The organism is Bifidobacterium sp. UTCIF-1 (assembly GCF_006408915.1).
In the GTDB taxonomy this organism is placed as follows: Bacteria; Actinomycetota; Actinomycetes; order Actinomycetales; family Bifidobacteriaceae; genus Bifidobacterium; species Bifidobacterium reuteri.
Genome location: NZ_JFAG01000002.1, coordinates 114,169 through 171,839, shown reverse-complemented (window position 1 = coordinate 171,839; position 57,671 = coordinate 114,169). Strand labels below are relative to the sequence as shown.

Genomic DNA, 57,671 nt, shown 5'->3' with positions numbered 1-57,671 from the left:
AAGGGCGAAGTGACATTGACCAGCACCAAGACCGCCGATTCCACCGTGGCTATCGTCGATTTGGGCAAGGATGCGTCAAGCGCCGAGATTTCGATGCGCTGGGTGCGCTCGCAGGTGCCTGATTTCGCGATGCCGTTCTATCTGTCCGGCGGCCTGCTGGCAGTGGTCGCCGTCCTCTGCGCCTCCGTGTTCGCCATGCCTCCGCATAAGCGTCGCAAGCGGATGGTGGAAGGCAAGGCCATCATTCATACTGATTTGTCGTTTGCCGAGCGGGTTGAGCAAGGGTTGGTCGGCACCAAATTGCCGGAATCCGTGCCTGCGCGCAAGCGTCGTCGCCACGCCGCGCATCGCCGTGGTGCGAAGAACGAGTCGGAACTGGAATCCGAACAGATCGAGACCCCGGTGATCGTGGATCCCGCGGCGCGCAATATGGTCGCGGACCAGCAGGCCCAGCAGTCCGAACAATCAGAGCAGCCAGAGCATCATGTGTTTGAGGCTGCGGAGTCCGGTGCCGAAACCGGAACTCAGCTTGACGGTATGCGTGACGGTGCGCACAGCGCTGGTCGTAGCGCTGGGCATAGCGGGCGCGCCGGTTCGTTGGATGATCAGGCGACTTCGGTGATCACCCCTGACGAACTGCAGGCGTATTTCTCCCGTTTGGCTAGGGAAGTGCAGGATGGGCAGTCCAACGGTCCGGACGACGCGGACATGGTGGACAATGCGGGTACCGGCAGTCCCGATGCGCACGCCCATAAGCAGGAGGAGGGGAAGTGATGAGCAAACGAATGCATAGCTTGGTAAAACTTGGCACGACGGCCGTCGCTGCATTGGCTCTGGTGCTGCCATTGGCCGCATGCGAAGGGCAGCTGCCGACCGCTGAAGCACCAGCCGCCTCGCAACCTTCGCCTGACCTGACCGAGGCGCAGGAGAAGAAGATCCGGACCAAGATTCTTGAGACATTGGATGAGGCCGACGCGGCGAAGTCCGCAGATGGCTACAAGGCGGTGATGTCTGGCCCGCAACTGGAGATCCGTGCCAGTCAGGTGACCATCGCACAGAAGAGCGGAAGCATGAACAAATATGCGACCATCCCCAAGGATGTGTCGCAGGTCGTGATTCCCACCGATGACGGCTGGCCGCGTTCGGTGTTCACCATCACCACGACCACCGAAGACCAGCAGTCGCAGCGTCTGCTGGTGCTCAACCAGAACAGCGCGCGTGAGAACTACAAGCTGGTGGCCATGGCGCGTCTGTTCGATGGCGTGAGCATGCCGAAGTTCGAGGTTCCCACGCACGGTTCGCAGATGGGCACCGCCAAGGACACCGGTCTGGTGGCCACGCCGACCGATGCGCTCACCCAGTATGCCGACGTGCTGCAGAACGGCTCCAGCAGCCAGTACGCCTCGACGTTCACCGATGACATGCTCCGCCAGCGTATCGCATCGTTGACCAGCACGGTTCAGGAAGGCATCGCACGAAACAACGGCACGCAGCAGCAGACGTTCACCGCAGTGCCGGACCAGATGTGGGTGATGCGCACCGCCGACGGCGGCGATCTGGTGGTCGGACGCATCGATTCGACATGGACCCGCCAGGCAGGTGACGGCCGAGAATCCCAGCCCGCATCCGACGATGAGAGGATCCTCTACAATTCCGACCATTACACCAGCACCATGAAGGTCACCTATGTGAACGTGGTGGCGCTGTACGTTCCGCAGTCCGGCGACGGTGCCCAGATCACCGCGGTCGGCGCCGATCGCCAGCCGGTCAAGGTGGAGGCGCTGTAACGGTTCGACGTGTCCGCCTATCGCTGAGCAAAAGCAATGAAGCGCGGTTCTTTCGATGCTGGAACTACAATCGGTTTCAGCATCGTTTTGTTATGCGCAGGCATGTGTGGCCATGCGCGATTACATGTGGAGGCATGGTATGGCTGATCAGCAGTTCAATCCGGGAGTATCTCTGGCGGGTGCGGTCGATTTGGAGGCTCTGAAGCACCAGGTCAAGGCTGAGCCTGGTCAGGCCGGGGGAGCTCCGGCTGCAGGCGCTTATGTGATAGACACCACGGAGAATACGTTCCAGGCGATGGTACAGACCTCTGCCACATTCCCGATTCTGCTTCTGCTGTGGATTCCGACCGATGACCGCCTCTTTCCGATGGCGCGTGCGCTGGGTGATGCCGTCAACGCGCTGAACGGCAAGATCCAGCTGTCCCGTATCGACATCTCCACCAACGCCTCAATCGCCCAGGCGCTTCAGGTGCAGGGGGCACCTGCGCTGTTCGCGCTGATCGGCGGCCGTCCGATGCCATTGCTGCAGGGGCTGCCCGGCGATGATGAGCTCAAGCAGCTGTGCGATGAGGTCATCCCGAAGATCATCCAGGCCGCCGCCCAGGCTGGGGTCAGCGGCACCGCCCCGTATTCCGGGGACCCTGATTCCGATGCGGCCAAGAGCGCTGCGGCATCCGGTGCCGACGCGGCACAGCAGGTGCCGCCCGAGCATGCCGAGGCGCATCGCCTTGCAGAGGAGGGTGATTACGCCGGTGCCGCAGCCGAATACGAGCATGTGCTGGAAATGAACCCGGGCGATGCGCTCGCCGCCCGCGAGCGCGCCAAGGCGCTGCTGCTGGCACGCTCCGGTCAGGCGAATGTGCGGGAGGTCCGCGCCGCCGCGGCTGCTGCTCCCGATGACGTGGAGGCGCAACTGGCCGTGGCCGATATCGATATGATCGGCGGGCAGATTCAGGATGCGTTTGATCGGCTGCTGGACTATCTGGCCGCCGGCCACAAGGAAGACATCGAGCCGGTGCGCAAGCGTCTGCTGGAGTATTTCGCCATTCCGGAGCCTACTGATCCGCGCCTGGCGCGCGCACGCCGGCGCCTCGCCACGCTGATGTACTGAGCGGTGCTGAGCTGTACTGAAGCGGTACTGACTCTGGTCGGGACAGGGTACTGACTCTGGTCGTGGCGGAGCGGATTACAGAGCGGATTACGCCATTCTGTTCGTTCCGAAATACTGCTGGAAATGCGGGCCGCTTGTGGCGAGTTCGGCCTCGAAATCGCCGGCCCATTCGCCGAACGGGCGCGCGGCCAGCCCGTCATTGTTGAATCTGGCCTGATCGGTGATTTCGGTGATGCAGAACTTCGGGATGGTGAGGTTCGTCACCGGACTTGATCGTTCCGCCTCGGCGACGATCAGCGGCGCATTGCCGCCACCGAATACATCGATGCTCCAGCCGTCTTCCGCAATCCACGCGGAATAACGGTTTTTGATGATGATGGCTCCGCCGCGCTTGACCAGTTCCGCGGCGATGCGTGTATCGATCTCCCGTTCCACTTCGTACCGTGTGCCTCCCACGGAGGGGCCCTTGACCGTGACATAGGCTTCGGTGAAGCGCTCGCGATGCTGGTCCAGCACCTCCATCGGATTGACGTCCGCGGTCATCGGCACACGCAATGTGTGCGAAGTCAAACGGATACGTAGCGCGTAATTGTCGGCGTGCACGTAATAGCTCTGGATGATGAGGGTCGGCGCATCGCCGTCATCGTATTCCGCAGGGAATTCGCGGCAGAAAAAGCGGCGCTCGTATTCGAAGTCATCTGTAAGTTCCGACATAACCCCATTGTATGGCGTACTTCGGGGGCGACGAACTGCCGATGCCGAACATGTGCCGTGTTCGTGCCGGGGATGGTGTACAGTGGAGAAGTTGTTTGGGTCCGTAGCTCAGTGGATAGAGCGTCTGTCTCCGGAACAGAAGGTCGAGGGTTCGATTCCCTTTGGGCCCACCAGAATGGCCGTATGGCGGGCATTGCAATCGCCCGGATACCGCAAGCCGCTAGACTGCGACGTAATCGGCAACAAGCCGGTGAAGGCATATTGATGCGCGTGGTCGGCACTTTTCGTGACACGATGGCGTGCGCATCACATCATGGAAGGACATTGATGATGAGCGAGAAGATGGAAGCGGTCGCTACTTCTGAAGCGCCGGCGGCGCTGGGCGCGTACAGCCAGGCGGTGAAGGCCAATGGGTTCGTGTTCGTCTCCGGCCAGCTGGGCATCGACCCGGCCACCGGCGAACTGGCCGGTGAAACCGCCGGTGAGCAGGCCGCACAAGCATTGAAGAACATCAAGTGCATTCTGGACACCGCAGGTACCGGCATCGAGCATGTCGTGCGCGCCACCATCTATCTGAAGAACGTCGAGGACTTCAAGGAGGTGGATGCCCGCTACGCCGAGGTGTTCATCGGTTCCGTGAAGCCCGCCCGCGTGGCCTTTGGCGGCAACGACATCCCCAAGGGCGCTCTGGTGGAGATCGACGCCATCGCCGTGCTCTGATTTGGGGCGGTTGCGGCCGTGCTGCGCGTGGAGGCTGTGGGCACCGTTGCAGATTGCGGGCTGTATAAGCGTCACTCTGTATGAAACAAACTGCTTGGGTGGGAAATCTTTGCGCTGGGCAACATTCAGTGCAAGAAATTCCTACCCAAGCCGTTTGTTTCGGGAAATTGTTGCGCTGACGGCTAGTGAGCGCAAGTAATTCCCGCGTGAGCCGGAAACCGGGGTGTGCAGACGGCCGAACGGATTGTCCGCGCAACGATTAACGATGTGCGCCGATTCGGCAGGGGACCGTGCAACAATAGTGGTCATGGCATCCAAAGGAAAACCGTCACCGCGTTCGGCCGTGAGCCCGCTCAGCGACGCGCAGGTCGCGAAACTCGGACAGCGGCATCAACTCGTAGACCCCATGCATGATTTCCCCACCGGTCCGGGGCGCAAAGCCAAACTCGACGAGATTAATGCGCAGAATCCCAAGGCCACCAAGCGTCTGCTCACCGGGGTGGATGTGGTGTTCCGCGCCAGCTGCAAGACGCGCGCATGGGGTCTGGAGCAGGTGCCCGAAGATGGGCCGTTTATCACCGCAGCCAGCCACATAACCATGTTCGACGTGTTTGTGCCGATGGCGAGTCTGTTCCACATGGGTCGTCGCCCGCGATACATGGCCAAGGCGGAGATGGCGAAGTGGCCGTTAATTGGCAAATGGTTCCAATTGGTCGGCATGCAACCGGTGCAACGGCATTCCGGCAAGGCCAAGCAGATCGAGGAAACCTCCATTGAGATTCTTACATCCGGTCGTCCGTTGACGGTCTGGCCGGAGGGCACGGTGACCCGTGACCCGAAGAAATGGGTGATGAGCATCAAGGAAGGCGTGGGGTATATCGCTTTGGAATCCTCGCGCAGACTCGGGCATCAGGTTCCGTTGTATCCCGCAGTGACGTGGGGTGCGGCATCCATCAACCACTGGTGGCCGTGGCCGCGCAAGAATGTGGTCATGTGCTATGACCATGCGCTTGACTATGCCGATCTGCTCGCGGATATGGACTCATGGGGCGAAGAGCCGCCAGCCGAATTGGTGAACGAGTTGATGTGGCGCGTGCTCAAGCGCATGAATACCGTACTGGCTGAGATTCGTGGCGAACAGTTTCCTGCTGAAGGCTACTGGGACTATCGGAGTATGTCCCGCAAGCCGTGGCCTGAAGCAGGAGGCCCTTTCCCGGCGCAGTAAGCGACAAGCAAAGGAGTCAATATCATGGGTAAAAAAGTAACCGTACTTGGTGCAGGAGCATGGGGCGGAGCCGTTAGGTAGACAGTCCGGTGGACTGTCTATAGGCGACGCCTGAGCGAGGCGATAGCCGAGTGAGGGTAGGAATATAGCACCCCATGCGACAGACGAAGGAGTAAGAACATCATGGGTAAAAATATAACCGTACTAGGTGCAGGAGCATGGGGTACCACCTTCGGCCAGGTTCTGGCCGATGCTGGCAACGCCGTGACCATGTGGGCGATCGAACCGGAGATCGTGGAGGGCATCCGCGACCACCACCGCAACGCGGTTCGTCTGCCTGTCGTGGAGCAGCTGCCGGACAACATGACCGCGACCGGCGATCGTGCCGAGGCCGTGAAGGACGCCGACATCGTGGTGGTGGCCATCGCCGCGCAGTTCGCGCGTGTGGCGCTCGCCGAGTTCAAGAATCTGATTCCCGAGGACGCCATTGTGGTCAGCCTGATGAAGGGCATCGAACGCAACACCAACAAGCGCATGGATGAAGTGGTGCGTGAGACACTCGATCTGCCTGCAGAACGGTTCGCCGCCATTTCCGGCCCGAACCTGTCCAAGGAGATCGCATTGCGCAACCCTGCCGCCACCGTGGTGGGTTGCGCGGATATCGAGAATGCGCGCAAGGTCGCTGAAGCCTGCACCACGGCTTATTTCAAGCCATTCGTCACCACTGATGTGATCGGTCTGGAGATGTGCGGCAGCCTGAAGAATGTGACTGCGCTCGCCGTGGGTATGGCGCGCGGTGCCGGATACGGCGAGAACACGGCCGCCATGATCGAGACCCGTGGCCTTGCCGAGCTGACCGCGTTGGGCGCGGCCGCAGGCGCCGATCCGAAGACCTTCGCCGGTCTCGCCGGTGTGGGTGATCTGATTGCCACCTGTGGTTCGCCCCTTTCCCGCAATTACACGTTCGGCTCGAACCTCGGCAAAGGCCTGAGCGTGGAGGAGGCCACCAAGGTGAGCAATGGTGTGGCCGAAGGCGTACCTACCACCGATGCCGTGGTGGCGTTGGGCAAGCAGCTGGGTGTGCCGACCCCGTTGGCGTATCAGATGAGCCGCGTGCTCAACGAAGGCATTTCTTGCGCTGAAATGCTGGCCGGATTGTTTGGTAGTGAGGTCACGGCCGAGTAGGCTACCTATAGGTTGATGCCGTTAGGGCGGATTCCGGTTGCCGTCGGCAAGGCTTCGACGGCGGTCGGGTTCCGGCTGCATGGCATCCACAGGTTTGATTCGACTGCCGAGGCGGTTGCGCATGCTGAAAGCCGCGGCGGTATTGCAAAGGATGGTTATGGCCAAGAAGCGTATTGTGGTTCTCTACGGCGGACGTGCAGACGAGCATTCGATTTCATGCATCTCCACGGCCGGAGTGCTCAATGCATTGGACACTGAACGTTTTGAACCGATTCCGGTCGGCATCACCAAGGACGGCACGTGGATCGTCAACGGTGAGGATCCACGCGGTTGGGCGCTTGACGGCGGTGAGCTGCCGACCGTGAAGGTCACGTCGGAATCCCGCCCGGTGCTGATTGACCCGTCTCGTGGCAAGGATGGTTTCTTCGCAGGCGAACCGGAGCATCTGAGTGGTGCGCAAAGTGGCGACGCCGGCTTCGGCACCGGTTTCGTCAGTCTGAATGATCCTGAGGAGCATCATGTGCTGACTTCGCTCGGCCATGTGGATGCGGTATTGCCGGTGCTGCACGGTCCCTATGGCGAAGACGGCACGGTGCAAGGCCTGCTGGAGATGATGGGTGTGCCGTATGTGGGTTGCGGCGTGTTCGCTTCGGCGGCCTGCATGGATAAGCACTACACCAAGATCGTGCTCAACGCCGCCGGCATCCCCACCGCGCCCGGCATCATGGTGGATGCGCGCAATTTCACTGCGGCGGATGTGCTCGCCCAGGTCGAGGCCGCGGATCTCGCGTACCCGCTGTTCGTCAAGCCCTCCCGCGCTGGCTCCAGCTTCGGCGTGACCAAGGTCGAGCAGGCGGAGGACTCCGAGACGCAGCAGGACCTCTTGGCCGCAGCCGTCGCCACGGCCGGTGAGCATGACTGGAAGGTGCTGATCGAACAGGGAATCGACGGCCGCGAGGTCGAATGTGCGGTGCTGTGCCCGAAGGCCGGCGAGGAGCCGGAGGCCAGCTGGCCGGGCGAGATCGTGCTTGATCATCAGGACGATGACCAGTTCTACGATTTCGACTCCAAGTACATGGATGCCTCCGCAAGCCATGTCGAGGTGCCCGCCAACCTGCCGGTCAGCGTGCTTGAGGATGTGCGCGATGTGGCCCGCCGCGCCTTCAAGGCCGTGGACGGTGCCGGTCTGAGCCGTGTGGACACGTTCGTGACGGCCGACGGCACGGTGATGGTCAACGAGATCAACACGATGCCTGGTTTCACGCCGATCTCCATGTATCCCAAGGCCTGGGAGGCCACCGGTGTGAACTACACCGAGCTCATCACCCGCCTCATCGAAGGCGTGCTGCGGTAGTCCTTGCCAATCCCCGTGGCCTGTCCTCGTCGTTGTCTGATCGTCGGATTATCTGCGCAGTTGGATTGCTGATGGACTGCTGATGGGATGGTCACGTTACACCGAATGCCAAATCAAAGGAGTCTGACTATGATTCTGGTCACTACCACGCCGTCCGTGGACGGATATGTCATCACCAATTACCAAGGCATTGTGTTCGGCGAGGTGGTTGCCGGCGTGAACATGTTCAAGGACATCGGCGCGGGATTCCGCAACATGTTCGGTGGACGTAGTCAGGGTTATGAGGAGGAGTTGACCAACGCCCGCAACGAGGCGATTGCGGAGATGCAGCAGCGTGCTGAGGCGTTGGGTGCGCATGCGGTGGTCGGTGTGGATGTCGATTACGAGGTGCTTGGTACGGACGGCTCCATGTTGATGGTCACCGCTTCCGGCACCGCTGTGCAGCTCTCGCGCAGGGGGTGAAGCGGCAGTCCGCGACAGTCTGTCTGGATTCGCCGCGGCATCCGTCGGTGATTCTCCGGGGAGTCGCTAAGTCCCGCCGAGGCTTGTTGCGGCATTCGTAGGCAATTCTCCGGCGATCCGCTAAGTCCCACCCCGTCGAGACACTGTGTGGGGCTTTGTCGTGGTGGCTCGTATTCGGTTTGCTTGCCATTGCATGATGCGCACGAGCCGTGGCGACTGAGGCGGTCCGTCGGGCGACCTGTCTGGGGACAAGCCTTGCCGGGGCAAAACCTCGGTCGTGGTGGGTTTCTGCCCCGCTGACGGGTTGTGAGTGGGCTGTGAGCGGGGTGTTTCCTTTACACGGCCGAGGTTTTGCTTCGCTGAGGGGTGACTGGCGGAGCTTTTTCTCTGTCGGTCCGTGGTTTTGCTTCGCTGGCGGGCTGTGAGCGGGGTGTGGTCCCGGTTGGCCCGAGGATTTGCCTCGCTGGCGTGTTGCGGGTGAGGCGGGATGCCGGTCGGCTTAAGGTTTTGCTTCGCTGACGGGCTGTGAGTGGGGTGGAATGTCGGCTGGGTCGAGGTTTTGCTCCGCTGAGGGATGGCTGGCGGAGCTTTTTCTCTGCCGGCCCAAGGTTCTGCCCCGCTGACGAGCCATGAGCGGGGCGGATGTGTGATTGGCCCGAGGTTTTGCTTCGCTGGCAGGCTGTGAGCGGGGTGTTTCCTTGGTGGAGTCGTGGATTTGCTTCGCTGAGAGGCGGTGAGCGGGGCGGATTATGGGTTGGTCCGAGGTTTTGCTCCGCTGACGGGCTGTGAGTGAGGTGGGTCATCGGTCAATCCGAGGTTTTGCTTCGCTTGGGGATGATTGGTGGGGTTGTTTCTCGGTTGGCTAGAGGTTTTGCTCCGCTGGCGGGTTGTGAGCGGGGTGAATTACAGGTAGAGCCGAGTATATGCCTCGCTGGTGGGCGGTAGGAGGGGTGTTTCCTTGACGCGGCCGAGGTTTTGCTTCGCTTGGGGATGATTGGCGGGGTTATTTCTTGATTGGCCCAAGGTTTTGCCTCGCTGGCGGGCTGTGAGTGGGGTGTAGTCCCGGTTGGTCCGAGGTTTTGCTTCGCTGAGGGATGATTGGTGGGGTTGTTTCTCGCTTGGCTAGAGGTTTTGCCTCGATAGTGACCTGTGATCAGAAGTGACCAGAAGTCCGTTGACGAATGACTGACTCTCAGACCCTCTTCACGTGCCAGCTCGTCCTGTAATGACGGACACGCTATGCGCGCGGCCCGTTGGTTTGCCTGTCGTCGCGCGTTGCCTGCAAGCAGCTCTGTTGTCTGCTTCGCGGCAACGCTTCGACAAGAAGGCACAGCATAATCAACGAGTTTCTGACGCAGGAGAGCCGGATACCAGAGAGAGTTGTAGAGAGAGTCGCTGTAATACCCAGCAATATTGACGCATCATCGTCGAGCGTCACTAATTCACTTGTAGTTTCCTTTTATTCAGCATCCGTACCGCAAACGGCGAACACCGTTCACTTTCACGCCAGTGTCGGGACAGATAAGCCTCATACCTTCTTGCCTTGGAATTATGGGCCGCGCGAATACAGCGCGAATCGATGCCCCGACTCCCAGGGTTCGGCCCCGCTGACCGGATCTGGATGTGCGTTGAGAAAAAGGAACATCATGAAGAACCTGCGTAAGATTGCGGCTGGCGCCATCGCCGCCGTGCTGGCGTTCTCGATGGCCGCCTGCGGCTCGTCGACCGCCTCCAACAGCTCTGACTCCGCTTCCACCGGCAAGTCCGTGAAGGTCAACGAGAAGTCCGCCAAGGCCACCTCCCTTGCCGACTTCGGCACTATGGACGACCTCGTCAAGGCCGCCGAAGAGGAAGGCGCCCTGAACGTCATCGCTCTGCCTCACGACTGGTCCAACTACGGCGAGGTCATCGAGACCTTCAAGAAGAAGTACCCGAAGATCAAGGTCACCGAGCTCAACCCGAACGCTTCCTCCAAGGAAGAGCTGGACGCCGCCAAGACCAACAAGGGCACCGACGCCGCTCCGGACGTCTTCGATGTCGGCCAGCAGATCGCCGCCACCTCCACCGATGCCTTCGCCCCGTACAAGGTGCAGGCCTGGGACAAGATCCCGGATGAGAACAAGGACGCCAACGGCGCCTACTACGCCGACTACACCGGCATCATGTCCATCGGCTGGAACAAGGACAAGTACGGCGACATCTCCAAGCTCGAGGACCTGCTCGACCCGAAGTTCGCCGGCACCGTGGCCCTCAACGGCAAGCCCGCCGAGGCTGGCGCCGCCTTCAACGGCTACCTGATGATCAACCAGCTGGCTGGCGGCGACATCAACAACCTGCAGCCCGGCCTCGACTTCTTCAAGAAGCTCAAGGACGCCGGCAACCTGACCACCGTTGACGTGACCAACGGCACCATCGACTCCGGCCAGACCGGTGTGGTCATGGACTGGACCTACAACCAGGCCTCCTACAAGAAGGAACTGAAGTCCAAGGGCGTGAACTGGGAGTACAAGACCTTCCCGAAGGCCCAGGTCGTCAGCTACTACAACCAGGCCATCAACGTGGACGCCCCGCACCCGGCCGCCGCCCGCCTCTGGGAGGAGTACCTGTACTCCGCCGAAGCCCAGAACCTGTGGTTCAAGGGTGGTGCCAACCCGGTCCTGCTCTCCTCCATGAAGGAAGACGGCACCGTGGATCAGGACACCCTGAAGGACGCCATCACCATCGAGGGCAAGCCGGTCTCCTACACCAACGATGACGCCACCCGCATCACCGAGTGGCTCCAGAACAACTGGGACAAGACGATCGGCAACTGAGCCGGACGCCCACGCTCAAGCCAATCAAAGGTAATTCAAGGTAATCACCTATGACTGCTGCAATCGCACAGAACGGACCTGCCGCCGCCAAGGTGGCGGGTCCGTCCGCTAACTCCAGCTCTTCCACGCTGGCGCGCCATCGTCAGGAACTCGGCACTTTCGCCGTCACCCTGCCGTTCTTCGCCTACACCGCGTGCTTCCTGCTCGCGCCGACCGTGATCGTGGTGATCGGTGCGTTCCAGACCCGTGACGGTGGATTCACGCTCGCCAACTTCAACAAGCTGTTCGAGCCCAACACGCTGTCCGCGTTCGTCACCTCCATCCTCGTGTCCATCGCGTCCTCGGTGATCGGCGCCGTGGTCGGTGGCCTCGCCTCATACGCGCTGGTCATCGGAGCCAAGCCGAACGGTTTGATGCGTCGACTGGTTTCCGCCATCTCCTCCGTGCTCGCCCAGTTCGGTGGCGTGATGCTCGCCTTCGCGTTCATCGCCACCATCGGCATCAACGGTATCGGCACCATGCTCATCAAGACCCTGACCGGTTTCACCGTGAACCCGAACTGGCTGAGCTCGCTGCCCGGCCTCGTGACCGTGTACTGCTACTTCCAGATTCCGCTGATGATCATCATCTTCCTGCCGGCGGTCGATTCGATCCGCCCGCAGTGGCGTGAGGCGTGCGAATCCTTGGGCGGCAACACATTCCAGTACTGGACGCGTGTGGCACTGCCGATTCTGGCGCCTCGCTTCATCTCCGCGTTCCTGCTGCTGTTCGCGTCCGCGTTCTCCGCATATGCCACCGCAGCCGCTCTGTTCTCCCAGCGTTCGATTCTGGTTCCGCTGATGATCCAGGGCGCCATGCGCAATGAGATGGATCCGAACCAGCAGGGCTTCGCTCAAGTGCTGGCGTTTGCAATGATCATCGTCGTGGCCATCGTAATGCTGCTGAGCCACGCTGTGGAAAAGAGGGCCGGACGTTGGCAGTGAATGAAACCTCCTCTACCGTAGCCGCCAAGACCGCCAAGTCCGCCAAGGCCGGCGAAACCGGTACCAAGCCGCCGCAGCTGCGCGCAGCTCGCATCCGCAAGCAAAGCATCATCAAATTCGTGATTCTGTTCATCACGCTGGCGTTCCTGTTCGTACCGCTGATCGCCATGCTGGTCTTCACGCTGCGCCACCCGCTGTCCGGTCGCTGGTCCGCCGCTCCGTGGATTGCGATTTTCACCGGCAACGGCGAATCGCTTGGAGCAGATCTGACGGTTCTGTGGCAAGGCATCGGCACCTCGCTCGCCCTGTGCGCGGTCACCGTGGTGATCATGCTGCTGCTGATGGTGCCGACCATGGTCATCGTGCATATTCGCTCCAAGGCTCTGGAACGCGCGATTGAATGGGTGGCGACGCTGCCGCTGACCATTCCGGCCATCGTGCTCGTGGTGGGCCTGGGCCCGATCTATCGTTGGCTGTCCGCCGACGTATTGAGCACCAACCCGATCTGGCTGTGCTTCGCCTACGTTATTCTGGTCATGCCGTTCGCCTTCCGCGCCATCGCCGTGGGGCTCAACTCCATCGACGTCAAGACGCTGGTTGAGGCTTCGCGTTCGCTCGGCGCATCCTGGCCGAAGGTGTTCTTCCGTGTGATCATCCCGAACCTGTGGCAGTCGATTCTGTCCGCATCGTTCATCTCCATCGCCGTGGTGCTGGGCGAATACACCGTCGCCTCGCTGCTCGGCCGTATGAACCTGCAGGTCGCGCTGTACCAGCTCGGCCAGTCCAATTCTCAGATCTCCACCGCCATGTCGCTGCTTGCTCTGCTGTTCGGCGTGGTGCTGCTTGTTGCGCTCGACCTGATCTCCGATGCGATGCGCAAGACAAGGGAAGGTAAGTAATCCATCATGACTCTCGACAGCACAACCGCCACCTCCGCGCCGGTCTCCCCGGCAGCCGAGGAGGAGGCGTTCAAGAACGATCCCACCGCCACCCTCGAAGGCGTGCGCGGCAAGGATGTGACCAAGGCAGCCAAGGCCCTGCTCAAGGATTCCGCCAAGCGAGGCGGTGGCTCCATCCAGATGCAGGATGTCGTCAAGATTTACCCGGGCTCCACCAAGCGTGCCCTCGACGATTTCAACCTGGACATCAAGCCCGGCGAAATGGTCGTACTGCTCGGCGGCTCAGGCTGTGGCAAGTCCACGGCACTGCGTTCCCTGGCTGGCCTCGAAGACATTCAGGGTGGCCGTATCATGGTCGGCGGTCAGGATGTGACCGGTGTGCCGGTCAACAAGCGTGAGATGGCCATGGTGTTCCAGGCCTACTCTCTCTTCCCGCATATGACCGCCCTCGAGAACGTGGAATTCGGTCTTGAAGTGCGTGGCGTCAGCAAGGAAGAGCGTCGCAAGATCGCCATGGAGCAGCTTGACCTGGTAGGTCTTGCCGATCAGGCCAAGAAGTACACCCAGCAGATGTCCGGTGGCCAGCAGCAGCGTGTGGCCTTGGCGCGTGCGTTGGCCGTCAAGCCGCGCGTGCTCCTGCTCGACGAGCCGCTTTCCGCATTGGACGCCAAGGTCCGTGTGCAGCTTCGCGACCAAATCCGCCGCATCCAGCTGAGCACCGGCACCACCACCGTGTTCGTGACCCACGACCAGGAGGAGGCACTCGCCGTCGCCGACCGCATCGGTGTGATGAACAAGGGCAAGATCGAGCAGATCGCCGCCCCGCAGGACCTGTACCAGCGTCCGGCCACCGAATACGTGGCCACCTTCATCGGTCTGACGAACCGTCTGCCTGGTGCCTCCAATGGCGAGGAGGCCGTGGTGTTCGGCCAGCGCATGCCGCTGCTGGCAGGTTCCACCGCCGGAGATGCGGTCGCCGTGTTGGTGCGTCCGGAGAACCTTGCACTGAGCCTGCCCGGACAGCATGATTCCAACATCGGCGAGCACGCCCGTGTCGAAGTGATCCACTTCCTCGGCTCGCTGGTGCGTGTGGACACGGTGATCACCTCCGGTGAATTCCAGCGCTGGAACAAGGGCGAACAGCTCAAGGTCACCGTGCAGCTGCCCGCCAACGAGTTGCCCGCTGGTCTGGCCGCCGGCGACGAGGTCGTCGTGACGCCTCGACCTGTGGCGGCACTGGCCTGCTGAGCGTTCCTCTGACGTCCGTATTGTTCCCACCGGGGGATCGTGCGATTATGCGCTATCCCCCCGTTTGTTTCAGTTTCGACGCGCTCTGGAATCACCCTGAGGGATGAGTATGCATCTGGCATCGGTACCGTATTCTGGAACATGACAGGCATACACAATCGGTGCTGTCAGACCAATGATGATGGGGGAATGCACATGAACGAGACAACGCCGTCCGCTCCGGAAGCTCCGCAGCAGCAGGACAACGCTCAGCCATCGCAACCTGTGATACAGCCCGATATGGCACAGCCCAATATGACACAGTCCAATATGACACAGTCCAATCCGTCGCCGTCCAATGATGCGCCGCAGCCTGATGCGTCATCGAGCGCACAGCAACCTCAGCCGATGCCCGCACTCCAGCAGCCCTCGAGGGATTGGTGGTTCGTCGCCTATCGACGATTCACGCTGATCGGCGCCGCGCTTGCCGTCATGATCGCGTTGTGGATCGGAGGCAATATTCTGGCGAGCGGGGCTGCGCATCAATTCTTCGGAGGCAATCAGCCGACATGGATGTCATTGCTGACCTCTTCCGGCCCCATGTATCTGATCGCCATACCGTTGAGCATGCTGATCTTCACGTTGGTGCCCGCCGTCAAGACGCGTCAATACACGTTGAAGGGCGGCGAGTTCGCTCAGCTGCTGATCATGTGCGTGCCGGTGATGGTAGCCGGCAATCTCATCGGACAGCTGATGGCTGCGGTCGTTTCCCAAGGGCAGGCAAGCGACCGTGTCCAGCAACTGCTGGTTGGAGGCGATGTATGGGCTGTCGCGTTGTTCGCTGGTGTGTTCGCACCGATATTCGAGGAGTGGATCTTCCGCAAGGAGATCATCTCCCGTCTGCGCCGATACGGTGAGAAAACCGCCATCGTGTTCTCCGCCTTGGCATTCGCCCTGTTCCACCTGAACATATACCAATTCTTCTATGCCTTCGGTCTGGGACTCATCCTCGGATATGTCTACACGCGCACCTCACGCCTGTGGTATGTCATCGTCATGCACATGTCCATCAATCTCCTCGGTGGAGTAGTCGGGCCTGCGGTGATACGCCTGATTGATCCGAGGATCCTGAACGGTACGTTGAGTGAAAGCGAAATAGCGCGCATGGCAGCCAGCGGGCAGCTCAATGGCCTCGCTGTTGTGTCTCTGTATTACTTGGCGATGCTCGCCTTGTGCGTCGCGGGAATCGTGCTGCTGGTGCGCTGGCGCAACCGTTGGGAGTTCTATACCGCGCCCGAGGAATTGCCGGCCGGTCTCAAGATTCGTACTGCCTACGCGAACCCCGGCGTCATCGTCTATGTGCTGCTGACGCTGGCGCTGACCTTCTGGATGCTATTGCAATGACTGAGATCGCGGTGATGCCGTAATGACGATTGTGGGCGATGCCGGACTTCGGCATCGCCCACAATCGTTTTCGGATCTCTGCTGAACGCTGTCATTCCTGCGCGTTGTAGGATGAACCGCCGTTCTCCACCAAATAGTGAGGGTCTCCCTCCGCAATAGCGCGCGCAGCCTTGTCGCGGATGGTGGACAACAGCACGCCCGGGCGTGCGAACAGCAGTACCTGACCTGTTCTGCCGTATGGCGAGAATCCGGTAAACTTCACGAGCGGCGATTGTGATTCCAACTCAAGGTCGGCGGTTGCGGCGGTGACGCGGGCGAGGATGTCGCGGCTCACCTCATCCGGGTCGCAGGATGCCTTGGCGGTGAACTCCAGCGTGATCATGCTTTCGCTCACAGGGCTGAGCTTGGTCAGAGCCGCTGTATTCAATACCGAATTAGGGATGATCATGAAGTCGCCGCCACGTGTGCGCACCGTAGTGTGACGCCATGTGATGTCATGCACGGTGCCGGTCACGCCTTGCACGGTGACCAGGTCGCCCGGTTGGATGACGCGGCCGAGCATCAGCCCGAATCCACCGATCACATTGGCAATCGTATCCTTCAGACCAAGAGAGAGGGCGACGCCGCCGACGCCAAGAGCGGTGACCAGCGTGGTCGGATTGATGCCGAACACCGGTTGCAGCACCATGGCGATGGCGGCCACCCATATCAGCACACGTGCGAGATTGATGAAGATCGATGCGCTGGGAATCTGGGATTTGTCAAGAGCTTTCCTCAGAAGCCGGCTCAATATACGGTCGGCGACCAACGCCAGCACCGTCATCAATACCAGCCAGATCAGTCGGCCCATATTCATCTGGAACCATTGTTCAATGCCGCTCATAGTCACGTTGTTTGTCATACTGCCACTGTATCGGGCTTATTGGGGGAAGCTGTGGAGACTGCGGGAAACGCGCTGGAAGTTGCCGGTGCGTTGGTCAGATGCGGTGGTCCGGTTCGTTGGCCCGGTAATGGAGCGGCTCAGGTGAACGCACCGGAAACCCGATGATCGGCGGTGTGACGCCGTCTGCATGATTGTCGACACAACCGCCGGCGCGACTGTCGTGTCGACAATCATGTCATTGCTGATGCTCGCGGCAGGTCTGTCCCAGACCTCGGGACAGGCGGATCGGATCGAGGATCTCGTCGAGCTGCTCCGCAGGCAGATCGGTGCGCTCGCCGGCCACCTCGCGGACCGTGCGGCCGGTGCGTACGGCTTCGGCCGCTATGTCCGCGGCCTTCTCGTATCCGATGTAATGGTTGAGCGCGGCGGCGATGGATGGCGAGGATTGCGCATAGTCGCGGCCGATTTCCGTATGGATTTCGATGCCCTCCACGCAGTTGGTGCGGAAGATGGTCATGGCGTTGGTGAGCAGCTTCATACCGGTGAGCAGCTCATGCACCATCAGCGGGTCGAAGGCGTTGAGCTGCAGCTGGCCTTCAGCCACGGCCCAGTTCACGGTCACATCCATGCCGAAGATGGAGAAGCAGCACTGGTTCACGCATTCGGGAATCACCGGGTTCACCTTGGCCGGCATGATTGACGAGCCGGCCTGACGGGCCGGTACGTTGAGGTCGTTGAATCCGCAGCGGGGGCCGGAGTTCAGCAGTCGCAGGTCGTCGGCGGCCTTCTTCAGGTGCACGGCAAGGCTCTTCACGGCGGCTGATGTGGCCACATAGGCGCCCATATCGGTCATGGCGGCCACCGGATCGGGTGCCGCGGTAATGGGAAGGCCGGTGATGTTGGCCAGATGCGTGGTGGCGGATTGACGGAACCGCAGGTCGGCGCAGATACCGGTGCCGATGGCGGTGGCGCCGAGGTTCAACTGCGCGAGCAGGGGCACTACGCGGTCGAAGGCCGCCAGATCGGACTTCAGCAGGGTGGCGAAGGCATGGAATTCCTGGCCGTAGGTCATCGGCACGGCATCCTGAAGCTGCGTACGGCCGATGGTCACGTCGTTGATGTGCTTGTCCGCCAGATCATGGAAGGCCTTGGCCAGTTTCTTCGTGGCTTCGGCCAGCGGCCCTATCGCGTCGATGAGCGCGAGCTTGCATGCCGCCGGATAGGTGTCGTTGGTGGATTGGGATTCGTTGACGTCGTCATTGGGGTGGATATAGGCGTAATCGCCGCGTTGGTGGCCGGCGATCTCCAGCGCCCGGTTGGCGATGACCTCGTTCATGTTCATGTTGGCGGACGTGCCGGCACCGCCCTGCATCACATCCACCGGGAACTGGTCGGCCAGTTTGCCGAGTTCGATCTCATGGCATGCCTGGCGGATGGCTTCGGCCTTATCGTGGTCGATGAGGCCGAGCTCCTCGTTCGCGATGGCGCATGCGCGCTTGACGGTAGCATAGGCGCGAATCAGCTCCGGGTGCTGGCCATCCGTGATGCCGGAGACCGGAAAATTGCTGATGGCGCGCTGGGTGTGGATGCCCCAGTAGACATCGCTGGGGACCTCCAATGTGCCGATGCAGTCATGCTCCACACGTGTGGTCGTTTGGGTGCCATGCGGGAATGCGGTCTGTTCGCTCATAATCACCATCTTTCCGTGTCGGACGTTGAAACGCCAGCATTGTCGGCGATTGCGCCTTGTGAGAAACCTCTCATGCCCATGCCGGCTGCGGCCTGTTTGTTGTGCGGCGCGCACTGTGGCGGTATTCCGTGGGCGGGTTCTGCGGGGCTGTTCGCACGTCTGTCTCCTCGTGCTGATCGAGGAGACAACGGACAAGTCACATGTGGGATGTAAAGATGCGCCGCCAGTACGTGAGCATGTCCTCGCGGCTCATAGCCAGATAGATGCCCATGGCCAGGACTGCCACATCTTCCTTGAGCAGGTCCCTGAGCTCGATGGTGTCGCTGAGCTCAGGCCAGCGATGCAGCACGGACAGCAGCCCTCCCACCGAGAAGTCGACCATGAGGTCGGTTTTCAAATCAAGGTCGGTGGGGTCCTTCTGCAGCATGTTGACGATCTGCAGACGGGTGAAATCACGCAGGGATTCGGCGAGCTCGACTGTGCTATGCGGGCCTGCGATCAGCGCCAGCCGGTCGAGACGACGGCGCTGCTCGGGGTGGGAGAGGATCCAGGTGATGCGTTCCCTCCATTGGTCTGTGGGATCGCCGTCCGGGTCAGGGCGCTGATTGATTGGTATGGATTCCACCTGATGCATGATGGCGGCATCGGCCAGCTCATGCAGGCTGGCGAAATGGTAGTAGAAGGAATTGCGGTTCACGCCGGCCTCACGCACGATGTCGGTGACGGTGATCTTGCGGTAGTCGCGATTGGCGAGCAGCTCCCAGAACGCGTTCTCAAGACGGTCGCGGGCGGGAAGCACTTCGGAACTCAGGCGTGGACGTGGCATGATGCCCCTCTTTCGCGTACGTGATCGGCGGAACCGGTCCGGTCATGCCGATCACCCTGTTCGTACTATCTTATTGGTGAGTTTATTATACAGAGTAACCAATTTGAACTGGCGATTTGATGCCGAGCGGATAGTGGTTTTGGCGTTTGCCGTTCCTGACCGGTTACTTGCTGCTGGGCGACGCCGATGGCGGCTCGTCAGCGGCCGTTCCTCCGTCGGCATGGGCCTCCGATATGGATTCTGGGGCCGCGTCACTGTCGTCGGCGGTACGGGAGGTCGCCGCCTTCCCCTTGGCTTTCGTGGTGGACGCTCTGAGCAGAATGGCCACGGCTTCCGTCAGATGCCGCCGGTCCTCGGGAGTGAGTCCCACATATGCGCCCAGCATGGAGGGGATGGACGCAGGAAGGTGGCTCATCAGGTCCCCTAGCCGTGTGGCGCCATTGGCATGCAGGACTCGGAACAAGGCGTCCACGGCACGTTCGCGCTGTTCGGGCGTCAGGTCGGTCACCCATTGATTGAGCTGCTCGTTGAACCACTGCGAACCGGTGCTGATATCGGGCTCAGTGACGAACCGGTCGCCGTCGACCCGCCAGGTATACGCGGAATGCTGCATGATGCCGTCCGAATCCGAAGACACCACACGGCATGGTTCCGGAGTCTCGAAGATCATGCCCACAATAGAGGAGCTGGGCACGATCTTCGTCACCTTGGGCTGCACGGCGAGATACGCGGGACTGTTCACAATCTCGCGGGGGAACCCCGGGCCGTCCAGAGAATAGATGTGCCGTATGCGGCGCTGTACCTTCTGTGTGGCGTTCATCGCCGCATAGATCGCCAGATTGCCGCCCTTGGAGTGTCCGGTCAGCACGATGGGCCCCTGCCAGAGTCGGGCCACCGTGTCCAGGTAGGCGCTCGCCGCGCGTTGCGCCGGCACGGGGTATTGGAAGGACATGTTGAAATCCTCCTTCCACCCGATGAATGAATCATCGGTGCCTCGGAAAGAGATGACCAGCGTGCCTTTATGTGTGCGGTGCCGTCTGCTTGGGCCATCCGGCAATTGGAATGTCGCGGCCGCGAACTGCGTCTGTTCGCCGCGGTTGACGTGTTCGGCCACAGCGCCCAGACGAATGTTGCGGAATCGCGGAGAGCCTGCGCACACCTGGAATAGCGTATGCGTCAGGCTGGGGTCGATGACCGCCACCACCTGCGGTTCGTGGGGCTTGTCGTCATCGCCGGATGACAACGAATGATGCAGTTTCTCGTTCGCTTCCGCGAGGCTTACCGATTCCAGCGGCGGGTGCCAGAGATTGCGGAACCAAATCAGCGGATGCTCCGGCTCGAATGCCCGCAGTCGGCCGGCGAACGAACTGTCCGAGGCATGTGGCTGGTTTTCGTCCAGCATCAGGGCGGGCCCGATGTTGGCCACGTCCTCATAGACCAGCGTGGCCAGGATGAGCGCGTCCACCTCGTTGAACGGCAGCTCGTCGAACGGGCGCATCTCATCGCGTGCATAGTCAATGATGTTCGCCATAGCCGCGTCCCTCCCTGCGCACAGCCGGGCTCGGAAGGCCCGGCTCTTGGCATGATTGTACGAGACTCTGGCGGACGGCTTTCCGACGGTGCTCCCACGGCGAACACATGGGAGCCATTGTTCATCACTTCAGCCGGAAATGATGGATTACGACCTGTGTGGCGGGGTGGTCAATCAATCCAAGTGCCGTAGAGCGAGATGAATGATTCCGCAGTGAAGCGCACATCGTGCACGTTCGCGCCAAGCGCCAGATCGCCCACGCGCTCATAGATGGGGATCTGGAGGTATTCGTCGGCAAGATACTGCTGGAGTTCCTTGTAGATGCTTTCGCGCTTGGCGGAGTCGAGCTCCTTGATGCCCGCGCTGAACAGTGCATCCAGTTTGGCGCGCTGCTCAGCGTTGGCGATGTTCCAGCGGGCGTACTTGTTGCCGGTCCCGTCTTTGACATTGAGCAGGTTGTCGATCGCGGACGGGTCGCTGCGCGTATAGCTCCAAAGCATTGACAGGTCGTATTCGCCGGTCTTTTCCTTGTTCACCGAATCCGACCATGTGCTGATCTCGATCTGCAGGTCGGCTCCCACCTGACGCAGCTGATCGACCAGAAGATCCTGTCCGGGGTTCTTGACGAAATCCAACAGGACAAGTGTCAGTTTCCTGCCGTCCTTGTACCGATAGCTGTCCTCGCCCAGCTTCCAGCCCGCCTTGTCAAGTAGGTCGTTCGCCCTGTCCACGTCATACTTGATCGCATCGGGAGTGGCTTGGAACATTGGGGTGGACGAGCCCAGGATGCCTTTGACCACCGGATAATCCTGACGGTACACCGTGTGCGCGTAGGCGGCGCGGTCGAGTGCCAGGGAGACGGCTTCGCGGACGTCCTTGTCGGACAATGGACGGCTTTCGTCTCGCACATTCGGATAGATGTCGTACGAGGTGCCGGGGATTGCTCGAGATTGGATAGTGCCTCCTGCGGCCTTGATCTGTGCGGCCTCGTTTTCGTAGATCTCCCCTTCCGCCGCCTGCCAGATGGCGTCAATCTGGCCGCCGGCAAGGCTGCCGGTGCGCACGGACTGCTCGGGGATGTATGAGACCTCGATGCCCTCCAGATAGGCGTCGCCCTTACTGCGCGTCTCGAACGGCGAAGGCGAGTTATATCCCTCACGGCGGGCCAGGGTGGTCTTGCTGCTGATATCCCATTGGGTGAGCGTGAACGGTCCGGTGCCATACAGGTTCTTGCCGTGGCAGCGTTCCTGAGGGGTCTGCTTGAGCGATTCCGGAGCCAGCAGACCGAGCGTGGTGGTGGATGTGGCTTGCAGGAAGGCGGCGTTGGGCTGGCTGAAGGTGAACGTCACCGTGTCATCATCCACCTTGGTGACTGATTCCAGGCCGGTGATGTAGGTGATGGGGCCTATGCCGCTGTTCGCCTCATCGAGGAACGCGTTGAAGTTCGCGACCACCGCATCGGCGTTGAACGGCTCGCCATTGGAGAACGTGATGCCATGCTTGAGATTGAACGTGTAGGTCTTGCCGTCGTTGCCCACCGTCCAGTCGGATGCGAGCCACGGCTTGATTTCGCCGGTCTCGGGATCCTGGTCGGTCAACGACTCGGCGAATTGGCGCACCAGCGATCGGGTGGGCGTCCATGCCGCTTGGGACGGGTCGATGCAGTTGAGGATTTCGGTCGGCTCTGCGATGCGCAATATGCCGCCCGAGTGCGGCGCGCCGTTGCTGCTCGTCGTGCCGTTGTCTCCTGCGCTGCCGGCCGCGCCGCAACCCGAAAGCGCCAAAGTGCCTGCGAGCGCCAGCGCGGCCAACCTGCGTGTCGATGAGATGCGTGATCCCATGATTTCCCCTTCTCTATTTCCCCTGTGTTATGCAACGGTTGACATTCCCCCAAACGTGAACCGTTGTGTGCCACAGTACAGGACGGAAGGGTGGTACACACGCCTTTGCCTATAGGTGTTGGTTATGGGTGATTATCCGGCGGTGTCCAGGTCGAATCGGCTGAGATCCACGCCTTCGTGTTCCAGCAGTTCCGCCTTGATATCGAGTCTGCCGCCATAGCCGCCGAAGTGCCGCCTGGCTCCCACTACACGGTGGCATGGCACGATGATGGTGATGGGATTGCGTTTCACTGCACCGCCCACGGCCTGCGCGGCCATCCGGCCGCCGCCTCTCCGCTCCGCAAGTTCCGCGGCGAGCTCGCCGTAGCTCACGGTTTCCCCATAGGGGATTTCCGCCACCAGATCCCATACTTCATGCTGGAATGGCGTGCCATGAGGGTTGAGCAGGGGTGCGGCGCCGATTTTCGGGTGTTCGCCTGCGAAATAGGCTTCGAGCCATTCCCGAGTTTGGCGGAACACTTCAGCGGTGCCGGAATCGGCGTCGCTGGTGTCGGCATTACCGACGTCGGTGTCGTCGTCATTGTCGGTGTCGTCGGCATCGAGTCCTTGGGACGCTCCGGAAGCGGCCCACCACCAATCTTCGAGGCATAGCTCGGTCAGGGTCTCGCCGTCCGAGGCCATCCTCATGCGGCCAATCGGTGTTTCGACCGTGGCTCGCACTATCGGGCGTCGTGCGTGTTCATTCATGGACATCATTATCCGTCCGCTCGCCGAATGCTGCCATTAGCTTGAAGATTTGGGGCTATCTGCCTTCAATGTAGTGGATTCACGGTGTTGCGGCTTAATGTACCTCATTGAAGGCAGATGCCCGTACCGAATGCGTGAATGATTCGGCACGGGCATCCACATAGGAAGAAAGGTGCATGGCTGAATGCGTCGATCGACTTACTCCTCGACGAACTTCAGGAAGGCGTCGGCTTCGGCGGCGAGCTTGGCCTTGTCTTCGTCGGTCAGACCCAGCTTGCCGGTGCCCCAGGCTTCAGGAGCCAGAGCGAATCCGGCCTGCTCGTCCACAGGCAGCAGCTCGGCCTTGTTGAAGCCCAACACCTCGTTGAGCTTCGCGCGGGTGCCGGCGCCGGCGGACTGGCCTGCTACAGAGGAGATGGCGACCTTCTTGCCGGCCAGCACGGAAGCGGATTCCGCCGGGAACGGCTCCAGCGGGCGGGACAGCCAGTCGAGCAGGTTCTTCAGCACGCCCGGGTAGCTGTAGTTGTACTCGGGGGAGAAGATCCACACGCCATCGGCTTCGACGACGGCCTTGCGGGCGGCGTCGACGGCGGCCGGCGGGTTCGGGAACTCGACGTCCTGGTCGAAGAACGGGACGTCGGTGTAATCGAGGAACTCGACTTCGGCGCGGTCGCCGATCAGGGTCTTGGCCTCATCGGCGAGCTGGTGGTTGAAGCCGTTCTTGTGCAGGCTGCCGACCACGAACAGAAGCTTGGTCATGATGTACTCCTTGGCTGTAGGGCTGCATGGATGCTCGCGGCTGGGCGGTCGGAGCCATGCAGTTTCGATACTTTTTATTGCCATGCCCCATTGTGCGCCCGCGTGCCTGACAATCCCTTCGCGCTGGGCGAAGGCGCGGGAAGGGCATGTGCGGGATGCGTGTGCGAGCGTGGTGTGCGGGAGGCGCAGAAGTGGACTGATGCCATATGTGAGCAACGGCGAAAAGCGCGGAATCATGCGGAGACACGCGGGAATGTGCATTTTTCCGATAAATGGCGTATCTTATTCACCTGTTGCTTCATACAGCAGCATTGCGGACATAGCTTAGTTGGTAAAGCGCAACCTTGCCAAGGTTGAGACCGCGGGTTCGAGTCCCGTTGTCCGCTCTCTGAAGGCTGGTTCAGCCTGATGAACTGACCCGGGCGGTTGGCGCAGAGGTAGCGCACTTCCCTGACACGGAAGGGGTCACAAGTTCGAATCTTGTATCGCCCACTCGCATGAGACCGGCAGACGGCTGCCGGTTTTCTTATGCCAATCGGGCGATTGGCGCAGCGGCTAGCGCACTTCGTTCACACCGAAGGGGTCGTAGGTTCGATTCCTACATCGCCCACCCGATGCATCCCGCCAGTTTGGCGGGATTTTTTTGTTTTCCGGTTTTACAGGCCGCGCTGCTTGAGCCCTGCCACGATCTGTACATAGAATTCGCGCACATCGAACCCGGGGATGTTCTCCCTGTCGAGGTCGATCATGTCGGCGTGCGAGATGCCGCGCGTGCCATTCGGCTCCAGCCATGTGAACCGTTCGCCCCATGGGAATGAGGGCTGGGCCACCAGACCATCATTCGGGCCGTCGAACCACTTGACCAGCGGATAGGTGAAGTTCAACGGGAACTTGCCGGTGGTGGCGTGGGCCAGTTTGGAGCCGACGCTCTGGCATACGATGCCCGCGAACGGGTCAGCGGCGGCGACCCCAGCAGTGTTGCCTGATGTGCCATTCGATGTGCCGTTGGCTGTGCCGGTTGCCATGCCTCCCACAGCAACGCTGGCGGCAGCGCCCGCAGCGCAGTTGAGTTCGTTCCAATCGCCGATTTCGGCGTTGAGTCTGGCACAGCCGGCTTGGGTGAGATCATGCACAGCGGCCATGAAATCCGGCTGCGTATCACCGAGCCGGGCCGCCGCGGCGTTGTAAGCCGATTCGACCTGTTTCTGGGCGGCGAGGGGAATCTTCTCCAACAGGTAATCCGCGAACCCGCATCCGCGGTGCGGGGTGTTGATGGTGGTCAGCGATGCCACGTATGGCGCGGCACCGCACCGGGCGATGGCGTAACGCATGTCCAATCCGCCCTTGGAATGGGCGATGACGTTCACCTTGCCGCATCCGGTGGTCTCGACGATGCTGCGGATGCGTTCGGTCAGCTCATGTGCCGAATCTGGCACCGAAGCGGCCGACTGGTGCTCTCCGTAATAGATGACGGCTCCGTTACGTTGCAGTTCGGCGGGCACGCGTCCCCAATAATTCAGCACTTTGGTGTCGCGGAAGAATACGCCGTGTACCAGCAGTACGGGGTATCGCGTGGCGCAGATGCGCTGGGCGGCGCGTGAACGGTCGAGTCGATCCTTGGCGGATTCGAACCGCACTTCGTCGCCGACTGTGCGGATGATCAGATGCAGCGCGATGAGATTCGCTACGGGAATCCATCCGCAGAGGATACCGATTACGCGGATCTTGAGCCCCAACTGCACGGATGTGACGTACACGGTGATGATGCCGATCCAGAACACCAGCGATTCGACGATGACCGTCACGGCCACCGAGGCCGCCCACGTGGGCCATGCGTCGGCCCAGGGTGCTGGCCAGTCTGCGGCGAGTATCGTGAACAGTGATGCGCCGAGCAGGAGGGTTGCGGCCAGACTCGTCCACCAGAATATCGTAAGCATGATCACGCCGAATCGGCATGCGGCAATGCGAGGATTCATATGCCCTATCATATGTCCGCGTCGCCGCCGGATAGGGTGGCTGCTAGCTACAAATCTGGGCGACGGTTGTTGTGATTCCGATGCTTGATACGGGCGATGGATGCCGCTTTGGGCTGTGTCAGGCTAAGGTGATGGCTATGGCTGCGTTTTCCGATGTGATTTTCGATTTCTGCGATGTATTGGTTGACTGGGAGCCGCGCGTGACGCTGACCGGACAGGTGCCGGAACCGGTGATCGATCGATTGTTCGACCATGACGACCCGTATGGATTCTGGCATTACGATGAATTGTCCGACTTGGGGTGGAGCGAGGAGCGGGTACTCGCGGATTATGCCGCCCACCATGGGGTGGCCGGGTTCGTCGACACTTCGATGGCTGATATGGCTGATGCTGCCGATATGGCTGATATTGCTGATATTGCCGATACTGTCGATGCGGTGGCTGCTGGGGAAGCTGCGCCCATTGCGGCGAATCAGGCTGCATATGAGGCATTCCGGCTGTATTTCGCCCGGCAGCGACTGGCGTTGGTCGGCATGCTGCCCGGCATGCCCGAACTGTTGCGCGACCTGCACGCCGCAGGTGTACGTTGCTGGGGTCTGACCAATTTCACGGTGAAATACGTGGACGCGGCGCGCGAGCTGTTCCCTGAACTCACCCTGCTGAAGGATGTGGTGGTCTCCAGTGCGGAGCGCATCCACAAACCCGACCCGGAGATCTTCCGGCGTGCCATCGCCCGTTTTGGCGTGGATCCCGCACATACGGCATTCGTGGACGACAAGCCGTGGAACGCCGAGGCCGGTACCGCAGCCGGACTGCACGGCATCCGTTTCACTGATGCCGGCTCCTTGCGCGTCAGACTGCTTCCTTGACGCGGAGCGCTCACTTGGCGGAGATGGCCGATGGATTTGCCGGTTGCTTCCTAGCAATCGCGCCCACCCTGCGGATGATGCGTGATGTGGCCGCGTAGCGTTGCGGCCTGGGCCGGTGCCGGGCCGCAATCGCCGGCTTATGGCAGTTGAGCCGACGTATCCTCCTCGCGAGGATGGGTCTTCCTCCACCAACGCTGCACGAAGTAGGCGCCGTAGCACAGCACGATGAACACCAGTTCCGCGCCCAGTGCGAACCGCTGCTCCTTGTCGAAGAACACCAGCAGGAACGAAGCGGTGCACAGGATGAACGCGCCCCACGAAGTATAGGGGTAGCCGGGCGTGCGGTATTTCAGCTCATCAACCTGATGCCCGGATGCGGCCCAACGCTTGCGGAACACGATCTGGCAGTAGGCGATGGCGATCCAGACCACTACGGCGGACAGGCCGGAGAGCGCCACCAGCACCAGATACACGGTGGACGCTGCCACCACCGAAGACAGCAACGCCAACAACCCGCCGGCCATGGCCGCGCACAGGGCCAGCAACGGCACGCCATGACGGGTGGTCTTGGCGAACCAGCGCGGGATCATGCCTTCATGCCCCATCGACCACACCATGCGCGTGGAGGCGTACAGTCCGGAATTCGAGGCGGACAGCACGGCCGTGAGCACCACGAAGTTCATGATATCGGCCGCATATGGGATGCCGATGGAGCTGAACACGAGCACGAACGGGCTTTCACCCACGCCGGCCTGACGCCATGGGATCAGCGCGCACATCACCACGATAGAGCCGATGAAGAACAGCACCAGACGCCACAGGGTGGTGTGGATGGCCTTCGGCACGGCGGTTTCCGGGTCACGCGTCTCGCCGGCTGTCACGCCGATGAGCTCGGTGCCGGAGAAGGCGAAGTTGACGGTCAGGATCGTGGCGAATACCGGCATGAAGCCGTTCGGGAAGATGCCGTCCTTGACGAGGTTGCCGAACAGCGGGGCGTGCGTGTATCCCTTCATCGGGATTACGCCGAAAATCGCCAGCAGGCCGATTACGATGAACGCGCAGATGGCGAATACCTTGATGGACGCGAACCAGAACTCGGCCTCGGCGAAGAACCGCACCGACAACGCATTTAAGGTGAAGATGAGCACGATGCATGCCGCCGACCACATCCATGTGGGCGTATCGGGGAACCAGCGTTGCATGAGCAGACCGGCGGCCGTGAATTCGGAGCCCAGCGCCACCGTCCATGTCATCCAATACTGGATGGCGATGACGAACCCGGTGCCTGGTCCGATGAACCGCTCCGCATACACATGGAAGGAACCGGTCACCGGCATGGCCACCGAAAGCTCGCCGAGCGTGAGCATGACCAGGTACACGATGACCGCGCCGATGGCATACGCCAGGATGGTGCCGATGGGACCCGCCTGCTGGATGGTGTAGCCGGAACTCAGGAACAGACCGGTGCCGATGACGCCACCGAGCGAGATCATCTGCAGATGGCGTGATTCCATGCCCCGCTTGAGATTCGTGTGCAACGCATGCTTGGTATGGTCTATGCCGCCGCTGGTCTCGTCCGATGATGCATGTGCCGTCGCCTCGACTGACGTATCGGAAACGGGCGGCTGCGACTGTGCGGCTGTATCGGATTCGGTCTGACTCATGCTGCTCTCTTTGACGTGTGTTCCTGCCATGGCTGGCGCGCAGGGATGAATCGGCAAAGAAGACGCCCCGCCGCGCCCAGAACAGTATACGCGTGCGCAGCGCAGCCATAAGCCGTGAGTCGGCATATGGCGCAGACCGCTAGTTGCCTGCGCCGGCAGTTCGATACTATTTGTTGGCTCCCCTTGTCAGGGGAGCTGGCCCGCGAAGCGGGACTGAGGGGTAGTGAATACGTCAGCGCAGTTCTGGCGGAAGACCACTAGGCGCGGTGGGCGAGATTCAGCTCGATGGCCAGACGATAGTAGTCGATAAGCCGGTCGACCATGTTCGGCCAGGTGCGCCCCTGCACGGCGGCGAGTCCGTTGGACCCCATCAGCCGGCGCAACGGCTCGTCCTCGACGAGTCGCGTTACGCATTCGCGCAGATTGTCCTCATCATTGGGACGGTACAGCAATCCGGTCACATTGGTGTCGACCAGGTCAATCGGTCCGCCGCTGGCCGGGGCGATGACCGGCAGCCCGGATGCCATGGCCTCCTGAATGGTCTGCCCGAACGTCTCCTCATTGCCGGTGTGCACGAAGATGTCCAATGCGGCATAGGCGTCGGCGAGGTCGTCGCCATGAAGCATGCCGGTGAATACTGCATGAGGCAGTTGCTCATGCAGTATTTCCTCCATCGGGCCGCCGCCGACCACGACCAGTTGGATATTCAGGTCGGCCAGTGCCGCAAGCTGTTCCACCTGCTTTTCGGGGGCGAGACGCCCCACGTAACCGACCACCGGCATGGTGCCGTCATGGCTCCATGCGCGATGCAGTTCGGCGGCATGACCACCCGCAGCGCGCGTGGGGGTGAACAAATCGGAATCCACGCCACGGCCCCATAGGCGGATCAGTGAGGGGTCCACGCCGAACGATTCCAGCCTCTGCCGCGCTTGGTCGGTGGGCGCGAGGGTGAGCGTAGCCATGTTGTGCATCTGCGCGATGCGCTTGGCTACGATATCCTCTGCCTTCTCGCCGGCGGCCTTGCTTACTTTGCGCAGCCATCCGGTGTGGTGCGGCGCTATGCCGTCCGTCACACCGTCCACCGCCTGACGGGCGAATCGGCGCGCGTACTGCGCCACATCGGTCTGGTAGATGGCCACGGTGGGCACGCCGAGCTCCTCGCCGGCGATGAGCGCCGCATGGCCCAGCTTGGAGATCGGTGCCGCCACGTGGATGATGTCCGGCTTGGGGGCGTCCTCGATGGATTGGATGATCGGGGTTTTCGGCGAAATGGCCACATTGAACTTCTGAATCGGCACGGTCGGCACCGCGTCCACAGGGTAGCCGGCGTATTCTCCGCTTTCTGGTGCGGGCTGAGGCGCGATCACGCGGGCGGAGAACCCGTGTTCGGCAAACCGGTCGAGAATATGCTTGACGCTGCCGGAAACGCCGTTGGTCTGCTCCAATGACGATTCGCTGACGATCAGCACATTGAGCTTGCGCCGTTGGAAGCCCGATGTGCTGCCGTCGCTCTGATTGTCCGGGATGGATGAGTCATCCGATTGTTGCTTCGTTGCATCGTTCACGATGATATTCGCCTGTCGATTCTGAAGTATGTGCTGTGGATGGTTGATGATGACGGTCAGGCCGTCGCTGCCGACGATGCCGTGACCTTGGTCGGATCCTTCTGCAGGGTCAGGAACACGAGGGCCACGACCAGCAGGATGGCGATGGACAGCACGCCGATCGAGGCGTTGCCGGTCAGCGACGTGGTGGTGGCCACGAGGAAGGTGCCCAGGATCGAGGCGGTCTTGCCGAAGATATCGTAGAAGCCGTAGTACTCGTTGGCGTGGTCCTTCGGAATGATCTTGCCGTAGTACGAACGGGACAGCGCCTGGATGCCGCCTTGGAACATGCCCACCAGAATCGCGAGAATCCAGAATTCAAGCGCGGCTTTCAGGAAGAACGTGGCGAAGAACACGATGCCCATATAGGCGATGACGGCCACGGTGATCATCGGCTTGCAGCCGAAACGGCCGGCCAGACGGCCATACAGGATCGCGCAGGGGAAGGCCACGAACTGCGTGACCAGCAGGGCCACCACCAGCTGGGTCGAGTCGATGCCCAGCTGCGTGCCGTACGAGGTGCTCATCGAAATCACCGTGTTCACGGCATCGATGTAGAAGAAGAAGGCGACCATGAACATCCAGAGCGGCTTGTTCTTCACGATTTTGCCGAACGTCGATCCCAGTTCGGTGAAGGTGCCGCGGATCGCTTCGGCGGTGTGTTCGCGGGTGGCGCGGAAGTGCTCCTGACGGTAGCTCGTGATCAGCGGGATCGTGAACGCCACCCACCATATGGCCGTGATGATAAACGAGGCGCGCGTGCAGGCCACGGTCGACCAATCGAACACGGCGGGTCCGCCGAAGATCAGCGCGATGCACACGATGAACGGGATGGTGGAGCCGACATACCCCCAGCCATAGCCGTGCGAGGACACTTTGTCCATGCGGTCGTTGGTGGTGGTGTCGATGAGCATCGAATCATAGAAGGTCAACGAGCCGTTCAGACCTATGGTGGCCAGTACATAGACGATGAGGAACGGCAGCCATGTCAGCGGCAGTGCCATCGCGCAGCACATCACCGCGCCGGTGCCGAAGAATCCGAGGAAGAACTTGATCTTCATGCCCTGCACGTCGGCGATGGAGCCGAGCAGTGGCATCAGGAGCGCTATGACCAGCGAGGCGATGGTCTGCGCGTATCCCAAGGCGGACACGATGTTGCCGTCCGCAGGCATCAGCGATTTCGCGTAGATCGGAATCACGGCGGTGGACAGCAGCACGAATGCGGAATTGCCGACATCGTAGACGATCCACTTCTTCTCACGGGCGGACAGTTTGCCGGTTGCCGGCGATGACGTGGTGCTGGCTGCGCTCATGCTTACGCTCCTTGGGATTTACACAACTGAATCAATCGTAGAAGCGATGCATATACGCCGAGTGCCGTTTAAGTTGAACGGAATGTGAACAAACATGCCGGAGTCCGCGTCAGACTTCACCGCTGGGGTGTGTCCGACGCGGACTCCATGTCCGGCATTCGCTGAAGGGCGTTGGGGAGGTGAGGCGGGCGTTGCTACTTCTTGAGCAGCGTCATGGCCTCATCGTATTCGGGGCACTGCGGGATGCCGTTTACGCTGCGGGAGATGGCGATGGACGTTGCGGCGTTGGCGATGTTCACCGCTTCGGGGAGACCGTGCCCTCTGGCCAGCATCGCGCACATCACGCCCGTGTGGCATCCGCCTGCCGAACGGGTATGTACTGCTTTGGTCGGGAATCCGGGAATATGCGTGGTGTCGCCGCCGGGCATGCGCACCCATGCCCCCAGCGAACCGACGCGTACCACCAGCGGCGCACGCAGTGTCGCGCCGAGTCCATCGCAGAGCTGATGCATGAAGTCGTCCAGTCCGCCGCCGATGGTGACTTTGCTGTCGTCGATCGGGGCGCCCAGGCGTTCGGCCAATGTCATGGCCTCCTGGCGGTTGCAGGACCAGATGGGTCGCGCGAGCACCAGATCCTCGAGCATATGGTCGTTGACCAGACGCAACGTGTTGGTCGGGTTGATGACCAGCGCATAGTCACGTGTGGACGGGTCGGTGCCCGCCTTGAGCAGGAAGCCGTCCACGCCGGTCGCCGTGTGGTCCATCAGCGTATTGCCGCTGATGTGGACGACGTCATGTTCCTGTGGCTCAAGCATCGAGAAGGTATCGGTGCCGCCGTGTGCCTCGGCGCCATAGGAGGCGATGAAGGTCTTCTGGGGCGCTCCCGAGTTGAGCACCACGCGGAATCCGGAATCTTCGTCCAGCCGATCCTGGCCGATGTGGGTGATGCCGTTGTCCTGGAACGACTGCCGGATGAAGTTGGCCCACAGGCCGTTGCCGAGGATGCCGGCATGCTCGGCCTGTACCCCCATGCGGCTGACTGCTTCGAGCACACGGTAGCTGCCGCCGATCGACGGCTTGGGGTGGTCGGCCACGGCGAAGCCGCCTTGTGCCGGTACTTCGTCCACATTCATCATGATGTCCACCCAGATCTGCCCCAGGGAGATCACACTCGGCCGGTGCGTGCCGATTCCTCGTCTCAAATCCAACATGACAGCCTCCTTTGTCGCGCATGGAAACACTCAGAGCTTCTTCGCTCCCGACGTCTCCTAAGGAAATTATATGGGAGCACATCGGAATCGGAATGGACAAACCGCCGTTCGTTATTGGATAAGACCTGAGAAACAGCGGTGCATCAGGGGTATTTCAGTGGCGCATCGGGGTCATGGGTCGAGGTGACAGACAAGGTTCACAGCACGGCGAGCGTGAAATCGATGAGCAGTTTGACCCCGTACAGCGTGATGACCCAGCCGCATGCACGGTTGAGCAGGGTGAGGATCTTCGGGCTGAACTTGTGGGCGAACGTATTGACGAGAAGCGTCACGCCGAAGAACCACAGCACGGAGGCGGTTTCGACGCCTGTGATGAATGGTGTGGTCTGCTGTGCGTTGAGGGTGGCCGCGAACGCTCCGAGCATCAAGGTGCCGTCGATGATGGCCTGCGGGTTGAACCAGGTGACGGCGCATGCGGTGCCGATGGTGCGGAGCAGTCCGCGGGCGCCGAGATGCCGATTGGGAATCCGTGTGGTGACGGCGCTGGATTGAGTTTCGCTGCCGCCGGCTGCCATATGCGCTGCCGACTCGGATTGATTGGCGGGGGACTGGCCCTTGCGGGGCAGCGCCAATCCCAGTCCTATCCGGATTACCGCCAGTCCGCCCAGCCCGAGCACGATATGCTCCAGCCAGGGGTGCGATTGCATCAGCGCCCCGATGCCGAAGAAACAGGACAGCGACAGTGCCACATCGAAGAAGACCACGATGAGCGCGGTGATGAGGGCGTTGCGTCGGGTGCGGGTCAGCGCTGAGTTGATGACGAACAGGTTCTGCATGCCAATCGGTGCGATGTAGGCGAATCCCATCGTCAATCCCTGAAGGTACAGACCCATTGCCGGCTTCCTTTCTGCTGTCGCCTGTGTGGTGCGCGCGTTGCGCATTCCTGCGTGCGCCGTTCGGCCCTTGTGCCCCTGTGTATCGCCAGTGATTTGGTTGGGTGACATATGTCTGTCAGTACCAGCCAAACTGCATTGGCTTCACCGTAGGTATCGAAGGTGACGCACTATCATTTCCCGGAATTGCAGTGCTGTCGTCTTATGTTAGATAATCGTGTACTGTTGGCAACCAGCCAAGAGCGGATATCACTACCCAACCAAATATGCGCTGTTGGCCAGAGTATTGCATCGGCCGGCGCGATGGCGGGATATATATGTGGGCGGGGGCCATCGCCGAGCCGAGATGGGCTGAGATAGAGGAGGTGCCGTATGGCGCGCATCGCACCACTGCACATCGATTGGAAGCCGGATCGGTCTGCCGATTGCCCAGTCACCGGGCAGATCGTCGATTTCATGTGCAGTCGCATCGCCTCCGGCGCATGGCCCATCGGCGCCCGTCTGCCCAGCCAACGTGCACTGTCGGAGGCGTTCGGCGTGAACCGGTCCACCGTCATCGCGGCCATCGAGGAGCTCGCCGACTACGGTGTCGTCGAGGGGCGGCATGGCGCGGGCACGCGCATCGTCAGCAACACCTGGTCGCTGATGCTCTCCGGCGCGCCTGACTGGGCGGATTATGTCTCTTCCGGGTTCTTCAAGGCGAACAACGATACGATTCAGGCCATCAACCGCTTTGAATTCGATCCCACGAAGACGAGATTGGGCACAGGCGAGCTCGACCCGCGACTGTTCCCGCGGGATATGTGGCGGCGTGTGGCGCACGAGGCCGCCGAGGAGATCGATGCGCTCGGCTATCCGCCGCCCGAGGGGCTGGATGTATTGCGCGAGGCTATAGCCGGGCACATGCACGAGTGGGGTATCGACTGCCGCCCTGAACAGGTGCTCATCTCGTCCGGGGCGTTGCAGGGGCTGCAGATGATTTCGGTGAGCCTGTTGTCGTCCGGCTCCACGGTGCTGGCAGAGGCGCCAAGTTACATCAAATCCCTGCAGGTGTTCCAGTCGGCGGGCATGAGGCTCGCCGGGGTGCCGATGGACGGACAGGGGCTGGATGTGGCGTCACTGCCCGGGGTGCTGCGTTCGGTGGGTGCGTCCGGTCTTGCGGCCCCTGCCCGGTCTTCCGACCCCGGTGGCGGCGCGGTGCTGTACACCATCCCCACCAACCACAATCCTACGGGCGTCACCATGCCGCTGGAGAGGAGACGGGCGCTGGTCGATGCATGCGTGGAGGACCGGCTGCCGGTCATCGAGGACTGCGCGTATCAGGATCTGGTGTTCGACGGCGATGTCCCTCCATCGCTGAAGGCATGCGATGAGACGGGTATGGTAATCACCGTGGGCAGCGCGTCGAAGGCGCTGGCGCCGGGCCTGCGCATCGGGTGGATCGTGGCCGACGAGCGCATCGTGCACCGGCTCGCCGACGTCAAGATGCAGATGGATTACGGTGCCGGCACCCTGAACCAGTGGGTGTTCGCGCGATTCCTCACATCGGGGATGTACGCCGAGTATCTGGAGACGTTGCGCGTGGCGCTGCGTCGGCGTCGTGATGCGGCCCTGGAAACGCTGGACAGGCTTTTCGCCGGCCGCGCCCATTGGAATATGCCAGTCGGGGGCTTCTACATCTGGCTGTCCTTCGACGAGCCTGTTCGCATGACGAGGCTGTTCCAGCGGGCGCTCGATCACGGCGTGCTGCTCAATCCCGGCGACATCTATGACTTTGCGGGCGACAACGCGCTGCGCCTGAGCTATGCATACACCACGCCCGAGGAGTTCGCCCATGCCGCCGGTGTGGTGGCGTCATTGCTGTGACGGCGTATGGGGTGGGGTGACAGGCACGGCATGATACGCGCATAAGTTGCGATTGTCGGTATTGAGCTGTATATTTGTGAAGTTGTGTGTTCGGCATGTCGGGTAACACCGCCGGTTGGACACGGAAAAGACTTGAAACATCAAGGTTTAAAGGGAGTCCATCATGGCAGCTCGTTGCGCAGTGTGCGGTAAGGGTCCGCAGACCGGTTACACCGTATCTCATTCGCATCGTCGTACCAAGCGTACCTTCCGCCCGAACCTCCAGTCTGTGCGCACCACCATCGACGGCGAGAACACTCGCCTGCGCGTGTGCGGCAAGTGCCTCAAGGCCGGCAAGGTTCAGCGCGTGGTCGCGTGAATCAGGTATTGACGTCTGCAAAACCCGCTTGAGCTTCGGCTCGGCGGGTTTTGTTTTTATAGAATAAGCAGCTATGGGCATTACTTTGGACACTGCATTGGCATCGCTGGTCGCCAACAAGCGCCGTGTGTCCGCGCTCAAGTCACTGGGTGTCACCACTGTGGGCGACGCTCTCACTTATTATCCCTTCCGCGTCACCGATCCGGTACGCCTGAGCACCATCCGCGAAGCGCAGATCGGCCAGCAGATGGCGTTCGTCGCCTCGGTACGCGATGTCCGCGTGGTGCCGGGCCGCACGTTCCGCGTCATCGCCACGGTTGATGACGCGGATTTCGCCAGAGCCCGCAACATGCCTGGTGGCACAGCGCAGCTCACGTTCTTCGGCGGGAGGAAGAACTACATCGATTGGGTGAGCATGCGGTTGAAATCCAGCCCGACACTGGTGGTTTCCGGCGTGCCCAGCGAGTACATGGGCCAGCTCCAGTTCACGCATCCGGATGTCATGACGGTCGCCCCGTCTTCGCCGGCCGCCAATGGGACCGGCGTATCGGGAGGCGCGGCTGCAGGGTCGCCGGTGCCATCGTCGCTGAAGTACGATGCCGATTCCCTGGACGACGCCATACTGCGCGTCACCCGTCCGCGCCCGGTCTACCATGCCAATTCGCGTATCTCGTCCGAACACATCCATGAGACGATACTGAACCTCCTGTGGATGATGGGTGCGCGCACCTCCACCCAACCCGGTGGGGCGGCTGGCGCCTCTGTTGCGGCTGCTGCGGCATTGGTACCGCCCAGTACGGAAAGCATCGCCGTCCAGTCAGGTGAGGGGGAAGTCTCCCCGGTCGATTCGTCTGCCGGGAATCCGTCCGCCGGGAATCTACCGGTGGATGACAGATTGTCCTACGCCATTCCCGACATCCTGCCCGAGCAGGTGCGCGCGGCTCGGGGGCTGTTGCACCGGGCCGAGGCGTTTCTTGCCATTCATGATCCCGATTCCCGCTCGCGGTTCAACAGCGCCATTGAGACCCTGCGTTACGAAGAGGCCTTCGTCTCGCAGATCTCGTTGCTCAAGGCGCGCCAGCATGCGCACAGGTCGAACGCGCATGCCTGCAAGCTTGATGCCGGTTCGACTGATGCCGCACCGGCCGATGCCAGTTCGACCGGTGCCACCGTACAAAAAGAACAGAAAGACATGTCCCGGAACTCGTCGCATGACGGGTCTCACGGCAATCTGCGCGACCGGTTCATCGCATCATTGCCGTTCTCGCTCACGGCCGGTCAGCGCCAGGTCATCGATGACATCGCCAACGATCTCTCCCGCGACTGTCCGATGCAGCGACTGCTGCAGGGCGAGGTGGGGTCCGGCAAAACCGTGGTGGCGCTCGCGGCCATGCTGCAAGCAGTCGGCGCCGGCTATCAGACGGTGCTTGTGGCTCCCACCCAGGTGCTAGCCGAACAGCATTATGAGACGATCGTCACGATGCTGGCGCGATTGGACGAAACCAATGTGCGCAGTGATTCGAGCGGCGAGTCGGATACTACGGCGCTCACGGCGTCCGTTTCCTCCGCGAGCCCAGCAATCCCTGTCACACTGCTGACCGGAGGCATGAAACTGGCCGCCCGCCGTAAGGCGCTGGCCGCGTCGGCGAGCGGTGTGCCCGGTATCATCGTGGCCACGCATGCAGCCTTTTCCAAGACGTTCCAGGCCCCGCGTCTGGCGTTGGTGGTGATCGACGAGCAGCATCGCTTCGGCGTGGAGCAGCGCGAAAGCCTCAATGCCAAAACCGATGACGGCACCACGCCGCATCTGCTGGTCATGACCGCGACGCCGATTCCGCGCACCGCCGCCATGACATGGTTTGGTGATTTGGACATCTCATGGCTTACCGAGCTGCCGGGCGGTCGCAAGCCGATTCGCACGGTGGTGGTCAACGAAGCGGACGTCCCCACGATGGTCCGTATGTTCCAGCACATCCGCCAGCGCATCGACGCGGGGGAGCGCGCGTATATCGTCTGTCCCCGCATCGACGCGGACGACGAGTCCGGTGAAGCGTCCGCCGAACGCAACAGGGCGGCCGAAGACAACGGTCGCCGCTCAGCCTCCCACGTACGCGGCGGGTCCCGGAAGGCCGAATCGGTCGGCATCGACGACCCGTACGAGACCTACGACGAGAACGGGGAGACCGTCGCCCGCCCGCCGTTGCATTCGGTGGAGGAGATATCAGGACGGCTGCAGAAGCTGCCGCAATTCGACGGCGTCAGGTTCGCCACGCTGACCGGACGGGACAAGGATGACGTCAAGACCCAGGTCATGGCTGATTTCGCGGCCGGGGAAACGCCGGTGCTGGTGTCCACCACGGTGATCGAAGTCGGAGTGGATGTGAAGCAGGCCAGCTGCATCGTGATCTTCGACGCCGACCGATATGGCCTGTCCCAGCTGCATCAGTTGCGCGGACGCGTGGGCCGAGGCGGCACGAATTCGTGGGCGTTCCTGATTTCGCGAGCCGAACCGGGGTCGATTGCCGAGCAACGGCTGGAAGTCATCCATCATTCTCTGGATGGCGCCGAAATCGCGCAGGCCGATCTCGAGTTCCGCGGTGCCGGCGATGTGCTGGGCGACGCGCAGTCCGGCGGCAAGTCGAGCCTCAAACTGCTGCGCGTGGTCAAGGACGCCGACATGATCGCCGACGCCCGCTCGCGCGCGGAACAGATCCTCGCCGACGACCCGGAGCTGACGGACGACGTGCAGCTCGCCGGTGCCGTACTCGACTTCACCCGCGGCAACGAAACCTTCCTGACCTCCAGCTGAGACCGTAACGCGCCAGTTTACGCAGGCTCGCTACGGTGTGTCCATTGTCGGTCCGGCAAGGCTTACTGCTGCAAGGAGAGATGATGGGCGAGAACATGCGCGATGTGCTGTTTCTGGTCGTGCTGTTCGCGGCGAACGTGATTCAGGCGATCACTGGATTCGCGGGCACTGTGCTCGCGATGCCGTTCTCGATGCTGCTGCTTGGAACCGATACCGCCAAAGTGGTGTTGAATCTGACCACGCTGCTGGCATGCCTGTGGCTGGGCGTGCAGCATCGTGCGCATATTCGGTGGCGCATTCTTGGCGAGATGGTGGGACTGATGGCCATCGGCATGGCTGCTGGCGTGGGGTTGTATGCGGTGCTGCCTCTGACGCCCCTGCAGAAGGCCTACGGCGTGTTCATCATCGTAATCGCGTTGAAGAATCTGATATGGCCGTCGCATGGCGAGCCGCCGCACTGGCTGCTCGTCATCATCGTACTGCTGGCAGGTGTAATCCATGGCATGTTCATCTCCGGTGGTGCGTTGCTGGTCATCTACGCTGCGGTGAGGCTCAAGGACAAAGACGAATTCCGTGCCACCATGGCTTGCGTCTGGGTGGCGCTCAATTCGGTGCTGGCCGTGCAGCAGGGGGTTGCCGGCGTACTGACTCCGCATGCACTGGTGCTTACGGCGGTGTCGATTCCGCCGTTGGTCGTGGCGATCGTCTTCGGCAACCGCCTCCAGAAGCATGTGAGCCAACAGGCGTTCCTGAAACTCACTTATGTGCTGCTGGTGGTTTCCGGCGCATCGATCGTGCTGTAGGTCGATTGCACCATAGGCAAGGACAAGGAGCAGGCGAATGACCGTTCGTTTGAAGGAATTGGTGGAGCAGACCGCCGACCAGAACATGGTGCTGGTGGCGGGCCGAGGTGGGCTTGACCGGCCGGTGCGATGGGTGCATATGGTCGAAAACGAGGAGATCGCCGGCTTCCTCGAAGGTCAGGAGATTGCGTTTACCACCGGTATCGGTCTGGAGACACAGGAGGACCTGTATCCGTTGGTCAAAAGCGCCTACGCCTCTGGAGCCACAGGTGTGGTGGTGAACATCGGCCCGTTCATCCATCAGATCAGCCCGGAAACCATACGGTTCTGCGACGAGCATGACTTTCCGCTATTCAAAGTGCCATGGAGCGTGCACATGGCACAGATCATGCACAGCTTCAGTTTAGCCATCACGATGAGCGAGAAGCACAGCATGGAGTTGGCCGCGGCGCTGGAGAACGCCATCTTCCATCCCGATCGCGAGGAGATGTATCTCGAATATCTGGAACAATCCGGTTTTGCCAAGGACTGGAACTATTGCGTGACCGTGTTCAGCGCGTGCGCCGATACTGCAATGATGATGCCGGCTGAGCCGATGGATGACGGCACCTCGGCGGTGGGGGCGGCGACTGCATCCGTCGCCGGGAATGAACCGGGAATCCACCTCGTCCACGGACATCACGACGCCGAGCGTGTAGCCTTGTACAGTCGTGACATTGAATCGTTGATTACGCGCAATCAATGGCGTGTGGCTGTGGTGCACATCGAAGGACGGCTGGTGTTGGTGTTCGCCAGATATACTGCCGAACAGGTCGAGATGATGGTGCGCGAGATGATTGCCGCGATTCGTAGTCAGGGCACGACACTCGAACGTACATACATCGGCGTGGGCAAGGTGACCAAGTCAGCCCGATGCATCGGCAAAAGCTACAATCAGGCATTGAAACTCGAGCGGTTGCAGCATCTGCGTGGTCGTGCGGGCGAGGTTGCCCTCTACGATAATTCCGGCATCGACAAGCTGCTGCTTGCCGTCTCGGACCATGCGATCCTGGAGGACTATTATCACGACAGCATCGGCCCGCTCGTGGAATACGACCGTGTGAACGGCACTGATCTGACCGAGACGCTGCGTGTGTATTTCCAGTTCTCCGGTTCGGTCAAGGAGACCGCCGCCAGCATGTTCGTGCATCGCAACACCGTAAGCTACAAACTCAACAAAATCGAAGACATTCTGGGCGTGAGCCTGTCCGACTTCCGCACGCGCGAATTCCTCTCGGTGGGGCTGCAGGTACGCGAGGTCCTCGACTGCTAGTCAACTGTGCAGGATGCAATCGCAGATGATTGTGCTGGAGCACAATCATCTTTAGGTTCTGCGATATGGAACCATGAATCATTCGCTCGTAGACTGCAAAGCAATCAAGGAATCCACAAGGATTCCAAGCAGTCGTCAAGCAGCAAATAGCAATCATGTGATGCGGCACATCGCGAAACCGTTGTTTCGATTGTGTATCGTGCACATCTCTGTTTCGTCTGTTTGGCGTAAGCCCGCATGAAAGGACGAGACGATGAGCGAATCACTGGCAACCAAGGAACTGACCGGCGAAGAAGTGGCCGAGCTGCACCGCGAATACGTGATGCAGTCCTGGCACAAGCAGGGCGAGCCGGTGATACCGGTCAAGTCCGCCAAGGGCATCTACGTCTACGACTACGACGGCAACAAGTACGCCGACATGTCGTCGCTGCTGGTGTGTTCCAACCTCGGCCATGAACTGCCCGAGATCGTGGATGCCATCAAGGCCCAGGCCGACAAGATGTGTTTCATGGCCCCTGCCTACGCCTCCGAGCCGAAGTCCAAGCTCGCCAAGATGATTGTCGACCTTGCCGGCAGCGACTTCTACCAGCGTGTGTTCTTCACCAACGGCGGCGCCGACTCCAACGAGAACGCCATCAAGATGGCCCGCATGGTCACCGGCCGCCAGAAGATCTTCAGCTGCTACCGCTCCTACCATGGTTCGACGTTGGGCGCGTCCTTCGCCTCCGGCGATTGGCGTCGCTTCGCCACCGAGGCCGGCGGCGCGGCCCCGAGCTTCGTGCACTTCATGAACCCGAACATGTACGAGGACGGCTTCGAACGCGGCAAGGATGACGCCAAGGTCACCGCTGTGTACCTCAAGCGCCTCGAAGACCAGATCATCTACGAGAACCCGGACGATATCGCCGCCATCATCATGGAATCCATCGTCGGCGCCAACGGTGTGATCCTGCCGCCGGACGGCTACATGGAGGGTGTGCGCGCCCTGTGCGACAAGTACGGCATCCTGATGATCTGCGACGAGGTCATGGCCGGATGGTGCCGCACCGGCAAGATGTTCGCCTGGCAGAACTTCGACATCAAGCCCGACATCTTCACCTTCGCCAAGGGCGTCACCTGTGGTTATGTGCCGCTGGGCGGCGTGGTGGTCTCCAAGACCATCTCCGACTACTTCACCGACCATGTGCTGCAGTGCGGTCTGACCTATTCCGGCCACACGCTGGCTTGCGCCGCCGGCGTGGCCGCCGTCAACTACTACGTCGAGCATGACGTAGCCGGTCACGTCAAGGAGATGGAAGGCATCCTGAAGCCGTTCCTCGAGGAAATGGCAGCCAAGCACAAGTGCGTGGGCGAATCGCGCACCATCGGCCTGTTCTCCGCGATGACCATCGTCAAGAACAAGGAGACTCGCGAACTGATGAGCCCGTACCACACCGCCAATCCGGTGATGGGCAAGATCATGGGCGCCTTGAAGGACAAGGGCTTCCTGACCTTCGGCCGTGAGACCAACGTGAACATCTGCCCGCCGCTGACCATCACCGCCGAAGAGCTCAAGGCCGAACTGCCCAAGGTGGATGAGGTCCTGACCTGGGTCGACGAGAACTTCTGCGACTGAGTCCTTGCTGCGGCTCCCCTCGTTGAGGAGAGCCGTCGGCATAAGCCGACGGCGGGGAGCCGTACGGACAGAAAGGAACGACAACAATGCTTTGGGATTATCAACAGCCGGTCGCCATACGCTTCGGCAACGGCCGCGTCCGTGAGATCAAGGACGTGGCGGCGGAAATGGGTCTAACGGAAGGGGGCCTGCTCGTTTCCGAGCGTCTCTTCGCCAAGAACGGCACCGCTGAGAGGATTGTCAAGGACTCCGAAGGCGCGATCAGCGAGATCTTCTCCGAATTCTCGCCCAACCCGGACGTTACCGAAGTGGATAAGGCCGCGGCCCTGATCCGCGAGAAGAACCTCAAATTCGTGGTGGCGATGGGCGGCGGCAGCGCGATGGACCTCGCCAAATCGGCGGCCAGCATCGCCCTGACGAACGATTCCATTGCTGACTACCACGGCACTGGCAAGGCCATGCCTCAGGAGCATTTGCCGATCATCGCAGTGCCCACCACAGCCGGCACCGGCTCCGAAGTCACCTGCGTATCCGTTCTCACCAACCGCGCGCTGGGCAAGAAGGCGCCGATTGTCTCGGACGGCTTCTTCCCCTCAGTGGCCATCATCGACCCAGAACTGACCTATTCGGTGCCGCCGCACGTCACCGCCTCCACCGGCATGGACGTGCTGAGCCAAGCAATCGAAGGCTATTGGAGCAAGGGGCATCAGCCGATCTGCGACGCCTGCGCCATTCACGCTGCGCCGCTCGTGTTCAAGTACCTGCCCATCGCCGTGGCCGAACCGGACAACGCGGAGGCCCGTCAGAAGATGTGCGAGGCGTCAGTGATCGCCGGGCTGGCGTTCACGCTGCCGAAGACCACGTCCTCGCACGCCTGCTCCTTCCCGCTGACCAATATCCATGGCATTGCGCACGGCGAGGCCTGCGGTCTGACGCTCGACTGGTTTGCCAGAATCAACGCGGACGCCCAGCACGGCCGTGTGCAGGAGTTCGCCCGGGCCATCGGCTTCGAGGATGTGGGTGCGATGGCCGACGCCATTCACGAGCTCAAGGCCAAGGTGGGGCTGCGCACCGGGCTCAAGGACCTCGGCCTGAGCGCCGAGCAGATCGACGATCTGGTGCGCATCAGCCGCCATCCGAACCTGTACAACAATCCGGTCGAGATCACCGACGAGATGCTCCGGGACATGTACGAGCATCTGGCCGCCACCGACTGACCGGAGCGAGCCGAGACAGGGAATGGTTATGCCGGGCGCTTGGCATCATACCGGGCGCCTTCCTCGGTCTCGCTATCGTATTCCATATTCAAGTCCACTATTCGAGCAATCGGTAATAATGTGGAAACAGAACGTTTGCAAGTCGTAAGAACTACGTAATCGATCACGCGATTGCCGCCGGTACAACAAGGGAAACATCGGGAAAGACCAGCAGAGGAGACGATTATGAGCGATGCAACAACACCGACTCCGAGCCGAAACCAGAATGAGCCGGGCACGTCGGTAGTGGCGGGAACCGCCATCAGCGGAGTGTCCATTGTAGAGGGTGCCGCCACCGCCAAGCGCAAGCCCCTGCCTACATGGATGAAGTCGAAGAAGATTCAGCCGCTGATTTCGCTGGTGCTGCTGATCGCCGTATGGTGGGCGGTCACTTCCGCCGGCCTCATCAACTCGCTGTACCTGCCGGGGCCGAAAGCCGTATGGGACGCCTTCATCGAGGCGAACAGCTGCCGACCGGCCTCCGCCGGATCCTCGCGCATCGTCTGCGGTGAACAGCAGTACTTCCTGTGGCAGCATCTTGTGGTCTCGCTGGAGCGCATCGGCATCGGCATGGCCCTGGGTATCGTGGTCGGCGTACTGGTCGGTTTCGTCTTGGCGGAAATCGGCTGGCTCAACCGCATCATCCTGCCATACATCAACTTCATTCGTGCGCTGCCGCCGCTGGGCTACATCGGTCTGCTCATCGTCTGGTTCGGCATCGGCGACACCACCAAGATCTGGCTGTTGTTCCTCGCTGCATTCCCGCCAATCGTGCTCGCCACCGTCGACGGTATCAACGGGGTGAACCGTGACCGCGTGAACTCCGCGCTCTCCCTCGGCGCATCGCGACCCAAAGCATTCCTGTTCGTGGTCTTCCCGAGCGCGTTGCCGTCCATCATGAACGGCATCCGGCTGGCGGTCGGCTTCGCGTGGACCACCGTGGTGGCCGCTGAGCTGAACAACGGTATCCCCGGCATCGGCGCGCTCGCCTATCTCTCCGGCACCGAGCTCAACACGCCATTGACCATCGCCTGCATCTTCGTGATCGGCATCGCGGCGCTGCTGCTCGATTGGCTGATTCTCGGCATCACCCATCTGGTGACACCGTGGGTGGGCAAGGAATAACGGCGAAGAGACAGTATGGCAAATCAATCGAGGAGAGGAATCACGATGCTGAAGAACAATGTCGCCAAGTTGATGGCGTCGGACGGTGGCGAGCGGCAGAACGGTTGTGAAACATATCGTGAAACAAAACGCCGCAGGATGGTTCGCCGAGTCGGAGCGCTGGCGGTGAGCGCTTCAATGCTCGCCGGTCTCGCCGGCTGCGGTAAGATGCCGACCGCCGACGAACTGGTCGGCAACACCTCGGGTGCGGCGGTAAGCGAATGTCCGGTGCCCTCGGCCAAGAACGAGGACTTCACCGGCACCATCCGCATCGCATGGCAGGCCATTCCGAACGCGGATCTGATTGTCAAAGACAAGGGGCTGCTTGAAGCCTGCCTGCCGAACGCCACCATCCAGTGGAGCCAGTTCAACTCCGGTGGAGATGTAATCCAGGCGTTCGGCTCGAACTCGCTGGACATCGGGCTGGCCGGTTCTTCCCCGGCAGTGCGCGCGGCATCCGCCCCGCTGAACCTTCCGGTGAAGGTGGTTTGGATCCATGACATCATCGGCGACGCGGAATCGTTGGTGGCACGCGGCGGCGACTACAAGTCCATCAAGGACCTCGCCGGCAAGAACATCGCCGTGCCGTTCGGCTCCACATCGCACTTCTCGCTGCTCTCCGCACTGCACAACGCGGGTATGAATGAGACCAGCGTGAACCTCATCAACCTTGACCCGGATAAGATGTCCGCCGCATGGACCCGCGGCGAGATTGACGCGGCTTGGGTGTGGGATCCGGTCCTGAGCACCTTGAAGGCGGATGGTGGCACCATCGTGACCTCCAGCGCCGCCACCGCCGTAACCGGTTCTGCAACCTACGATATGGAACTCGCCACGGACGCGTTCATCAAATCCAACCCGAAGGTCATGGAGACCTGGACCGCAGTGGAGAACTACGCGGTCGGACTCATCTCCAGCAAAGAGGCGGATTCTGCGGAATCCATCTCCACAATTCTCGGCAACTCGGTGGCCGACGTGAAGAAGCAGTTCAAGGGCTACACCTACCCGCAGGCCAAGGACCAAAGCGACATCTTCCACGGACAGCTGCCGGGCATCTTCAAGGACACCGCGGAATTCCTGAAAACCCAAGGCAGTCTGGACAAGGTGAGCGACGACTATTCCAACGTGCTCTACACCGACGCCATCGATCAGGTGGCCAAGCAGTAATCAGCCGCACCCGTGCAGTATTCAGCCGAGGTTCGCGCAGCGAGAAAGGACTTATCATGGCGAAGGACGACGCGCTCACTTGGGGTGAGCTTACCGAAAAGAAGACGATGGACGATCAGGGCGTGGCGGTGGACATCCGTGGCGTCAACAAACGGTTCATCACCCAGCAGGGCGATCAGGTGACCGCTTTGCATGACATCAACCTGACAATCAACAAGCATGACTTCATCTGCGTGGTCGGTCGTTCGGGCTGCGGCAAAACCACGCTGCTCAATATGTTGGCCGGCTTCGAGAAGCCGTCGGACGGTGAACTGGTCTCCGGCGGCGTGGCGATTGACGGACCGAGTCCAAAACGCGGCGTGGTGTTCCAGAAGCCTCCGCTCTATCCGTGGCTCACCGTGCGCAAGAACGTGGAGTTCGGCATGAAGATGCAGGGCGTACCGGTGGGGGAGCGTAAGGAACGCGCCGACCATTTCCTCGATTTGGTGGGACTGTCCTCCGCCGCCGACCGTCGTCCATACGAGCTCTCCGGCGGCATGCAGCAGCGTGCGCAGATCGCGCGCGTGCTCGCCACCGAGCCAGACGTGATCCTGATGGACGAGCCTTATGGCGCGTTGGACGCCCTGACCCGCGAGAAGCTGCAGAACGAGCTACTTCGTATATGGCGCGAACGCCACAGCACGGTGTTCTTCATCACTCACAGCGTGGACGAGGCCATTTTCCTCGCTACTCGTGTGATTGTGATGAGCGCGCACCCCGGCACGGTGAAGATGGACATTCCAATCACATTGCCGCGCGACCCCGATGATCCGGACAATATGGAGAAGGTGCGTGCCATGCCCGAATTCGTCAAGCTGCGCGAGGAGATCACCCAGGCCATCTATGTGCAGGACGATCAGGAGTAGCCGGTGGTTCAGGAGGCCGTCCAGGAGCAGTCAGTGGCAGATGGAGAGAGGGGGTCAAAAGCCGAGAAGGCCGAGAAGGCCGCGAAAGCCGCGTGCAGGTAAAACAGCACTAGTTATTTGGGTATGCAGGTAAAAAGTGCACATGAAGAGGCCTTTTTGATGCTGGTCGCGTACCTGTTTTACCTGCAGCTGTGCTTTACGACACTGTTTCACCTGCAACTATGACTTATATCTGTACCTGTTTTGCCTGCAGATGACGGCTGGCCTTGTCGTTACTCCGGTATTGCTGGTCTTCATGGCATTGTTTCACCTGCAGCTTGTTTTTGACTGGGCTAAGCTGGTGAACATGCGCGTAATCTCAGGACGATTCAAAGGCGTGGCGCTGGCCACTCCGAAAACCGGCACCCGGCCCACCACCGACCGGACCAAGGAGGCCATCTTCTCCCATCTCGACTCATGGGGAGTTCTGGATGGCGCCCGCGTGCTCGACCTGTTCGCCGGCACGGGCGCACTCGGCATCGAGGCGCTGAGCCGTGGCGCTCGCGAATTGGTCGCCGTGGAAAGCTCGCGCCCGGCTGCCGCGCTGATCTCGAAGACCCTCGCCGACCTGAAGCGCAACCGTTCGTGGAGCGCCGATCTGAACGCCCGTGTGCTGGTGAAGAAGGCCGAAACGGTGGCCGGAGGCTTCGGGGAGCCGTTCGGTGTGATTTTCATCGACCCGCCCTACGCCTATGGAACCGACGAATGCAACCAGTTGCTCGCCGATCTGGCCACCGGAGATGCCACCAACGAGCGCACGGTCATCATGCTGGAACGTTCGATCCGCTCCGACGATCCCGCAGCGCCTGAGGGCTGGGCGATCACCGAGCGCCGCAACTACGGCGAAACCGCCGTGTTCTACATCGAGCCGATCGCAGAGTCCGCCGACACCGCCGAGCAAGCTACTGAGGCCTCGGTGGTCGCCGAATCCTAGACGCGGTTCGCCAGACAATCAGCCCAGTCGCCGCGGGTGGGCGGCGGAAACCTCCCAGCCCAGCGACATCAGTGTTTTACGGTCGGCCTTGTCCAGCGCCTTGCAATCCAGGGCTTCGATAAGGTCCGGCCGTATGTCGTTGGTGCGGGCCAGCGCCTCATCGCGACGGAACCGGTCGACTTTGCCGTGGTCGCCGGACAGTAGGATCTCCGGTACGGATATGCCTCGCCACACCGCGGGCTTCGTGTACTGATGGTGCTCCAGCAGTGCGCCTTCGCCGGTATAGGATTCCTCCACAATCGATTCGGGGTTGCCCATGAACCCCGGCATCAGGCGGGTGATCGCCTCCAGCATCACGGAGACGGCCACCTCGCCGCCGTTCAGCACATAGTCGCCGATCGAATACTCGCGCACATCGATGCCCTGCGCGCGGTAGTACTCGGGGATGCGGGCATCATAGCCTTCATAGCGTCCGCAGCCGAACAGCAGATGGCCGGCATGGCTGAGCTCGGTGGCATCACGCTGGGTAAACAGCGGAGCGGACGGATTCGGGAAGATCAGCACTGGGGCGGATTCCTGAGTCGGTGCCATGTCGGTGCCGTTCGTTGCGCCATTGTCACTGCCTCCGTCGGGCTCGACGGTGGCATCACGATCCATCACATCCGCAGCGTCCTCATCCAGAAGCGCATCGTCGCGAATTTCCGAGAAGTCAAGTATCGCTTCATCAGGTGAATCCTCGGCTTCCGAGGAGGGGAATGCGAGTTCCTCCGCCGGGCCGTTTTCCGAGGGAGGCTCCAGTTCCAGCAGGTCGTCCAGGCATTCCGCCCATACCTCGGGCTTCATCACCATGCCGGCACCGCCGCCCACCGGGGTGTCGTCCACCGAATGATGCACGTCATGCGTCCAGTCGCGCAGGTTATGGGCGGTGATCTCCAGAAGGCCCTTGCTTTGCGCCTTGCCCATCAGGCTCAAGTTCAGTACCTCGAAGTACTCGGGGAATACGCTCACGATATCAATCTTCATGTCACACAGCCTATCGGTACCCGTCCATAAGAAGCTCGCGCATTACAGACCCGTCGTTACACTATTGCGATGATGAACACGACGATGACCATTCCCACACGCAAGAAGCCCGAAGTGCTGGCGCCAGCCGGCAATCTGAGGGGGCTCAAGACCGCGGTCGATTACGGTGCCGACGCCGTCTACTGCGGCGGCAAGGCGTTCGGCATGCGCTCCGCCCCCAAGAACCTGAGCCTCGAGGACTTTGAGGAGGGCTCGCGCTACGCCCATGCGCGCGGCGCCCGCGTGTACGTGACCTGCAACGTACTGCCGCGCAACAACGAGATCGAGGCGATGCGCGAGTACGTGGGCCAGCTCAAGGACACCGGTGTGGACGCGTTGATCGTCTCCGACATCGGCGTGATGATGATGGCCCGTCAGGTGGCGCCGAACCTGGAGCTGCACGTCTCCACGCAGGCTGGCGTGACCAATTATCAGGCTGCGAACGCCTTCTATGAGCTGGGTGCCCGCCGTGTGGTGCTGGCCCGCGAGATGGATCTGCAGGCCGTGCGCGACATCCGCGCCAACATCCCCGACGACCTCGACATCGAGTGCTTCGTCCATGGCGCGATGTGCATGGCCTTCTCCGGCCGCTGCCTGTTCTCCAACTATCTGACCGGGCGCGACGGCAATCATGGCGAATGCGCGCAGCCATGCCGTTGGAAGTATTCGATCGTGGAGGAGAAGCGCCCCGGCAAGTACTATCCGATCGAGCAGACCAAGGACGGCGCCTACCTGTTCAATTCGCAGGACATGAACATGCTCGATCACCTGGATGACCTGATCGACTCCGGCGCCACCAGCCTCAAGATCGAAGGCCGCGCCAAAAGCGCGTATTACATCGCCGCGATGACCAACGCCTATAAGACCGCGGTCAACGAATACATGGTGCAGCGCGGGTTCGAATCGGCGGACGGCACGGTTTTGCAGCCGTTCCACGACCGCGTGGTCCGCCCGTCCGATCCCGATTATGCCGAGGTGATGGCCGCGTTCGGCTCGGATGATGCCGGCGATCAGGTGATGCGCAACGCCGACAAGGCGTTCGCCGGTGTGGCGGACGACGGCTACGAGCGTCCGGGCATCACCGTGATAGGACAGTCCGGTGCCGGTGCCGGTGCCGGTGCAGATGTCGTCGCCGTCGCCGAGCCCGACGGCATGAGCGCGCACGCCCGCTCCACCCGGCGCAAATCCAACACGGCGGTGGAAGTCATCGAGAGCGATTGGAAGCATGCCGCGGTCCGTCCCGCCCCGCACGTGACGTTGCCCGGATGGCTGCTTGAGGAGACCGACAAAGTCGCCCATCGCGACTACTCCACTGGGTTCTACTATCCCGAACACAAGGTGACGCAGAACATCGACCGCTCCGCCTACTTCCGCTCGTGGATGGTGGTAGGCGAGGTGCTGAGCTGGAGCGCCGACGAAGGCGGTCGCGTCACGCTGATGAGCCGCAACAAGATCGAGCCGGGCCAGGAAGTCGAATTCCTGCTGCCCGGTGAACAGCCGCTGGTGTTCACCGTGCCGGACGCAGGTCTGCGGGATGCCGATGGCCAGCCCGTCCCCGCCATCAACAATCCCGCGCACGTGTTCTCGATGCCCTGCCCGCACCAGGTGCCGATTAACGCCGCCATCCGCTCCCGCACCAAGAAACCCACGTTGAAAGCCGAATGACCATGACCGAATACAGTGACGAAATCCTTGACTCCAACGCCATCAGCTCCACCGACCGTGAAGGGCGTCCGATTCCGGTGACCATCCCGATTGCATTGGCGCCCGGCGTCAAGGTGGTCTACACCACCAGGCTCGGCGGCCTCAGTACAGGCGATTGGGGCAACCTCAACCTCGGTGGCAAATCCGGCGACGAGCCGGAGGCCGTGCTGTCCAACCGCATCGCGCTCGCCGAAGCGGTCGGCGCGCCGCTGTCCTTGGTGTCCCAAGTGCATTCCGGCGTCGCGGTGGACGTCGATACCGACGAATACGCCGTGAACACCGATTTCGGTTTCGACGGTTCCGGTACGCGTCATGCGCTGTCTGCCGCGGGACTTGTTGCCGACGAGGCGACCGGAAACACCGATGCCGAACACGGCGGTGCCGTGGTCATTGACGCCGACGGTCAGGTCTCCGCCCGGCGAGGCATCGCGTTGGGCATGTTCGCCGCTGACTGCCTGCCGGTATTGATGGCCGACCCGGTGGCCGGCATCATCGGCGCCGCGCATTGCGGACGCCGCGGTCTGGAACGCGGCATCATCGGCGCCACGGTGGAATTGATGAAGCTCAAAGGTGCCGAGCCGAGCCGCATCGTGGCCACATTGGGCCCGCGCATCTGCGGCGACTGCTATGAGGTGGGCGATGACATCGCCGATCAGTTCGTCAAGAGATTCCCCCTGACCAAGACCCAAACCCGCTTCGGTGGAGCGGGCATCGACATAGCCGAGGCCGCGATGATCGATCTGGCGTTCGCGGGCGTTCATCAGGTCGTCGATTCGATGCCGCGCGTGCACGCCGCCACCGAATATCTGGAAGAAGACACCGAACTGGCCGAACTGTGCCGTACTGATGGCGAGGGACCGGCGGCGCTCGCCGAACGCATCGCCCATATCAACCGCAGCATGTGCACGCTCGAAAACCCGCTCTGGTATTCGCATCGCCGCGCCTCGCTGGCGGGCAAGTCCCACGAAGGCCGCATGCTTGCTCTCGTCGTGCGCGAATAGTGCACGGACGATGCACGAATAGCACATGCGCAATGTGTGGATAGTGCACGAATCACGAGCACATTCGGTAAAGAATGTAAAGAATAGAGTGACGCAGGTCACGAACGGGTATCCCTCACCCTACGGTGGTGCCTATGACTGAGAGAGAAATCGATACTTCCACCATGCGCGCGTCTGCGCACGCGACTGTGCAGACGTCTGCGCAATCATCGTCTGCCGGCCAAGCCGCGACCCCGCAATCCGCGCCGGTGGTGGCCGTGGTGCTCGCCGCGGGATTCGGCACGCGATTCGACCCTGACAATCCCAAGCAATTGGTATCTGTGGGTGGCAAGCCTATCGTGTGCTGGAGCATTGAGGCGTTCGAGCGATGCGCACGCGTGAGCGATATCGTCGTGGTGGTCAACAGCAGAGTGCGCTCCCAAGTCGAATCGCTGATCGACCAGCGGAGATACGCCAAGGTGCGTGTGGTGATCGACGGCGGTGCCGAACGTGTGGATTCCACTGCTGCGGCCCTGGACATGTTGGCTCAGGCCGGAATCCCGGATGACGCCAAGATTCTCATCCATGACGCCGTGCGTCCGTTCGTCCAGCAGTCGGCGATCGACGGATCCATCGACGCCCTCGACCAGTTCAAGGCCGCCACCGTGGCCTATGCGTCCACGGACACCGTGCTGCTCACCGAGGATCTGGGCGATCTCAAAGTGGTCAGGTCCGTGCCGGACCGTCCGAACACGTTCCGCGCGCAGACGCCGCAGTCCTTCCGGTTCTCCACGATCCGCAAGGCCTATGAGCTCGCCGCCGCCGACCCGGACTTCCATCCCACCGACGATACGCGCGTGGTGGTGGACTACCTGCCGAACGAACCGGTGGCCATCGTCTCCGGCGCGGAGACCAACCTCAAGATCACCACGCTGGAGGACATCCCCACCGCCGAGCGCATCGCCGAGGAGATCGAGGGCCGCGACCCGAAGGAGGAGGCCCGCGCGCGCATGCATGCGCTGCTTGCCCAGGCCGCGGGCCAGATGCGGTAGTCGCAGGCGGCTACACTGTGTGATATGCGTGAACTTAATGTGGTGATATCCGGATTCGACCATTATGCTGACGTGGACATCAACCCTGCATACGAGGTGCCCAAGGCGATCGCCGAACGAGGCCTTGGAGAGCCGTCCGGACCGGACGACGTGCTCAACGAAGTTCAAGTCAAGTTTCACGCGGTCAGCCTTCCGGTGAGTTTCGCCAAGGCCTGGCCCATGCTGAAGGAAGGCATCGAAGCCACCCATCCGGATATCGTCATCGCCACAGGGCTCAAGCATTCCGCCCGCAGCGTGATGCTTGAGCGTTGCGCCACGAATCTGATGGATACGGAGCGCCCGGATGCCGACAATGTGATTCCGCGCCGCAAGCCCATTGACCCGAACGGTCCTGCGGCCTATTGGACCCGGCTGCCGTTGCGCTCGATTCTGCAGGATTTCACTGATGACTCCATCGCCGCATCGCTGAGCTCCGATGCCGGCACATTCGTATGCAATTCGCTGTTCTACAACCTGCTCAATTGGATGGATACGCAAGACCGCGTGCTGGGCGGATTCGTCAGCTTCCCGCCGGTACGTCCCGAGCAGTCGTCGCAGCATGGTCTGCCGCTCGAGCAGCAGATCGAAGCCGGGCGTGACGTGGTGCGCGAAACCGTGCGCTACTATCTCAACCCCTCCAGTTCGGACATTCTCATCGCCTGAACGCGCAGGACCGCCGCGGTGTCGCCATGGTCGTCATGACTTTGCTGCCGCGGGAAACTAGAACATCGTTCGCACGCATTGTAACGATTGCATATCGATGGCTGTATCCATCATCCGTATGCGGTACAGTGCATCAAGGACAAGCCAAAGGCTATTGGATGTGAAAGGATAATCAGCCATGGTGGATCGTTTCCCGGTGGTGCTGCGAGGATATGACAAAGAGAAGGTCGACTTGGCGTTCGACGCCGCCCAGAACAGCCTGAACCAGGCTCAGAAGACGTTGGCCAGCATGCGTGAGCAGATTGCCGCGGACGATGATCGCATCTTGCAGTTGCAGGCGCAGTTGCAGGAGGAACGCAACAAGAAGCCACAGAAGAACAGCTTCGCATCGCTCGGCGCCAACGCGCAGCAGATGCTCGCCTCCGCCGAACAGACCAGCACCGAGCTGCTGAACCGCGCCAAGCAGGACGCCTCCGCCACTCGTATGGCCGCCCAGGCCCAGGCGGAAACGCTGCTCAACAATGCCAAACTGGATGCACAGCACATCCTCGACGACGCCAACGCCAAGGCATCCTCCATCCTGCAGAACGCCACCACCCAGGCCGACTCCCTGACCTCTTCGGCCAAGCAGGAGACCGATCAGCTGCGTTCCGAGACCACCAAGAACATCACCGAGCAGCGTCAGGCCGTGGAACTTGAGCTGAGCAACGCACGCGAGGAGCACAACAAGAAGCTGTCCTCCGAGCGCGCCTCCCAGGAACGCGAGCTGGCGGACATGAAGGCCGAGGCCACCGCCAAGATCGCCGCGCAGCGCAAGGCCGCGAACGAGGAGATCTCCAAGCTCAAGTCCGATTCCAACGATCAGATCGAGGCCGCGCTTGCGGAGGCGAACAAGAAGCTCGCCGATGTGCGTGAACAGGTCTCCAAGATGATGACCGAGGCGCAGCGCAAGGCCGGTGAGATCATTGATGCCGCCAAGTCCAAGGCCCAGGAGATCACCGACGAGGCCGAGGTCAGCCGTACGAATACCATCAGCCAAGTCAGCGCCGAAGTCGAGCAGATCCGCAACGATATCGCCGCCCAGCAGGACGAGGCCACCAAGAAGGTCAATGAACTGTTGCAGCACTTGGAGGAGCGTCGCGAGGCAGCCAAGAAGGAGGCCGACGAGCTGGTGGGGCAGGCCAAGACCACCCGCGAAGAAGCCGATTCCTATGCAGCGAACAAGCGTCAGGAAGCGGATGCCCAGGCTGCCGCCATCGTGCATAAGGCCGGTGCGGACGCTGACGCCCAGGTGGCGGAGCGTCGCGCTGCCGCCCAGAGCGAGCTGGACAGCCTGACCAAGCACATCGCCGATCTTCAGGAGCGTGAGGCCACGATCACCCAGCGCGTTTCCGAACTGCGCTCTATGTTCGCCCAGGCCTTCTCCGGATTCGCGTTCGAGGCCACCAAGAACGCGGCCGAAACGTCGCTGCCGGTGGTCAATCCGGTGCCGGCACCGGTGGAAGGCGAAACCGTGACCGAGCCGGCCAAGGCCGTCGCCGAGGAGTCAGATGCTGCGCCTGCCGAGCAGTCGAACGAGGCCGAGGCTGCGAACGAGGCCGCTGTGTCCGCCGACGAACAGCCCACCGTGGCCATCGCGGAACAGCAGTGAGCGTGGTTACGGTCCTCGAAGAGTGCCTCACCGAGGCTCTTACCGAGTGCTGCATAGCCGTTGACAGCCATTGATGACTACTGATATGGTTCGTTGATCATGCCAAGCCCGGCCAGGTGCCGGGCTTTTGCATATCTATACACAAAATACCTGCAAACCTCCATCGTGGATCGTGTTGCAGGTCGTGCTGCAGGTATTTTGTGTCTATTTATGGCCTATTACGGGGACATGATATGCGCTGTTCCGCTGAATGCAGGTAAAACAGAGACATTTCAGCAGAATGTTGCAGGTAATACAGGTACATGAAAAGGGGGTGCAGGTAATTTGTGTCTCGATAGAGCCGGTTGTTGAGCGTACGGAAGCACAAAATACCTGCAGCTGGTTGTACAGGTACACAAAATACCTGCAGCTGATGTGCGGAAGCCTTTTACGGTCGGCCGGCTACACTGCTAGAGACAAGAACTTGCGGCACCTGTGCGTTGAGCCGGGTGCCGCAATCGTTGTAACACGCGCCACAAGCGCACCAATCCGAAGAAGGAGTAGACATGAGTGAACTCTCGCCTCTGACCGGCGAAGCGTTGCACGCCCTGCGTGACGAATTCGACGCCGACGGCACCAACCGTCTGGCCATGAACGCGGTGACCGCCGCCGGCATCGAGAAGGTGGCGCGCAACTACGACCGCGCACGTCTGCTGCAGCGTCGTTTCTCCACCGTGGTCGACAACGGCGAAGCCACCCATCAGGACCGTTCCGGCCGTTGCTGGCTGTTCAGCTCGTTGAACGTGGCCCGTTTCATCGCCAAGAAGAACATGAACCTCAAGGAGTTCGAGTTCTCCCAGAACTATGCGATGTACTACGATAAGCTCGAGCGCGTCAACTACTTCCTCAAGGATGTGGCCGCACTGGTGGCAGCCGGCGAACCTGCCGACTCCCGTCTGATGCAGCATCTGCTCGCCGACGTGATGGGCGACGGTGGCCAGTGGACGATGGCCATGAATGTGTACAAGAAGTATGGTGCCGTGCCGAAGGACCTGTTCCCGGAGACCGAATCCTCCAAGAACACCGGTGCGATGAACACCCAGCTGCGCCACCTGCTGCACACCGCCGTGGCACACCTGTATGCGGCGGCCGGCGATCAGGCCAAGACCGACGAGATCGTGGCCGAGACCACCGCTGCCGGACACCGCATCCTGACCATTCACCTCGGTGAGCCGCCGGTCTCCTTCGACTGGGAGTGGACCGACGCCGACGGCGAGTTCCACCGTGACGGCGAGATCACGCCGGTCGAATTCTGGCAGAAGTACGTGGGGCCTGCCGGCCTTGAGGACTACGTGTGCCTCGTGGACGACCCGCGCGCCGAACACGCCAAGGGCAAGAAGATTGGCATCGAGCATCTGGGCAATGTGGCCGGTGGAGACGCGACCGAATACCTGAACGTGCCGAACCAGTTCATGAAGGACTGCGTGCGCAAGATCCTGGTCGAACAGGGCATCCCGGTCTGGTTCGGCGCCGATTGCCACCCGTTCATGGACCGCGAGAACGGCTCTTGGGCCACCGATTTGTTCGAGTATGGCAAGGTGTACGACGTGGACTTCGACCTCGACAAGGAGGCCCGCGTGCGCTTCGCCGATTCGGCGATGAACCACGCCATGGCCTTCGCCGGCGTGGACGTCGCCGATGACGGCACCACGACCCGCCGCTGGCGCGTCGAGAATTCCTGGGGTTCGAAGATTGCGGACAAGGGCTACTTCACCATGTCCGACGACTGGTTCACCGAGTACGTCTACGAGGTGGCGGTTCCGAAGGCCATGCTCCCCGAGGAGTATCAGAAGGCCCTAGAAGAGCCTGCCACCATGCTCCCCGCATGGGATCCGATGGGCGCATTGGCTAAGTAGCGCGCGAAGCGCGCATCAGCCAATGCGAAAAGCCGGGAATAGAAAACAACCCAGTGGGTTGTTTTCCCGGCTTCCGGCCGACAGGCCGGCGGTGGGCGCGGAGCGCGCTTGCGTGAAACGCAAGCGCGCCTGAGCCGACGCGCCGTTGAGTGGAAAGCCCGGTGGGCTTTCCACAGGCGCGGCTCGGGGCCGATAGGCCACGAGGAACGGCGAAGGTAATGCTGAGTGCCGCCGTAGGCGGCTCCGTTCTTGCAGGGCGCGGAGCGCATTGGCTAACAAGTGGTCCGTCTCGTAATTGTCTGAGTGGTGTTGGCCCCTCTGACGACTACCCCTCAGTCGGCTACGCCGACAGCTCGTCCTGCAAATTCGGACGCGCTACGCGCGCATTCAACTGGCTCGCCTGTCGGCTCGCACAGCACCTACAAACAGCTTCGCTGTTTGCTTCACGGTGCTGTCCTGACAAGGGGAGCCATACAAGCCGTATCGGCCCCCTCTGACGAGGGGGCTGTCAGCGAAGCTGACTGGGGGAGAGACACGAGAAGAGTGCTCAATTATTAGTGAGACAGACCGCTAGTATGCCTAAGCCGCCGGCCCGCCACCCAACCCGCAAACGTCCGGCCGTCCACAAAACGGCCGGACGTTTCCATATCGGCAGACGCACAGGTAGACTTACGTTTTCGCATGCTTGAATCATTCGGAGAGCAAG

General features: G+C 61.3%; 46 protein-coding genes and 4 tRNA genes (1 of these 50 running past the window's edge). 35 read left to right on the top strand and 15 right to left on the bottom strand.

The window, feature by feature from the left end; translation table 11 throughout:
* The 3 genes from BW09_RS01765 to BW09_RS01755 all read left to right on the top strand — a co-directional run.
* Window positions 1-774 carry the 3' portion of a hypothetical protein gene (locus tag BW09_RS01765; RefSeq protein ID WP_258184931.1) on the top strand. The gene continues 414 nt to the left of window position 1, outside the view, so only the last 774 of its 1,188 coding nucleotides appear in the window; its start codon lies beyond the left edge, outside the window; its stop codon occupies window positions 772-774.
* Window positions 774-1,787, top strand: a complete 1,014-nt coding sequence (locus tag BW09_RS01760) for a hypothetical protein (protein ID WP_140462835.1) — start codon at window positions 774-776, stop codon at window positions 1,785-1,787. The genes BW09_RS01765 and BW09_RS01760 overlap by 1 nt, the downstream gene beginning before the upstream one ends.
* Window positions 1,788-1,926: 139 nt before the next feature.
* Complete coding sequence (locus tag BW09_RS01755; RefSeq protein WP_140462834.1) at window positions 1,927-2,898, top strand: tetratricopeptide repeat protein; 972 nt, start codon at window positions 1,927-1,929, stop codon at window positions 2,896-2,898.
* Window positions 2,899-2,985: 87 nt separating this feature from the next.
* Here the strand turns inward: BW09_RS01755 and BW09_RS01750 are convergent, their stop codons facing one another.
* Window positions 2,986-3,612 (bottom strand): hypothetical protein, encoded by a 627-nt coding sequence (locus BW09_RS01750; RefSeq protein ID WP_140462833.1) that lies wholly within the window; start codon window positions 3,610-3,612, stop codon window positions 2,986-2,988.
* Window positions 3,613-3,709: 97 nt separating this feature from the next.
* On the opposite strand from BW09_RS01750, the gene BW09_RS01745 reads away from it, so the two are divergent.
* The 11 genes from BW09_RS01745 to BW09_RS01690 all read left to right on the top strand — a co-directional run bounded on the left by BW09_RS01745 (window position 3,710) and on the right by BW09_RS01690 (window position 15,884).
* A tRNA-Arg gene (locus BW09_RS01745) sits at window positions 3,710-3,785 on the top strand.
* Window positions 3,786-3,939: 154 nt separating this feature from the next.
* Window positions 3,940-4,332, top strand: a complete 393-nt coding sequence (locus BW09_RS01740) for a Rid family detoxifying hydrolase (RefSeq protein ID WP_161788301.1) — start codon at window positions 3,940-3,942, stop codon at window positions 4,330-4,332.
* 307 nt (window positions 4,333-4,639) lie between these two features.
* Window positions 4,640-5,557: a 1-acyl-sn-glycerol-3-phosphate acyltransferase gene (locus tag BW09_RS01735; protein WP_140462831.1), complete on the top strand. Its 918-nt coding sequence runs from the start codon at window positions 4,640-4,642 to the stop codon at window positions 5,555-5,557.
* A gap of 183 nt (window positions 5,558-5,740) precedes the next feature.
* On the top strand, window positions 5,741-6,742 hold the full coding sequence (locus tag BW09_RS01730) for an NAD(P)H-dependent glycerol-3-phosphate dehydrogenase (protein WP_140462830.1): 1,002 nt from the start codon (window positions 5,741-5,743) through the stop codon (window positions 6,740-6,742).
* 157 nt (window positions 6,743-6,899) lie between these two features.
* A complete protein-coding gene (locus BW09_RS01725) occupies window positions 6,900-8,096 on the top strand; it encodes a D-alanine--D-alanine ligase family protein (protein ID WP_044089399.1) in 1,197 nt (398 codons plus the stop codon).
* Between the two features lie 129 nt (window positions 8,097-8,225).
* Window positions 8,226-8,558, top strand: coding sequence for a putative heavy metal-binding protein (locus tag BW09_RS01720; RefSeq protein ID WP_044089400.1), 333 nt, complete (start codon window positions 8,226-8,228; stop codon window positions 8,556-8,558).
* Window positions 8,559-10,204: 1,646 nt separating this feature from the next.
* Window positions 10,205-11,371 carry an ABC transporter substrate-binding protein gene (locus BW09_RS01710; RefSeq protein ID WP_044089401.1) on the top strand — a complete coding sequence of 389 codons (1,167 nt, stop codon included), beginning with the start codon at window positions 10,205-10,207 and terminating at the stop codon, window positions 11,369-11,371.
* Between the two features lie 50 nt (window positions 11,372-11,421).
* Window positions 11,422-12,354: an ABC transporter permease subunit gene (locus tag BW09_RS01705; RefSeq protein ID WP_140462829.1), complete on the top strand. Its 933-nt coding sequence runs from the start codon at window positions 11,422-11,424 to the stop codon at window positions 12,352-12,354.
* Window positions 12,351-13,253 (top strand): ABC transporter permease, encoded by a 903-nt coding sequence (locus BW09_RS01700; protein WP_375137537.1) that lies wholly within the window; start codon window positions 12,351-12,353, stop codon window positions 13,251-13,253. Before BW09_RS01705 ends, BW09_RS01700 begins: the two co-directional genes overlap by 4 nt.
* Before the next feature lie 6 nt (window positions 13,254-13,259).
* Window positions 13,260-14,501 (top strand): ABC transporter ATP-binding protein, encoded by a 1,242-nt coding sequence (locus tag BW09_RS01695; RefSeq protein ID WP_258184926.1) that lies wholly within the window; start codon window positions 13,260-13,262, stop codon window positions 14,499-14,501.
* 309 nt (window positions 14,502-14,810) lie between these two features.
* Window positions 14,811-15,884 (top strand): type II CAAX endopeptidase family protein, encoded by a 1,074-nt coding sequence (locus tag BW09_RS01690; protein WP_081886478.1) that lies wholly within the window; start codon window positions 14,811-14,813, stop codon window positions 15,882-15,884.
* A gap of 91 nt (window positions 15,885-15,975) precedes the next feature.
* On the opposite strand, the gene BW09_RS01685 is transcribed toward BW09_RS01690, so the two are convergent.
* From BW09_RS01685 to BW09_RS01655, 7 genes are all read right to left on the bottom strand, one after another.
* Entirely contained in the window at window positions 15,976-16,767 is a 792-nt protein-coding gene (locus BW09_RS01685; protein WP_044089430.1) for a mechanosensitive ion channel family protein, read from the bottom strand.
* Window positions 16,768-17,002: 235 nt separating this feature from the next.
* Complete coding sequence (locus tag BW09_RS01680; RefSeq protein WP_044089431.1) at window positions 17,003-18,457, bottom strand: aspartate ammonia-lyase; 1,455 nt, start codon at window positions 18,455-18,457, stop codon at window positions 17,003-17,005.
* A gap of 196 nt (window positions 18,458-18,653) precedes the next feature.
* Window positions 18,654-19,283: a TetR/AcrR family transcriptional regulator gene (locus BW09_RS01675; protein ID WP_140462828.1), complete on the bottom strand. Its 630-nt coding sequence runs from the start codon at window positions 19,281-19,283 to the stop codon at window positions 18,654-18,656.
* A gap of 163 nt (window positions 19,284-19,446) precedes the next feature.
* Window positions 19,447-20,814, bottom strand: a complete 1,368-nt coding sequence (locus tag BW09_RS01670; protein ID WP_140462827.1) for a DUF2974 domain-containing protein — start codon at window positions 20,812-20,814, stop codon at window positions 19,447-19,449.
* A gap of 170 nt (window positions 20,815-20,984) precedes the next feature.
* Window positions 20,985-22,655, bottom strand: a complete 1,671-nt coding sequence (locus BW09_RS01665; protein ID WP_140462826.1) for an ABC transporter substrate-binding protein — start codon at window positions 22,653-22,655, stop codon at window positions 20,985-20,987.
* A 132-nt stretch (window positions 22,656-22,787) separates the two neighbouring features.
* Window positions 22,788-23,402 carry a methylated-DNA--[protein]-cysteine S-methyltransferase gene (locus BW09_RS01660; RefSeq protein WP_375137534.1) on the bottom strand — a complete coding sequence of 205 codons (615 nt, stop codon included), beginning with the start codon at window positions 23,400-23,402 and terminating at the stop codon, window positions 22,788-22,790.
* 198 nt (window positions 23,403-23,600) lie between these two features.
* Window positions 23,601-24,161, bottom strand: a complete 561-nt coding sequence (locus tag BW09_RS01655; RefSeq protein WP_044090691.1) for an NADPH-dependent FMN reductase — start codon at window positions 24,159-24,161, stop codon at window positions 23,601-23,603.
* Window positions 24,162-24,474: 313 nt separating this feature from the next.
* Here BW09_RS01655 and BW09_RS01650 point away from each other — a divergent pair.
* The 3 genes from BW09_RS01650 to BW09_RS01640 all read left to right on the top strand — a co-directional run bounded on the left by BW09_RS01650 (window position 24,475) and on the right by BW09_RS01640 (window position 24,771).
* Window positions 24,475-24,547 (top strand) — tRNA-Gly (locus tag BW09_RS01650).
* 34 nt (window positions 24,548-24,581) lie between these two features.
* Window positions 24,582-24,653, top strand: a tRNA-Val gene (locus BW09_RS01645).
* A 45-nt stretch (window positions 24,654-24,698) separates the two neighbouring features.
* A tRNA-Val gene (locus tag BW09_RS01640) sits at window positions 24,699-24,771 on the top strand.
* A gap of 46 nt (window positions 24,772-24,817) precedes the next feature.
* Here BW09_RS01640 and BW09_RS01635 read toward each other — a convergent pair.
* On the bottom strand, window positions 24,818-26,137 hold the full coding sequence (locus BW09_RS01635) for a triacylglycerol lipase (RefSeq protein ID WP_258184925.1): 1,320 nt from the start codon (window positions 26,135-26,137) through the stop codon (window positions 24,818-24,820).
* Window positions 26,138-26,274: 137 nt separating this feature from the next.
* Between BW09_RS01635 and BW09_RS01630 the strand changes: the two genes are divergently transcribed.
* A complete protein-coding gene (locus tag BW09_RS01630) occupies window positions 26,275-27,006 on the top strand; it encodes an HAD-IA family hydrolase (RefSeq protein WP_181161727.1) in 732 nt (243 codons plus the stop codon).
* A gap of 137 nt (window positions 27,007-27,143) precedes the next feature.
* Here BW09_RS01630 and BW09_RS01625 read toward each other — a convergent pair whose 3' ends face one another.
* The 5 genes from BW09_RS01625 to BW09_RS01605 all read right to left on the bottom strand — a co-directional run bounded on the left by BW09_RS01625 (window position 27,144) and on the right by BW09_RS01605 (window position 33,691).
* On the bottom strand, window positions 27,144-28,670 hold the full coding sequence (locus tag BW09_RS01625) for an amino acid permease (RefSeq protein ID WP_140462824.1): 1,527 nt from the start codon (window positions 28,668-28,670) through the stop codon (window positions 27,144-27,146).
* A 257-nt stretch (window positions 28,671-28,927) separates the two neighbouring features.
* The gene (locus tag BW09_RS01620; protein ID WP_140462823.1) at window positions 28,928-30,235 is read right to left on the bottom strand and encodes a glycosyltransferase family 1 protein; all 1,308 of its coding nucleotides are present in this window, start codon (window positions 30,233-30,235) and stop codon (window positions 28,928-28,930) included.
* 56 nt (window positions 30,236-30,291) lie between these two features.
* The gene (locus tag BW09_RS01615; protein ID WP_140462822.1) at window positions 30,292-31,587 is read right to left on the bottom strand and encodes an MFS transporter; all 1,296 of its coding nucleotides are present in this window, start codon (window positions 31,585-31,587) and stop codon (window positions 30,292-30,294) included.
* A gap of 194 nt (window positions 31,588-31,781) precedes the next feature.
* Window positions 31,782-32,798 carry a PfkB family carbohydrate kinase gene (locus tag BW09_RS01610; protein ID WP_044089193.1) on the bottom strand — a complete coding sequence of 339 codons (1,017 nt, stop codon included), beginning with the start codon at window positions 32,796-32,798 and terminating at the stop codon, window positions 31,782-31,784.
* 197 nt (window positions 32,799-32,995) lie between these two features.
* Entirely contained in the window at window positions 32,996-33,691 is a 696-nt protein-coding gene (locus BW09_RS01605) for a LysE/ArgO family amino acid transporter (RefSeq protein ID WP_140462821.1), read from the bottom strand.
* A 372-nt stretch (window positions 33,692-34,063) separates the two neighbouring features.
* Here BW09_RS01605 and BW09_RS01600 point away from each other — a divergent pair, with 372 nt between their 5' ends.
* From BW09_RS01600 to rsmD, 11 genes are all read left to right on the top strand, one after another.
* Window positions 34,064-35,557, top strand: a complete 1,494-nt coding sequence (locus tag BW09_RS01600; protein WP_140462820.1) for a PLP-dependent aminotransferase family protein — start codon at window positions 34,064-34,066, stop codon at window positions 35,555-35,557.
* A 163-nt stretch (window positions 35,558-35,720) separates the two neighbouring features.
* On the top strand, window positions 35,721-35,915 hold the full coding sequence (rpmB, locus tag BW09_RS01595; protein ID WP_044089189.1) for a 50S ribosomal protein L28: 195 nt from the start codon (window positions 35,721-35,723) through the stop codon (window positions 35,913-35,915).
* Window positions 35,916-35,988: 73 nt separating this feature from the next.
* Window positions 35,989-38,724, top strand: coding sequence for an ATP-dependent DNA helicase RecG (locus BW09_RS01590; protein WP_140462819.1), 2,736 nt, complete (start codon window positions 35,989-35,991; stop codon window positions 38,722-38,724).
* A gap of 80 nt (window positions 38,725-38,804) precedes the next feature.
* On the top strand, window positions 38,805-39,527 hold the full coding sequence (locus BW09_RS01585) for a sulfite exporter TauE/SafE family protein (protein WP_081886462.1): 723 nt from the start codon (window positions 38,805-38,807) through the stop codon (window positions 39,525-39,527).
* Window positions 39,528-39,564: 37 nt separating this feature from the next.
* A complete protein-coding gene (locus BW09_RS01580; protein WP_044089186.1) occupies window positions 39,565-40,839 on the top strand; it encodes a PucR family transcriptional regulator in 1,275 nt (424 codons plus the stop codon).
* Between the two features lie 253 nt (window positions 40,840-41,092).
* A complete protein-coding gene (locus BW09_RS01575) occupies window positions 41,093-42,454 on the top strand; it encodes an aminotransferase class III-fold pyridoxal phosphate-dependent enzyme (protein ID WP_044089185.1) in 1,362 nt (453 codons plus the stop codon).
* A gap of 86 nt (window positions 42,455-42,540) precedes the next feature.
* The gene (locus tag BW09_RS01570; protein ID WP_044089184.1) at window positions 42,541-43,671 is read left to right on the top strand and encodes an iron-containing alcohol dehydrogenase family protein; all 1,131 of its coding nucleotides are present in this window, start codon (window positions 42,541-42,543) and stop codon (window positions 43,669-43,671) included.
* Between the two features lie 225 nt (window positions 43,672-43,896).
* Window positions 43,897-44,835, top strand: a complete 939-nt coding sequence (locus tag BW09_RS01565) for an ABC transporter permease (protein WP_081886463.1) — start codon at window positions 43,897-43,899, stop codon at window positions 44,833-44,835.
* Window positions 44,836-44,880: 45 nt separating this feature from the next.
* Window positions 44,881-46,041, top strand: coding sequence for an ABC transporter substrate-binding protein (locus BW09_RS01560; RefSeq protein ID WP_219846509.1), 1,161 nt, complete (start codon window positions 44,881-44,883; stop codon window positions 46,039-46,041).
* A gap of 56 nt (window positions 46,042-46,097) precedes the next feature.
* Window positions 46,098-46,946, top strand: a complete 849-nt coding sequence (locus BW09_RS01555) for an ABC transporter ATP-binding protein (protein WP_202962209.1) — start codon at window positions 46,098-46,100, stop codon at window positions 46,944-46,946.
* Window positions 46,947-47,292: 346 nt separating this feature from the next.
* Window positions 47,293-47,919, top strand: a complete 627-nt coding sequence (gene rsmD, locus BW09_RS01550) for a 16S rRNA (guanine(966)-N(2))-methyltransferase RsmD (RefSeq protein WP_181161726.1) — start codon at window positions 47,293-47,295, stop codon at window positions 47,917-47,919.
* Window positions 47,920-47,937: 18 nt separating this feature from the next.
* Here the strand turns inward: rsmD and BW09_RS01545 are convergent, their stop codons facing one another.
* Window positions 47,938-48,942, bottom strand: coding sequence for a tRNA (guanine(37)-N(1))-methyltransferase (locus BW09_RS01545; protein WP_044089182.1), 1,005 nt, complete (start codon window positions 48,940-48,942; stop codon window positions 47,938-47,940).
* Between the two features lie 84 nt (window positions 48,943-49,026).
* Here BW09_RS01545 and BW09_RS01540 point away from each other — a divergent pair, with 84 nt between their 5' ends.
* From BW09_RS01540 to BW09_RS01515, 6 genes are all read left to right on the top strand, one after another.
* Complete coding sequence (locus BW09_RS01540; protein WP_181161729.1) at window positions 49,027-50,646, top strand: U32 family peptidase; 1,620 nt, start codon at window positions 49,027-49,029, stop codon at window positions 50,644-50,646.
* A gap of 2 nt (window positions 50,647-50,648) precedes the next feature.
* Entirely contained in the window at window positions 50,649-51,686 is a 1,038-nt protein-coding gene (locus BW09_RS01535) for a polyphenol oxidase family protein (protein ID WP_140462816.1), read from the top strand.
* 164 nt (window positions 51,687-51,850) lie between these two features.
* Window positions 51,851-52,717 (top strand): IspD/TarI family cytidylyltransferase, encoded by an 867-nt coding sequence (locus BW09_RS01530; RefSeq protein WP_140464595.1) that lies wholly within the window; start codon window positions 51,851-51,853, stop codon window positions 52,715-52,717.
* Window positions 52,718-52,741: 24 nt separating this feature from the next.
* A complete protein-coding gene (locus BW09_RS01525) occupies window positions 52,742-53,419 on the top strand; it encodes a pyroglutamyl-peptidase I (protein ID WP_140464589.1) in 678 nt (225 codons plus the stop codon).
* A gap of 178 nt (window positions 53,420-53,597) precedes the next feature.
* Window positions 53,598-55,070: a cell division protein gene (locus tag BW09_RS01520; RefSeq protein ID WP_140464587.1), complete on the top strand. Its 1,473-nt coding sequence runs from the start codon at window positions 53,598-53,600 to the stop codon at window positions 55,068-55,070.
* Window positions 55,071-55,615: 545 nt separating this feature from the next.
* The gene (locus tag BW09_RS01515) at window positions 55,616-56,965 is read left to right on the top strand and encodes a C1 family peptidase (RefSeq protein WP_140464585.1); all 1,350 of its coding nucleotides are present in this window, start codon (window positions 55,616-55,618) and stop codon (window positions 56,963-56,965) included.
* The last annotated feature ends 706 nt before the right edge of the window (window positions 56,966-57,671 follow it).

What these genes read in the sequence shown, in the direction of transcription:
- BW09_RS01760 (WP_140462835.1), top strand. Translation starts at nt 774, where the DNA reads ATGAGCAAACGAATGCATAGCTTGGTAAAACTTGGCACGACGGCCGTC.
- BW09_RS01755 (WP_140462834.1), top strand. Translation starts at nt 1,927, where the DNA reads ATGGCTGATCAGCAGTTCAATCCGGGAGTATCTCTGGCGGGTGCGGTC.
- BW09_RS01750 (WP_140462833.1), bottom strand. Translation starts at nt 3,612, where the DNA reads ATGTCGGAACTTACAGATGACTTCGAATACGAGCGCCGCTTTTTCTGC.
- BW09_RS01740 (WP_161788301.1), top strand. Translation starts at nt 3,940, where the DNA reads ATGATGAGCGAGAAGATGGAAGCGGTCGCTACTTCTGAAGCGCCGGCG.
- BW09_RS01735 (WP_140462831.1), top strand. Translation starts at nt 4,640, where the DNA reads ATGGCATCCAAAGGAAAACCGTCACCGCGTTCGGCCGTGAGCCCGCTC.
- BW09_RS01730 (WP_140462830.1), top strand. Translation starts at nt 5,741, where the DNA reads ATGGGTAAAAATATAACCGTACTAGGTGCAGGAGCATGGGGTACCACC.
- BW09_RS01725 (WP_044089399.1), top strand. Translation starts at nt 6,900, where the DNA reads ATGGCCAAGAAGCGTATTGTGGTTCTCTACGGCGGACGTGCAGACGAG.
- BW09_RS01720 (WP_044089400.1), top strand. Translation starts at nt 8,226, where the DNA reads ATGATTCTGGTCACTACCACGCCGTCCGTGGACGGATATGTCATCACC.
- BW09_RS01710 (WP_044089401.1), top strand. Translation starts at nt 10,205, where the DNA reads ATGAAGAACCTGCGTAAGATTGCGGCTGGCGCCATCGCCGCCGTGCTG.
- BW09_RS01705 (WP_140462829.1), top strand. Translation starts at nt 11,422, where the DNA reads ATGACTGCTGCAATCGCACAGAACGGACCTGCCGCCGCCAAGGTGGCG.
- BW09_RS01695 (WP_258184926.1), top strand. Translation starts at nt 13,260, where the DNA reads ATGACTCTCGACAGCACAACCGCCACCTCCGCGCCGGTCTCCCCGGCA.
- BW09_RS01690 (WP_081886478.1), top strand. Translation starts at nt 14,811, where the DNA reads ATGACACAGTCCAATCCGTCGCCGTCCAATGATGCGCCGCAGCCTGAT.
- BW09_RS01685 (WP_044089430.1), bottom strand. Translation starts at nt 16,767, where the DNA reads ATGAGCGGCATTGAACAATGGTTCCAGATGAATATGGGCCGACTGATC.
- BW09_RS01680 (WP_044089431.1), bottom strand. Translation starts at nt 18,457, where the DNA reads ATGAGCGAACAGACCGCATTCCCGCATGGCACCCAAACGACCACACGT.
- BW09_RS01675 (WP_140462828.1), bottom strand. Translation starts at nt 19,283, where the DNA reads ATGCCACGTCCACGCCTGAGTTCCGAAGTGCTTCCCGCCCGCGACCGT.
- BW09_RS01670 (WP_140462827.1), bottom strand. Translation starts at nt 20,814, where the DNA reads ATGGCGAACATCATTGACTATGCACGCGATGAGATGCGCCCGTTCGAC.
- BW09_RS01665 (WP_140462826.1), bottom strand. Translation starts at nt 22,655, where the DNA reads ATGGGATCACGCATCTCATCGACACGCAGGTTGGCCGCGCTGGCGCTC.
- BW09_RS01660 (WP_375137534.1), bottom strand. Translation starts at nt 23,402, where the DNA reads ATGAATGAACACGCACGACGCCCGATAGTGCGAGCCACGGTCGAAACA.
- BW09_RS01655 (WP_044090691.1), bottom strand. Translation starts at nt 24,161, where the DNA reads ATGACCAAGCTTCTGTTCGTGGTCGGCAGCCTGCACAAGAACGGCTTC.
- BW09_RS01635 (WP_258184925.1), bottom strand. Translation starts at nt 26,137, where the DNA reads ATGAATCCTCGCATTGCCGCATGCCGATTCGGCGTGATCATGCTTACG.
- BW09_RS01630 (WP_181161727.1), top strand. Translation starts at nt 26,275, where the DNA reads ATGGCTGCGTTTTCCGATGTGATTTTCGATTTCTGCGATGTATTGGTT.
- BW09_RS01625 (WP_140462824.1), bottom strand. Translation starts at nt 28,670, where the DNA reads ATGAGTCAGACCGAATCCGATACAGCCGCACAGTCGCAGCCGCCCGTT.
- BW09_RS01615 (WP_140462822.1), bottom strand. Translation starts at nt 31,587, where the DNA reads ATGAGCGCAGCCAGCACCACGTCATCGCCGGCAACCGGCAAACTGTCC.
- BW09_RS01610 (WP_044089193.1), bottom strand. Translation starts at nt 32,798, where the DNA reads ATGTTGGATTTGAGACGAGGAATCGGCACGCACCGGCCGAGTGTGATC.
- BW09_RS01605 (WP_140462821.1), bottom strand. Translation starts at nt 33,691, where the DNA reads ATGGGTCTGTACCTTCAGGGATTGACGATGGGATTCGCCTACATCGCA.
- BW09_RS01600 (WP_140462820.1), top strand. Translation starts at nt 34,064, where the DNA reads ATGGCGCGCATCGCACCACTGCACATCGATTGGAAGCCGGATCGGTCT.
- rpmB (WP_044089189.1), top strand. Translation starts at nt 35,721, where the DNA reads ATGGCAGCTCGTTGCGCAGTGTGCGGTAAGGGTCCGCAGACCGGTTAC.
- BW09_RS01590 (WP_140462819.1), top strand. Translation starts at nt 35,989, where the DNA reads ATGGGCATTACTTTGGACACTGCATTGGCATCGCTGGTCGCCAACAAG.
- BW09_RS01585 (WP_081886462.1), top strand. Translation starts at nt 38,805, where the DNA reads ATGATGGGCGAGAACATGCGCGATGTGCTGTTTCTGGTCGTGCTGTTC.
- BW09_RS01580 (WP_044089186.1), top strand. Translation starts at nt 39,565, where the DNA reads ATGACCGTTCGTTTGAAGGAATTGGTGGAGCAGACCGCCGACCAGAAC.
- BW09_RS01575 (WP_044089185.1), top strand. Translation starts at nt 41,093, where the DNA reads ATGAGCGAATCACTGGCAACCAAGGAACTGACCGGCGAAGAAGTGGCC.
- BW09_RS01570 (WP_044089184.1), top strand. Translation starts at nt 42,541, where the DNA reads ATGCTTTGGGATTATCAACAGCCGGTCGCCATACGCTTCGGCAACGGC.
- BW09_RS01565 (WP_081886463.1), top strand. Translation starts at nt 43,897, where the DNA reads ATGAGCGATGCAACAACACCGACTCCGAGCCGAAACCAGAATGAGCCG.
- BW09_RS01560 (WP_219846509.1), top strand. Translation starts at nt 44,881, where the DNA reads ATGCTGAAGAACAATGTCGCCAAGTTGATGGCGTCGGACGGTGGCGAG.
- BW09_RS01555 (WP_202962209.1), top strand. Translation starts at nt 46,098, where the DNA reads ATGGCGAAGGACGACGCGCTCACTTGGGGTGAGCTTACCGAAAAGAAG.
- rsmD (WP_181161726.1), top strand. Translation starts at nt 47,293, where the DNA reads ATGCGCGTAATCTCAGGACGATTCAAAGGCGTGGCGCTGGCCACTCCG.
- BW09_RS01545 (WP_044089182.1), bottom strand. Translation starts at nt 48,942, where the DNA reads ATGAAGATTGATATCGTGAGCGTATTCCCCGAGTACTTCGAGGTACTG.
- BW09_RS01540 (WP_181161729.1), top strand. Translation starts at nt 49,027, where the DNA reads ATGACCATTCCCACACGCAAGAAGCCCGAAGTGCTGGCGCCAGCCGGC.
- BW09_RS01535 (WP_140462816.1), top strand. Translation starts at nt 50,649, where the DNA reads ATGACCGAATACAGTGACGAAATCCTTGACTCCAACGCCATCAGCTCC.
- BW09_RS01530 (WP_140464595.1), top strand. Translation starts at nt 51,851, where the DNA reads ATGCGCGCGTCTGCGCACGCGACTGTGCAGACGTCTGCGCAATCATCG.
- BW09_RS01525 (WP_140464589.1), top strand. Translation starts at nt 52,742, where the DNA reads ATGCGTGAACTTAATGTGGTGATATCCGGATTCGACCATTATGCTGAC.
- BW09_RS01520 (WP_140464587.1), top strand. Translation starts at nt 53,598, where the DNA reads ATGGTGGATCGTTTCCCGGTGGTGCTGCGAGGATATGACAAAGAGAAG.
- BW09_RS01515 (WP_140464585.1), top strand. Translation starts at nt 55,616, where the DNA reads ATGAGTGAACTCTCGCCTCTGACCGGCGAAGCGTTGCACGCCCTGCGT.